Below are 57428 nucleotides of genomic sequence, written 5' to 3' on the forward strand. Positions count from 1 at the left end.
GCATCAGCCGAGGCGTGGATCATGATCGCCCACATTCGTCTCATCACCAGACGCCTCGCAAGGTATCGATATCCATGAGGGCTTTTCGAGTCCGACTCTGAGAGGCCCTAGCAGTCACTGGCTCCACGTCATTTTCATTCGGGCGATAAGACTGTGCTACTTTCGGGCTGGTCATGTCCGGAGACGTAGAATGATTACATGTAAGAAGAACCCGACGTAGGCCGTCGTCTAGGACGACCGGCTTTACCTTGATTCACCAGATGGTTGAGGTTGCTTCAAGAGGGTTGAAGGTTCGAACCATGTCAAGGCGAAGAAGGCCTTACAAGGCTCCACTTTTTCTCCCAGCATGACTTGAAAATGCTATCATTCTCGTTACAGTGATATCGTGGCAAGTATGTTGGTAGGGTTGGATCAATGGCGGCGGTGACCATTAGAAACATCTCCGATGAAACGCATCGCGCGTTACGCGCAAGAGCAGCTCACCACGGCCGTAGTACCGAGGCCGAAATTCGTGACATTCTTGAAGCCGCTGTTCGTCCATCTGGACGCGTGAAACTCGGGTCATTGCTCGCGGCCATTGGCCGCGACGCCGAACTGTCGAACAGTGACGTCGAAGCGCTGCAACAGCAGCGCGACAGGACCCCAGCAGAACCGATGACCTTCGAATGATCTTGCTGGACACTAATGTAATATCTGAGCCTTGGAAGCCGGCTCCTGATACTGCCGTGCTGACTTGGCTGGATGCGCAGGCCATCGAGACGCTATTCATCTCCTCGATTTCAATTGCTGAACTTCGTTTCGGAATTGCCTCAATGCCCTCCGGGAAGCGTCAAACAGTTCTCAACGATCGCCTTGAAGGTGAAGTTCTACCGATCTTTGATGGGCGCATTCTGCCCTTTAACGTAGGTACCTCGCGATTCTACGCGGCGCTGATGGCTGGCGGCCGGTCATCCGGTAAGGCGATCGGGAAGGCTGATGGATACATTGCTGCTACGGCGGCAGAAAACAATCTCGCGGTCGCAACGCGAGATACAAGCCCATTTGAGGCAGCCGGATTGAGATTTATCAATCCGTGGACTGCCTAAGCTTCTAGAACTGCGGGTCGCCGGTTCGAGTCTCATCAAGACCTGAAAACAATCGTAAATCTTTACCGATTTCTGAACATTTGCTTTGCGCACATGGTTTCCGGACGCGCGGTTCCCTGAAAAACTTAGGTGAGGATCGACTGTTTCCGCCGTCCGGAAAACGGTCGTTTACCGGACATACCTTGATGATGAATGTGTACAGCTGCCGCGCTCCGCAAACGATGCCCTGCGAGGCTCCGTCAGGCCTGTTGGGGCAACAATCGAGTCGCTTCCGTCTGTCGCAACAGACTTCTGAAAGTCGACCAGCTCGAGCTTGTCATAGCTGGCAGCTGCTTGCATTGCGCGCATGATCATAGATCCTTCAGTATTGCGACCAGTGCATTGCAGTAATCATCGTCCAAGGCTTGAGCGCCTCAGCTGAAATGTCATGCACACGTCGGTTTAGGGTGTAGAATGGCGGTCGCTGTGACCGAGCCAAATAGGAATACACGCCCGCGACGGCCGCGGACGTGGGGCATGTCTGATCGGTGCTGGCTGTCACGTCGAAATCGCGATCAATCCCCAAAGCGACCTCATGGCCTTGCTTAGTCCTGATCGACGTCGAGTCGGTATGGCGCGAGTGGGTTAGAGCCTGACAACGACCTTGCCGATTTGTTCGTTGGATTCCAAAAAACGATGAGCGTCTTGGATGTCGTCGAAGGCGAAGGTACGTGCGATCAGGGGCCTGAGCGCGCACGACACCAAACCGTCTGTGATGAAAGTCTTGGCGCGTTCGAGGACCGCATCGTCCGACACGACTTCGGTGTAGAGGTAGCCCTTCAGGGTCAGGCTCTTGCTCAGGACTGTAAGGAGCGGGAATGGCGTTGGCTCAGCGCTGAGCACACCATATTCAAGCAAGATGCCACCCCGCGCCATGGCGGCCGTCAAAGGCACGAACGAAGGTCCGCCTACCGGATCGAACACGACCCGAGCGCCGGTGCCATTCGTGATTTCAAGAACCCTACCAACAAGGTCTTCTTCTTCCGTCGCAACGACGTAGTCGGCGCCAGCATCAAGAAGGGCCTGGCGCTTAGCGCTGGTTCGAGTCGTCGCAATGACGGTCGCGCCTACAGTTTTAGCGATCTGGAACGCCGCGACGCCGACACTGCTTGACGCTGCGGAGACGATAACAGCCTCTCCTTGTGAGAGCTTTGCCTGCTCGATCAGGCCGCCCCACGCTGTAACATATGCCATCCAAACCGCTGCGCCTTGCTCGAAAGACAAGTTCTCCGGATGCCTGACGACCAAGCGCGATTGCACATTGACCAGTTCGCCGTAGGTCCCTCCGTTAGAAATGTCCGGTGAGGGTACAACGCTGACCACGTCACCGATGGCGAAACCTTTGACAGATGCACCGACCATCTCGACGACGCCGGAGGCTTCGTAGCCAAGACGGCTTGGAAAGTGTGCATCCTGCAGGTAGGCGTGATTGCGGAACATGATCTCCGCACGGTTGATCCCGATTGCCTTGACCTTGATCTGAACCTCGTCGGCCGCTGGCGCCGGGACGTCCACGTCATCGATCCGGAGTACGCTGGCGTCGCCATATTCGTGAATTCTAACTACTCTGGTCATCAAATATCTCCATGCGTACGGATTTAAGGAGCGATTGCTCCACATATTCGTAAGAGACGTTCCGACTGGTGTCAACACAATATGGAGCAATTGCTCCATATTGTGTTGACGGTGCCGCCGTAGGCGCTTTCCGCGACCGACACCTCACAGAGCTGTGACCGATTGCTACACCTGCCCTATGGATTTCCGGCACAAGGACTCCTGCCGGATTTTTCTGGAGGCTTGGCTCCAATAAATCGTTGACGCGCAGGCAAATCGCGGCCAAAGCAATTTGGAGCAATAACTCCAGTTATGCGTTGCGCCCTGTAAACGCTACGAATGAGGATCATGTCATGCCGTTTTTCAACGTTCACGTCCCCAAGGATCTGTTTTCTCTTGATCAGCGTAAGGCAATTGCAGAATCGCTCGCACACTCTCTTCAGGAGAGCTTTGGACTGCCCCCGGAAGATAAGTTCGTCGTGATCAACGAGCATGCCGAAGGCTACATGTTTCTGCATCCTTCCTACGGAAATGTGGAACGCTCAGCGGGTGCGATCGTCATCTCCGTCCACATTCCGGCGTCGCGTCCAATGTCTCAAAAGCGAGTGCTATTGAAGGAGATCGTTCAGCGACTGCGCGACAATGTCGGCATCAGGCCGGACGATGTGTTCGTGACCCTCATTCCATTGCCTTCGGAGAACTTTTCGTTTGGGCGAGGTTTCAGCGCGGTCGACAAGGGCGACGACTAGGCGCGCACGCCCGGCCAAGCGTCGAGCGCCATGACACCGATCTTTTCAAGCGTCTCGCGATCGGCGCCGTCACGCGCACGGACAGCCAGGCCTCTAAATACTGTTTCGAAAAATTCGGCGATCTGGGCGACGTCAGCCCCTTCAGGCAGGTCGCCGTTTCGGACACCCTCGTCGAGCCGCTCTATCATCAATGTGCGCGACCTCCCTCTGACTTCACGCATAAAGTCTCGAAAGTCTGCGCGGTCCGGGGCGTCGTGCAGCCCGGCCAGCGAGATCATGCAGCCAGCAGGCCCCACTTCTTCAGTGTAGGCTGCCGCCGTAGCCATCATTAGCCGCGCGAACGCATCCTTCGCCGGTCCCCCCCCGGCCAAAGCCTTAGGGAAAAAGCCGCCCGGTCCGGTGAGATATGCACCGACCGCTTCCCGGTAGAGGGCCTCCTTGCTGCCAAAAGCGTTGTAGAAACTCGAGGGGCTGAGGCCCATCACGGCGATCAGTTCGTCGAAGGTCGCTCCCTCGTAGCCCCTGTCCCAAAACACGCGCATCGCCCGGTCGAGCGCCGCTGTCCGGTCGAACAGCCGCGGCCGTCCACGTGCTTTCGACGCCTGGCCCTCGCCCTTGATCATCATTGTTACTCCCTTCCTCGCTGTCAGCATAACTGCTTGGTCTCTCCGTCTGCACCGCACCTAACATAATTGTAGCGATGGCTCCACTTTTATGTTGACTGAAGCCCGATAGCGGTTCATTGAATATTTATGGAGTAGCTACTCCATAAATATTCTTCGATAACGACTGACCGTATGACCAAGGAGACCCTGATGAAAGCTATCCAGATTTCCGCCTTCGGCGAGCCCCGTGACGTGTTGCGCTTCGCCGACTTCCCTGAGCCAGCAGCTCCTGGCCCGAACGAGGTGCTCATTCAGCTCGAGGCGTCCCCGCTTAATCCCCACGACGTTTATGTTATCAGGGGCGGCTTCCCCGTTCTGCCGCCGACGCCCGGACCCGTGGGCAACGAGGGCGTCGGCCGCGTTATCGGTGTAGGAACGGACGTAGACCATCTTGCCATCGGTGACCGTGTGCTTCTTCCTATCTTCACCTGGCTTTGGCGCGAACGGATGACCATTTCTGCCAAGGGCCTATTCGCTCTGCCCGATGCCGACCTACATCAGCTTTCGATGCTGGGGATCAATCCGCCGACGGCGGCATTATTGCTCAGCGAATATGCCAGTCTCGAACCTGGAGAATGGGTGGTCCAGAATGCCGCTAATTCGGGGGTCGGCCGCGCAGTGATCGGTGTGGCCAAAGCTCGCGGCCTGAAGACGCTCAATATCGTCCGTCGCCCCGAGCTTGTCGATGAATTGAAGGAAGCGGGTGCCGATGTGGTTCTGGTCGCCGGCGACAACACCGCGGCTGAAGCCGAACAAGCGGTCAACGGCGGCCGCATCGGCCTGGGAATTGATGCGATCGGCGGGGAGGCGATTGGACTGCTAGCTACCATCGTCTCGCCTCGCGCGGCAGTGGTAGCTTATTCCATTCTCGGTAGCGCGACGATGTCGATCCCGGCCTGGTCGCCAATCTTCAAACAGGTTACCGTCCACGGCTTCTTCCTTGGCAACCCGGACTCGGCCGCAGCAGCACCCGCCGCCGTCAGAGAAGTCCTGCCGCTTGTCGTCAGTGGCGACCTGCATACCCCGATCAGCGGCGTCTATCCGCCGTCGGCTATTGTCGAGGCGGCTATTCATGCCGAACGCGGCGGCAAGGTAATCCTCGACTTCACCGCTGCCTAATCGCGTCGATATCGCCGCCCGGCTAATGACCCTGTAAATGGAGCGGCCTCGCCGCAATCCTCAATCTAAGGCACGAAACCATGACCGCCCTAGTCCTGATCGATCTCACTGTCCATGATCTACCCGCGATGACCAATTACGAGGGAGCAGTGATCGCCTTGGCGGGGCGGTTTGGTGGCAAACCACTCGTTAAGGAGCTTCATCCTGAAATCGTTGAGGGACAATGGTCCCCGACGTGGCTTGTCGTGCTGGAGTTTCCGAACCGTCAAGCCGTTCGTGACTTTTACGACGCGCCGGATTATCAGCCGCTGAAAGCGATGCGACAGACGGCAGCAACCTCCAACGGCCTCATTGTCGTTGGTGAGTAGCAGCTAGCACGATGGCGTAGGGGATCTCGAATAGCACCAGCTTTGGGACTGCTCTCGACATCTTAAGTGGCAGCGGCTCTAAGCTGGATGACGAAGTGGCAGGTGTCGGGATCGTGCTCAATGGCTGAGATGAGGGCGCGAAGCTGCGCGTCCTCGTCCGGCCGACATTGAGCGCTTTGGGCTAAACCCGGGAGCCAACGCATTACTCTCAATCTCCATGATGCGATTATGCGGCTTTAGATCAGAACAGTTTGATGTTCGGATTCCGGTCGTTTTCCGGGCAAAACTTCACAACCACACGGACGTCAAAATTATGTTGGTGCGTAACGACGATGTCGTCGATAATCACCGGACGACTACCGATGGGAAAATTCTCGCGCAGCCTGAATGAACGCACTGAAGGCGGCCGGTGGATTTTTTCTTCCAGGGTAGTACAGTGCGAGCGGTGCCAGGGAAGGGGTCCAGTCCTCGAGAATGCGCACCAATCGACCAGCCGCAATGTCATCGCGCACATCCGCTTCCATGACATATCCAATTCCAACGCCGTTCTGAGCCGCTATCCTCACAAGACTTGGCTCGTCCAGCGTGATCGAGCCTTGTACATCGATCTGCATGGCATTCCCGTCCTTCTCGAACCGCCATCGAAACAAGGCATTATTGGGAAGCCGGGCACGAATGCAGCGGAACCGATAAAGGTCGGCCGGTTCGGTTGGCGTGCCGTGAGTGCGCAAGAAATCCGGCGACGCGACGACGGCATTGCTGCGATCGAGACCGAGTGGCAGAGCGATCATGTCGTTGGGAACGAGATCAACGGTCCTCAGGCCGAGGTCGAACCCTGCCGCGACGATGTCGACGAGTTTACCCTCCGTGACCAAATCAACATGGACTTGTGGGTAACGCCGCATGAACGTCAGGATGAGCGGTTCCATCACCTCTCGGGCTGCCGACGCAAATGCGTTGATGCGCAATGTGCCTGTCGGAGTATCCTGAAGCGATTGAGCCGCAAGCATGGCATCGTGGATGTCGGTCATTGCCGGTCCAATGCGCTCGACAAAGGTCTTTCCCCCATCAGTCAGCGAAACGCTACGTGTTGTCCGGTTGAACAGGCGAATGCCCAAGCGCTCCTCAAGCTTCGCGATGGCGTTGCTCAGTGCGGTCGTAGACATGCCGAGTTCAAGCGCAGCGGCCCGGAAAGAGCCCAGCCGAGCTATGCTCAGAACGGCATCGAGGTCAGTAAGAACAAATCGCGACATTGTCCCTCTTTTTGCAATTCCCCATCCTGCTTTGTCCCAGTTATCATGTCAATCAACTGGGCTTAGATTGACCTTGTCGGCCGCAAGAGGGTCGAAGTTCCAGCCGTTCAAGGCTGGAAACATGATTGGAGGACACAGATGACGATAAAGCTACCCGAGGGCATCAAAGCCTATTTCGATGCTGACCGCGATGGAGGGCCGGAAACTGTCGCGGCCGCGTTTACCGAAAACGGTATCGTGAAGGATAAGGGCAAAACCCACAAGGGTCGCGATGCCATTCGCACGTGGATGGCCGACGAAGGCCAACAATACAACTACACGGTCGAGCCCTTTCTGATCACCAGTGAAAACGGCAAAACCCTGGTGACGGCCCACGCTGTCGGCGACTTCCCCGGAAGCCCCATCGACCTGCGGTTCTTCTTCGTTCTCGCGGGCGACAAGGTCGCCGAACTGGAGATCACGCTATGACGCAATTCCTCACATTGCAGGGCCGTCGCGCCCTGATTACCGGCGGCACTTCGGGCGCCGGCGCTGCAACCGTAGCACTCTTCAAGGAACTTGGCGCCCGTGTGCTGACCACCGCTCGCACCAAGCCGGCAGATTTCTCCGGTGCGGCATTCGTTGAAGCCGACCTGACCACCCCGATGGGGGTTCAAACCGTCGTTGACGCGGTGCAGCGAGAACTTGGCGGCCTCGATATTCTTGTGAACGTGCTCGGCGGTTCTTCGGCACCTTCAGGCGGCTATGCTGTGCTCACGGACGAGGAGTGGGACAAGGAGTTTAACCTTAACTTCTTCCCGGCGGTCCGGCTCGATCGTGCTCTGATCCCTGGCATGGTCGCTCAGGGAAGCGGTGTCGTCATCCACGTCACCTCGATCCAGAGAAACCTGCCGCTCCCGGAAGCGACGACCGGTTACGCCTCGGCCAAAGCGGCGCTCAACACCTACAGCAAAAGCATCTCCAAGGAAGTTTCTTCTAAGGGCGTAAGAGTGGTTCGCGTCTCTCCAGGCTGGATCGCAAGCCCAGGATCCAATGGCCTGGCCCAGCGCATAGCCGATCAAGCCGGTATCAGCTACGACGACGCGGTGCAGGTGATCATGAACTCGCTCGGCGGCATACCGCTGGGACGGCCAGCCGCGCCGGAAGAGGTCGCGGACCTGATCGCATTCCTTGCATCAGATCGAGCATCGTCTATCACCGGCACAGAGCACGTCATCGACGGCGGGACTGTTCCCACTGCTTGAGCATTGAGGCCATTTATCGCCAATGCAGATCAGGCGGGTGCGTCCCACCCGCCGATTTGGGAGTAGATCTCGTCCCGCAGACGCGGTTCACCACGGGCAACACAATGGCGCCCTGTGTAGTCATCGGTGATTGGTTGACCGATCTGATCGGAATCTCACATCGACTTAGCGCTTTTATTCTGTATGGCGCTGCGTTACCGAACTCGACGATCATGGAATACCGTGTCGTTAAGTGCGTCCGGCGCTCGGTTTGTATATCCATGGTAAAGGACATTCATGAATAATCAGCGAGATGGAAGATTAGCAGTCTGCGGGTCGCGGGTTCGTATCTGTTCAAGGCGAGGAGTAACAGAACGATCGTCTCTCCAGGCCGCCATCCACGACTGCTGCATGTCCCGTTCAACCGACGCGTTTTTGGTTCCCACTGAACATGCCGCCATGAAATACCTCGGCTTTAGGGTCGAACGCGAACAGGACGACATCTGAACCCGCTCTGGCAGTGAGCTGATGATCCAACGAGCGCGTAAACGCGCTTTCGCCAGTTGTGATCGTGACATCGCCGAAATCTATCGCCCCGTCGAAGACATAGAGCAAAAAAGCCGTCCGGGGATCGGCCGCGGCGGGCAGGCTCAGCTGGGTGCCCTTCGAAACGCGCGCATCAAACACCTGGATGTCAGACCGCACGGTCAGCGGCGCCTGCTTTGGCCCGGCAATCAATCGCCACTCGTTTTCACTGCTCGCATCAATGAAATCATGAAACTGCACCATCGGCTCAAGATCGCGAGCGTTCGGCCGCAGGAAGATCTGCAGCGCTCGAACCGGACTGTTGCCAAGCATCAGCTCTTCGTGCTGGAAGGTGTGGCCGGCATTCATCATCATGAAGTGCGTCTTGTCGAGTGTCTTCCCGTTTCCGACCGTATCGCGGTGAAGCATCTCGCCGCCGCGTATATAGGTCAGGATCTCGTCGTCCTTGTGGGGGTGCATGCCGATGAGGTGACCGGGTTGCACTTGGGCGCGATCGATCCTGCCGATGGGACCGATCCCGCTATCATCGGCCGTTAGGGAGAGGCCCGGATACAGGATTTCGACGCCGAAACCTTGGACGAAGTTACCGCGCATGCGGCCGGCGGGGATTTTGGTGATCGTCATTGGAGTTTTTCCTTCCGTTTCGGGCGCGGACGATTGTCGCCCGCGCCGATGAACACAATATCGTTCCGACATCAGTGATAGTTCAGGATGCCGACAAGCTTCTGACCAAGCGGGCTCGTCCAGTCGACGGCAAGTTCGGAGATGATCTGATCGACGGTGGTGATGATGGCTCCGGCCTTTTCCATGCGACGGAGAGCAAGGTCGTCGCCGTACTTGGTGTAGGAGGCGGAAGCATCAGCCGAGACCTGAACCTCGTAGCCTTCGTCGAGCATCTGCAGGACCGGGAAGGTGACGCAGATTTCCGTTGTCACGCCGGCGACGAACAGCTTCTTGCGGCCGGTCGCCTTGACCGCCTGGTTGAAGCCGTCGTGGTGCATTGCGTTGACGATGCCGGGGCGCTTGATACGGGCGTCAAAGGCTTCGGGCAGGATTTCCTTGAGTTCCGGAAGCAGCGGTCCCTGGATCTGGTCTTCCATGCTGGATGTTAGGATGGTCGGGATGTTGGCGGCCTTAGCGATGCGGGCGAGCTTCAGCGCGTTCTGCTTGACCAGGTTGATATCGTGCGAGTGGGTCCAGGCCATCGTGCCGATCTGATGGTCGATCAGCAGCATGGCGGAATTTTCGGGGGTGAATACTTGGCTGTGCATTGTCGTGTTCCTTTTCCTTGTCGGCGGCGGGTTGATGAAGTTCGTTTCGATCCGCTCGATGACTGGAATTTAGCGTTGCGATTGTTGGCACGGTAGCTCTATGCTTTGCCACTCTGTAGAACGTAAAATGGAACGCAAGAATGATCAGCTTCGAGGACATGCAAACCTTCGTTGAGGTTGCAGACGGCGGTGGGATCACGGTCGCTGCGCGGCGTCTCGGACTGCCAAAGTCGATCGTTAGCCGGCGGCTCGTCCGACTCGAAAGCGAGCTCAACGTTCAGCTTCTAGCACGCACGACTAGAGGTGCATCCCTCACCGAAGCTGGTGTCTCCTTCCGCGAACACGCCGCCCGTATGTGCCTGGAGATGGACGTCGCCCGTGAAGAGATACTGCCGACCGGAGAGCTGCGTGGCCGATTGCGCGTAGCGGTTCCTTCATCCTTCGGTCCCGGACACTTCGCGCCGGCGCTGGCCAAGCTTGCCCGCCTCCACCCGCTTCTGCAGCTTCACGCGCACTACAGCGACCGGTACGTTGATCTGGTGGCGGAAGGGTTCGATTGCGGGATACGGGTCGGCTACCTGCAGGACTCGAACCTGACGGCGCGTAAGATCGGCGCATTTGCGGCGGGGTTGTTCGCTAATCCCGACTACCTGCGTGCCCACGGCGTGCCGAAGAAGCCCTCGGACCTGCTTGAACACCAGGCCATCCTTCAAGGGACCGAAAGCTGGAAGGTATCGGATGGTAGCCGGACGGTCGTCGTGAACGGGCAGGGAAGGTTCAAGGCGGATAGCGCCGTGGGTATCGCCGAAGGGACAGCAGCCGGGCTCGGGGTTGCTGCGTTGCCAGTGGTAATCGCGCAAAGCTACGTGACTGCGGGCACGTTGGTGCCGATCATGGCGGAATACAGCCTGCCGGAGATCGGCGTATACATCGTGCGACCGCCGGGATCACACGTCTCGCGTAAGGTCAGAGTGCTGATCGATTTCTTTGTAGAGCGCTTCTCGGCGAGCGCCAGACGAGACGCGACCTAGCGCTGCGCCTCGCTCCTCCGCTCCTCAAACGCGACACCCCAGTCTCGCATGGCGATCAACACAGGCGCGAGTGTCTGGCCGAACGGTGTGAGCGAATACTCCACGCGCGGCGGGACTTCAGCGAAAACTTCGCGGTCGACAATTCCGTCAGCTTCAAGCTCCCGGAGCTGCATCGTCAACGATCGCTGGCTTGGATCGCCGACTAGGCGGCGCAGCTCGCCAAACCGGCGTGGCCCGTCCAGCAGCCGGTAAATGATCATGGGCTTCCACTTGCCGCCGGTGACATCGACGGTGGTCTCGACGGGACACTTCTGGCCAAGGCTCATCCTGGTCTCCAATGGTGTACTTTGTATCCCTATAGGCAGAACTGTTGCCTACTTGCAAGATCGCCTGTGCCCAGCCTAGTTGGAGCGAGTTGACTTGAGGTGTGTCATGCGCGCTGCGTTTTACAAGAAACAAGGAGCTGCGAGAGAGGTACTTGTTGTCGCCGACTTGCCCGATCTACAGCCCCGCGCCGGCGAGGTCAGGGTGAGGGTAGCTGCCTCGGGTATCAATCCTTCCGACATCAAGACGAGAATCGGCTTCGGCGGCAAGGCCATGCCATTCGGACGGATCGTGCCACATCAGGACGGCGCGGGCGTGATCGACGCCGTCGGCCCCGGAGTTGCTTATACGCGGATCGGCGAGAGGGTCTGGATCTACATGGCGCAATGGGGCCGTGCGTTTGGGACTGCGGCAGAATACGTCGTCGTGCCGTCGGCGCAGGCCGTCAGGCTGGCCGACAACGTGTCCCTTGAGATCGGAGCATCGCTCGGCGTTCCCGCGATGACGGCGCATCGCGGCCTGTTTGCCGACGGTGACCTCCGCGGCAAACGCGTTCTGGTGCAGGGTGGCGCCGGCGCGGTCGGCAACGCGGCGATCCTGCTTGCGAAATGGGCGGGGGCGTGGGTGGCGGCGACGGTGAGCCGCGAGGTGCAGGCAGAGGTGGCGCGAGCGGCTGGGGCCGATCTTGTGCTCAACCGGCACGAGGAGGACGTCCCGCATGCCATACGATCGGCGACGGGCGGCCACGGCGTCGATCGTATCGTGGATGTCGATATCTCCGCCAATATCGAAGTGGCAATCTTGTGTCTCGCCCGCGACGGCATCGTCTCGGCCTATTCGACGGAAACACCGGAGGCTAAGCTTACAATACCGTTTTTCCCGGCACTGCTGGGAGGCTTCTCTTTCCGTTTCGTCTACGTGTACACCATGCCGGAGGCTGCGATGCGTCGGGCAACCGAGGAGATTTCGGCCTGCGCCGCGTCGGGGGCATACGTTCCGCAGATCGCGAAAACATATGCCCTTGATGCAGTGGCCGATGCACACGAGTTCCAGGAGAGCGGCAAGGCTGTCGGCAAGATTCTGGTCCGCTTGTGAAGCGCGTGACGCGCGAAATTCACGCTCCCCGCGTCACGCCTATGATCACGCGATGATAGCCTTTGGTTCCATAAACGCGTCGAGGCCGAACACGCCGTATTCACGACCGATTCCTGACTGCTTGAAGCCGCCAAAGGGCGCGAGGGGCTCGTGGGGCGCCCCGTTTATGACAACGCGACCGCTGTCCAGTCGATCCGCAAGCCGCTGCATGCGCGCGGCGTCGGTGCCATGCAGATAGGCCTGGAGGCCGTATGGGGTGTCGTTTGCGATGGACAAGGCTTCGTCCTCGTCGCCATAGGCGATGACCGACAGGACCGGACCGAAGATCTCCTCGCGCGCGATCCTCATCTGGTTGTCCACGCCGAAAAAGATCGTCGGCTTCGTAAACCAGCCGCGATCCAGACCAGCGGGGCGGCCTGGTCCACCCGTCAGAAGACGAGCGCCTTCCTGCGTTCCCAGCTCGATGTAGGACTGGACTCGGTCGTACTGCTTGCGGCTCACCATTGGTCCGATCATCGCGTCCGGATCGCTAGGCGCTCCCACCTTGAATGTTTCGATCTCCTTCTTCAGCCTGACCAGGACGTCGTCGAGCCGATGGTTCGGAACCAGAATGCGGGTACCGGCAATGCAGGCCTGGCCACTATTGATGAAGCCCATCCGCAAGACGCCGGCAATGACAACATCTAGATCGGCGTCATCGAGAATGATGTTCGGACCCTTGCCGCCAAGCTCCAGCGTAACACGTTTGAAGGTATCCGCCGCGTTGCGCAGGATTTCCCGGCCGACTGCGGTTGAGCCCGTGAAGGTCACTTTTGCGATATCGGGATGCCGGCTGAGTTCCGCGCCGACGACATTGCCATAGCCATTGATGATGTTGAACACGCCCTTTGGCAGGCCGGCGTCATGTAGGCACTCGGTCAGGATCTGCGTCTGGATCGCGCTCATCTCGCTTGGCTTTATGACGATGGTCGAACCAGCGGCGATGGCGGTTGCGAGCTTCGAGGTGATGAAGCCGATATTGCTGTTCCAGGGGGTGATTGCCGCGGCGACACCAGACGGCTGCATGACGACGCGGGCCTGGCCCATTTGGCGCTCAAATTCGTAGTCCTCCAGAACGGACGCCATGGTAAGAAAGCTCGAAGCAGCGTGGGGGATGGCGAACCGTGTGAAGGTCTGCGGAGCGCCGTATTCGAGCGCCATCGCTTCGGTAAGATCTGAGACGCGCGCGGCGACTGCGGCGTTCAATCGCTGAAGCATGTCGATGCGCTCGGCCTTCGACGTGCGTGAGAATGCTGGGAAGGCGCGTTTTGCCGCGGCGATGGCTTCTTGTGCGTCTTCTACGCCGGCAAGCCGGACCGTGCCGATCTTCTCTTCCGTGGACGGATTATGGAGATCGGCCATCTCGGCGCCCTTCGGCGTAACGAACTGACCCTCGATATAGATCTTGTCGATGTTGCGCATTTGAAACTCCTTTTCGACTGTCAGGCTTATCTGGCATTTCTTTATTGTCCTGATAAGGTCGCGAAAAGCGCTCAACCTGATAAAGGATTACGGACAATGATGCGTGGCTCGATCGCCGAACTCGAGGCAGTCCTTGCGGTGTCTTCCAGAGGCGGGTTTCGGGCCGCGGCCCGCGAGCTTGGGGTCTCGTCGTCGTCGCTCAGCCAGCAGATCGCCGCGCTGGAGGCACGCATGGGAGTCAGATTGTTCAATCGCTCCACGCGAAGTGTCGTCCTTTCTGCCGCGGGCGAACAGTTCGTGGCGAGCGTCGGTCCGGCGCTGGAGGCCATTCGCAACGCCGTCGAGCATGTCGACGAGCATCGCGCCGAGGCCACCGGTACCCTGCGCATCAACACGTCGGTGGGTGCGACCCGGATGATCCTGACGCCGCTGATCCTTGAATACATGCGTAGAAACCCGCAGATGGCGGTGGAGATTGTCACGGAAGGCGCGCTGGTCGATGTCAATGCCAAGGGTTTTGACGGGGGGATCAGGATTCGGGAAGCGGTTCCCCCCGACATGGTCATCGTTCCGATCGGCGACAGCGTCCGTCCGGCCATCGTCGGTTCGGTCGAATATTTCCGCCAGCATGGAAAGCCGCAGGTCCCGGCAGATCTTCAGAACCACGAGTGCATCCGTGCTCGTATGGCGAGCGGAACACTCTATCGCTGGGAGTTCGAAAAGCGAGGAGAGAGCTTCACGCTCGACGTTCCTGGCAAGCTCACGCTCGACGACAGCGACCTGATGCTCCGGGCGGCCCGGGACGGAGCCGGACTTTCCTATCTGAATGAATGGCAGGTATCAGAGGACGTCGCGGCTGGAAGGCTGGAGCAGGTTCTTGCCGACTGGACCCCGCCCTATCCGGGGCTCTGCCTTTATTATCCCGGACGACGAAATATCCCCGCCAAATTGCGGCGGTTCGTCGACCTCATCAGGGAGGTTCGACACGGCAGCCCCGTTGAGAGCCCGTCTCAGGACTGAGGAATCTCTCGCCAACTCTGCGGTAACCAGTAGGTTTTAGCAGCCCATCCATCGATCCCACCACGCGGATCGGTTCCAAGCACTGTTGCACACAGCGTAACGGTGCACTGTCAAAGATGAGTATTCAGCACGCTGATCGCCCGTTGCATCCTTTGCGCATCGGATCGGGAACGGACCCGACCTTCAATCAGGAGCGATCACATGAAACTTTATCACCATCCGCTGTCAGGCCACGCACACCGTGCCCGGCTCTTCCTTTCGCTGATCGGGCTTCCGCACGAGCTGGTCGAGGTCGATCTGAAGGCTGGCGCTCATAAGCAGCCAGATTTCCTCAAAATGAACCCGTTCGGGCAAGTCCCGGTGCTGGCGGATGGCGATGTCTTCATTTCCGATTCCAACGCGATCCTGGTTTACCTCGCCAAGAAGGCTGGTCAGACGGAATGGCTGCCGGAAGACGCAAAAGGCGCGGCTGAGGTCCAGCGCTGGCTTTCGGTTGCGGCAGGCGAGATCGCTTACGGACCGGCCGCTGCCCGTCTGGTGACGGTCTTCGGCGCCAAGTTCAATCCGGAAGAGGTCATTGGACGCGCGCATACCATTCTCGGCCGGATCGAGAGCCAGCTGCAAGGGCGGGAATGGCTGGTGGGCAACCGCCCGACGATCGCCGATGTCGCGATCTACAGCTACGTCGCGCGCGCGCCGGAAGGCAATGTCGATCTGAGCGCCTATCCATCCGTGAATGCTCTGCTACGCCGGGTCGAACAACTTCCAGGCTTCGTCGACTTCGTCAAGACGCCGGTCGGCCTTGCCGCCTGAGCTCAGATAGGGCGTGCGATACGTCGCGCGCCCTTGGCCTCTTTCCCCTGGAGAACGCAGATGTCCGTGACCCTCACAAAACTGCCGACGTGGCATGAAGGCGAGACCCTTATCCAGGAGAAGCTTGGCGTAAAGGAGCGCATGGCCTCAGTCGGCCAGCGTGTAATTCGCGATTACATGCCGGACCAGCATCGCGACTTTTATGCGCAACTGCCGTTCATCGTCCTTGGAAGCGTCGACCAAGCCGGTGATACCTGGGCGACGTTTATCGAAGGCCATCCGGGCTTCATGTCGTCGCCTTCGCCTGTTGTGCTGGACATCGCCGCAGCCCGCGATCCGAGCGATCCGGCAACTGAAGGGTTGGCGGACGGCTTGCCGATTGGTCTTCTCGGTATCGAGATGCATACCCGTCGCCGCAACCGTATGAACGGTTTTGTCTCGACGATAGAGGGCGGTTTTCGCGTCGATGTCGACCAGAGTTTTGGAAACTGCCCGCGTTACATTCAGCTGCGAGACTTCGCGTTCGAGCGTCAGCCGGGAAGACCGTTCCAGGGTAAGGTGGAAGAACTGTCTGTGCTCGATGATCAGGCACGCACGATCATTCAGGAAGCCGATGCGTTTTTTGTTGCGTCTTACGTCGATCGCGAGGACCGGCGCCAGGTCGACGTATCCCATCGCGGTGGAAACGCCGGATTCGTCCGCATCGGCGACGACGGCGTCCTGACGATCCCTGACTTCGATGGGAACCTCTTCTTCGCAACGCTCGGCAACATCCTCTTAAACGGAAAAGCTGGGCTTATGTTCGTGGACTTCAACACAGGTGACATACTGCAGATGACGGGCAAAGCCGAACTCATTTTCGACTCTCCTGAGATCGCCGCTTTCCAGGGCGCGGAGCGCTTCTGGACATTCAGGCCGACACGTATCGCACGTCGCCGTAATGCACTGGCATTGAGATGGGCTTTCCAGAAAGACGGCTGGTCGCCAAGCTCCCTGATGACAGGGAGCTGGAGCCAAGCCGCCGACCGTCTCCGCGCGACAAAGCTTGCCACAAGCTGGAGGCCAATGACCGTCACCGCGATCGTTGATGAGAGCGCGACGATTAAGTCTTTCCATCTGCAGCCCGGCGATGGCGCAGGGCTGCTCCCCCATAGGGCCGGTCAACATTTGCCCATACGCATAAAGCTGCCCGTCGAAGAAAAGTCGATCATTCGCACCTACACGCTTTCTGTCGCGCCCTCCGATGGGATCTACCGCATCAGCGTCAAGCGCGATGGTCAGGTTTCTCAGTTTCTCCATGATCGTATTGCCGTCGGCGATGTCATCGAGGCGCGCGCGCCAGCCGGCGACTTCAGCATTGACGCCCGCGCGACACGTCCAGCGGTTCTTCTTGCAGCAGGTGTCGGCATCACGCCGCTGCTCGCGATGCTCCGTCATGTCGTTTACGAAGGGCTCCGCAAGCAGCGTCTCCGTCCGGTCACCTTGTTCTACGCGGCTCGCTCCAAGGGCGATCGACCGTTCGACAAGGAGATCGCCGACCTTATCGGTGCGACAAAGGGCGCCGTGCGCATGGTCAAGGTTCTCAGCGACACCACGGATGCTGAAGAGGGCAGCGACTACGACGCGGCCGGGCGGATCGATATGGCGATGCTAACGCGGTTTCTCCCTTTCAACGACTATGATTTCTATCTCTGCGGACCTGCCCAGTTCACGCAAGGCCTCTATGACGGGCTGCGGTCCTTCAACATCGCTGACGATCGCATCCAAGCTGAAGCCTTCGGTCCGTCCTCGCTGATCCGCACCGGGCAACCCACACCAGCAGCCGTGTCTTTCACCACGCAGCCGTCCGAAAAACCCGTGCCGGTCGTGTTCACGAGTTCCCTGAAAGAAGCACGGTGGACACCTGGCTCCGGCACTCTCCTGGAACTCGCCGAAGCACGTGGCCTCGAGCCCGAATTCAGTTGCCGCGAGGGCAATTGCGGGACGTGCCGGACGAAGCTCGTCAAGGGTGCCGTTGCTTATGTCAAGCAGCCCACCGTGAAGATCGACGCCGACGAAGTGCTGCTCTGCTGCGCCGTTCCAGCCGAACAGGAAGGCGGCCTGCAGCTTGCTGTGTAAGGGGCGATTGCTGCGTCCAGCGGAACAGTCCCTTGTTTGCTTTCGATCTTCAGCAAGTTGCCCCACCGGATCATATTCAATCTCAAGAGAGCAACGTCTCTCTCAACCGAAAAAGGAGATTACAATGTCACGCATTCCGACGCCTGCAACTATCAACGATGCGCCTGAAGCTTCACGCCCCATCCTCGAGACCATCCAGAAGCAGATCGGATCCGTTCCGAACATCTTCCGCTTGGTGTCCAACAGCCCCGCCGCATTGACGGGCCTGACCTCGCTCCAGGGCGCACTCGGCAAAGGCAAGCTGCCGCCGGCCACTCGCGAGCGCATCGCGCTCGCCATGGCTGAAGCCAACGGCTGTGATTACTGCCTCTCGGCCCACATCTTTACTGGCACCAAGTTCGCCAAGCTCGACGAGAGCGAAATCGCCGCCAACCGCAACGGCACGTCGAACGACCCCAAGGCGGCTGCTGCCGTCGAATTTACCCGGGCACTGACGGTGGCCCGTGGTTCCGTCGCGCCAGCGGAAATCGCCAAGGTCCGTGATGCCGGCTACAGCGATGCCGAGATCGTCGAGATCATCGCCCATGTCGCCCTCAATACCTTCACGAACTACGTGAATGAGGCCCTCGACACCGAGATTGACTTCCCCCGCATTGATCGTGCGGCTGCCTGATGCCTCGCCTGGAGGCGGTGCAAGACGTACCGCCTCCTGCCCCCACCAGTAACCTCCGAGGAACTTTCCCATGTCTCGTCCCCCGCTTCCCCCGTTCACCAGAGAGAGTGCCATCGAAAAGGTCCGCCTTGCCGAAGATGGCTGGAATAGTCGCGATCCCGCCAAGGTGGCCCTTGCCTACACGCTCGATACGCGCTGGCGCAACCGCGCCGAGTTCGCAAAGAACCGCGCTGAGGCGGAAGCCTTCCTGACCCGCAAGTGGAACAAGGAACTCGACTATCGCCTCATCAAGGAACTCTGGGCCTTCACCGGCAATCGTATCGCCGTCCGGTACGCCTATGAATATCGTGACGACAGCGGCCGGTGGTTCCGCGCCTACGGCAACGAGAACTGGGAATTCGCCGAGGACGGTCTGATGCGGGAACGCCAGGCCAGCATCAACGAACTCCCGATTGCCGAAGCGGACCGGAAGTTTCGTTGGCCGCTGGGCCGTCGGCCCGACGACCATCCCGGCCTCAGCGACTTCGGCTTTTAAGGCCTTAACCCGAGGAGATGAACAATGGCCGGCTCGTCAATTGATCCACGGGCAAGATTTTCAATAGAACTGGCCCTCACAGGAACGAACGCGAGCAAGCCTCTACTCGCAAAACAGGAAGAAGCCGGTCGTGCCCTCGGGATGACCGGCGCCGAGATGGATGTGGCAAGGCGGGGTTCAAGCTTCGAATTCAATACATCGATAGCTGTGTCCCTTGCTCTGGATGCCTGTCGCGAAACGCGCCAGCGCGCACGAGACGCCGGCTTTTCCGAGAAAACCTGCGAGGAAATAGAACGCCTCGCACTTTCTCTTCGTGCGCAGGCCGCCTGAACATGAGTTGCTTCTTGAGGCTTCGGTTTCGAGCACTTAAGATGCTGGAAACAAAGGTGATTGGGGACGCGGATGGACCGGTGGCAAGCAATGAGGATCTTTGTAAAGGTCGCTGAAACCGAGAGCTTCGCAGACACCGCTCGCCAGATGTTCATGAGCGCCCCGGCCGTCACGAGAGCGGTTGCTTCGCTCGAAGACCTGATTGGCGCGCGACTCCTTGTGCGAACAACCCGCTCGGTTAAGATGACCGAAGCGGGCGTTCGCTATTTCGAAGACTGCCGCCGGATTTTGGCCGATATCGCTGAAGCGGAGGCGGCCGCCGGCGGCTCCTATGCTACGCCGACGGGAACTCTGTCGATAACCGCGTCAGCGCTGTTCGGCCAAATGTACGTCCTCCCGATCGTGACGAGCTATCTCGACACATACGCGACCATGAAAGCCAAGACCCTCTTCATCGATCGACCGGTAAACATCGTGGAGGAAGGGATCGATGTCGCTGTGCGTATTGGCCATCTCCCGGATTCAAATCTCTCTGCTGTGAAAGTCGGTACGGTCCGTCGCGTGATGTGCGGTTCGGCAAAGTATTTCGAGCGCTACGGCGTTCCGAAATCACCAGACGATCTCAAAGACCACCGCATCGCTGCATCGACAGCGGCATGGGCCTCACCTGAGTGGAAATTCGGCAACGATCTGCGCGTATCCGTGGATGCGGCCCTGCAATGCAACACCAACGAAGCAGCGATACAGTCCGCTCGTGAGGGATGGGGCCTGACCAGGGTTCTCAATTACCAGATCGGCCCAGCCCTCATCGCTGGCGACTTGCAGATCGTTCTCAGCGAGTTCGAGGAACCCGCTTTACCAATTCATATACTCCATCCTGAAGGACGGCATGCCCCAGCAAAGGTCCGTGCCTTCGTCGATATGGCTGCATCCAGACTGCGCGAGAACCGGCTTTTGAATTGATGTTTGGCTTTCCAGGGTGAAATAGTCGGCGATCAGTTTGTTTTTGGCATGCTCATTCTGTCGCATTCATATCATCTGATGAAATAATCCCTTGTCGAGTACGAGCATTCTCCCTCCAGGCGGAAAGAGCGATAGTGGTTCCAGGCAACAAGCTGCCCGCAATCACTACTGAGGAGAACCACAATGTCTCGGACTCTCGCCGCACTGCTTCTCGCATCCGCCAGCATCTTTGCTTCCGCTTCAGCCACGATAGCCTTCGCCGAAACAGCTGCGATCACGCAGCAAACGCCTGCAACGACCCATTATCGCTCCATGAAGATAGACGGCGTCAACGTTTTCTATCGCGAAGCCGGCCCGGTCGATGGCCCCGTCGTCGTGCTGCTCCACGGCTTTCCAACATCGTCGCACATGTTTCGCAACTTGATCCCGCTACTCGCAGACCGCTACCGCGTCATCGCTCCCGACTATCCGGGCTTCGGCCAGAGCGATGCGCCCGAGCACACAAAATTCGAATATTCCTTCGGCCACTATGCCGATGTCGTCGATATACTGCTGAGCAAGCTCGGCGCTGCCAAATATTCGATGTATGTCATGGATTATGGCGCACCTGTCGGCTACCGGCTGGCGCTCAAGCACCCGGACCGCGTCACCGGCCTGATCGTCCAGAATGGCAACGCCTATGACGAAGGCATCCGCGATTTCTGGAATCCGATCCGCGCCTACTGGACGTCGGGCGCGAAGGAGGACAGGGAAGCGCTCTCCGTTCTCGTCGCGCCGGAGACCACTAAGTTCCAGTATACCGATGGCGTCAATGACCTGTCCCGCATCAGCCCCGATAACTGGGTTCATGATCAGGCTTTGCTCGATCGGCCTGGCAACAAGGATATCCAGCTCGACCTGTTCTACGACTACCGTACCAACCTGTCTCTTTACCCGCAGATCCAGGCCTTCTTCCGCGACCGCAAGCCGCCGACGCTGGTCGTCTGGGGCAAAAACGACCAGATCTTCCCGGAAGAAGGCGCACATCCCTATCTGCGCGATCTTCCCGAGGCAGAATTCCATCTCATCGACACGGGACATTTTGCACTCGAAGACAAGCTGGATGAGATGGCGCCGCTCATTCGAAGCTTCCTTGATCGCAAGATCACGAAGTGAAACACCACTGGCTTCCGGCAACTACCGAAATGGTTGCGGGGAGCCTCACCCGGCAGCAGCCTTCGATGAGCCAAGCGTTCAGATGTTTTAGTATGCCTGCCGCGTCTGGTGGGGAAACCGTTGCAGACTGGATGCCATCACTAGATGCTTATGTCGGATAGTTTGACTTAAACCAGGGGCTTAGCTGGATTAGTTCAAGGTCCAGCGGTTCGATTCTTATCAAGGCGAACCTTCTCAAGACTTTGGCAGTACCCTCTGTCGGCCAGCGGGCTAGACCGAATTGAGTGAGCTTTCCTGAACAGGCACCGGTTTGCTCCATTCCCGCGACGCTTCTTCTACGGGAACGGGTTCTTGGCGTCCTTCCTTACAAAGGGTCAAGCCCTACTTAAACCTGGCGCTGAACGTCGGCTTCTCAGCACATCCGGCACAGACAACCGATACCGATCAGGCCAAGTTCGAAAAGGGAATGGTATGACATCGAACCATCAGAAGCTTGGCAACCATGTCGCCATCGTCACCGGCGCCAGCTCTGGGATCGGGATTGCAGTCGCCGAGGCGATGGCGGACGCCGGTGCAGCTGTCATCGTCAACTACCGCTCTCATCGGCAGCCGGCCGAAGAACTGGTTTCCAGGATCAGGAGCATTGGTGGTCGGGGCCTCGCGGTGAGGGCCGATGTATCGAAGGAAGACGATGTCGTCAGGCTCTTCGACGAGACGGTCGACGCCTTCGGGCGCGTGGATGTGCTTGTTGCAAACTCTGGTGTCCAGAAGGATGCGGCTATCGCAGATCTTTCACTTGAGGATTGGAACACTGTCATCGACATCAACCTCACGGGCCAGTTTCTTTGCGCTCGTGAGGCGGTGCGTCGCTTCAGGTCACAGACCAAGGATGGCCGTCCGGCCCGCAGCGCCGGCAGTATCATCGCCATGAGCTCCGTGCATGAGATCATCCCCTGGGCCGGCCACGTCAACTACGCGGCGGCCAAGGGCGGCGTTCGCATGCTGACGCGATCTCTGGCGCAGGAAGTGGCTGCCGATGGCATTCGTGTCAACGCGATCGCGCCTGGCGCCATCCGCACGCCCATCAACAAGGACGCCTGGGAGACCGATGAAGCACTGACGAAGCTTCTCCGGCTGATACCCTACGGCCGCATCGGCGAGCCCGACGACGTTTCCCGTGCGGCTGTGTGGCTTGCATCCGATGAAGCCGATTACGTCACGGGCACTACGCTCTTCGTCGACGGCGGCATGTCCCTCTATCCGGAGTTCCGCGATAATGGTTAAGCCGAACCGGGCCATCAGCCAGCATGGCATCGTCGGCGACATGGAGACAGCCGCTCTGGTCGCGCAGGACGGAACGCTTGATTATCTCTGCTGGCCCGTCCTCGACAGCCCGACCATCTTTGCCGAGCTTCTCGACGAGGAGAAGGGGGGTGCTTTCACGATCGCGCCGCAGCTTGATGCCCCACGCAGTCTTCAGCTCTATGTGCCGGAGACGAACGTTCTAATCACCCGGTGGATGGCGGATGACGGGAGCGCTGAGGTCATGGACCTCATGCCCCATCCGGATGCTCGTGTTCATCATGGCAACACCGCCCGCTGTATCCTTCGCCAGATCTCCGTGACACGGGGCACAATCGCCTTCAAGGTCCGGTGCGCACCCCGCTTCGATTACGCGCGCGTAATACCTGACGCAGCCGCGATTGATGGTGGAGTCGAGTTTACGGGGAAGGACCTGACGATGCGGCTTTTCGCGTCGGTACCTCTCACCTGCGCGGCAGGCGCTTCCGATGCCGCGTTTGTGCTTTCGGCCGGTGAATCGGTCTGGTTTATGCTCGGCGGCGACGATCTTGTCATCTCCGAAGACGCAATGGTGTCCGCCGAAGTCGCGGAAACCACGGCGGCTTGGCGACGGTGGTCGGGCAAGGCCACCTATCGGGGCCGATGGCGAGAACAGGTTCTGCGCTCGGCACTTGCGCTGAAGCTCCTGACCTCGCGCCAACATGGTTCGATCGCTGCGGCCGCGACATTCTCGCTTCCCGAAGCCATCGGAGCCGGCCGGAACTGGGACTATCGCGCGACGTGGATCCGCGATGCCTCGTTCACCGTCTACGCCTTCATGCGGCTTGGCTTTCTGGAGGAGGCGAAGCACTTCGGCCGGTGGGCGGGCCAGCGCGTCATGGCATCGGATGCCAATCATCCGCTCCGCATCATGTATGCGATCGACGGGTCGGACGCGAGCGACGAGGAGGAGCTGACGCATCTGTCCGGCTATGCCGACAGCCGACCTGTGCGGATCGGCAACGGCGCGAACGTACAGACCCAGCTCGACATCTTCGGCGAACTGATGGACAGCGTCTATCTCTCCAACAAGTACGGCGAAGCGATCAGCCACAACGGCTGGCAGCATGTTCGAAACCTCGTCGAATATGTCATCGAACATTGGCAGAAGCCGGATGCAGGTATCTGGGAGATGCGCTCGGAGCCGCGCCACTTCTTGCATTCGCGCGTCATGTGCTGGGTGGCGCTCGATCGAGCGATCCGGCTTGCGAAGAAACGTTCGCTACCGGCCCCCATCGTGCGCTGGGCAGAGTGTCGCGACGCTATCAATGCAGATGTCTGGGAGAACTTTCGCCATCCTGAACACGGCTATTTTGTTCAGGAGCGTGGCGGCACGGAGCTTGATGCGGCTCTTCTCATGATGGCGCTCATGCGCTTCGTCTCGTCAACGGATCCGGTCTGGCTCAAGACGCTCGATGCCATCCGTGATCAGCTTTGCGACGATGGCCTGGTCTATCGCTACCGCACGAAAGACGGTCTGGAGGGTGAGGAGGGCGCATTTACCACATGCACCTTCTGGTACGCCGAGTGTCTGGCCCGCGCCGGACGGGTCGATGAGGCGCAATTGACGCTTGCCAAGGGCATGCGCTACGCCAACGCGCTCGGCCTTTTCGCCGAAGAGCAGGATGTGCGTGGACGGCAGCTCGGCAACTTTCCGCAGGCGCTGACGCATCTCGCCTTCATCAGTGCCGCCTTTTTCACGGATCGCCGCCTTGACCCCTCACATCGCCCAAACTGGCAACCTTGATCATGTTCGTACTATCCCGGAAGCGCCCAGCCTCGGAAACGCGATCCGATGAGGAGGTGAGGGGTGTCAATCGGCGCTGAATGTTGGCTCTGACTCATATGTGGAACGGCCCGGTTGCCAAGCGTTTTCAGCGCAAATGACCTCGGGACGGTGCGGTCATATCACTGCACCGTCCAATGGGGACTTATGCAACAAATGCCTTGCTACCCGGGCCGTTCCATATATGCGTCAGAGCCGAATGTTGACCCCCTTACTGGCGTCCAACATTCCACGCCGAAACACAGTTGCTGATACATTACCGGATCAATCTGCAAACGGCCTTGGGATCTTGCGGTCTATCCCCCGCGTTCCACTAGCCAAGGCTCACTTTGCACACGCAAAAGAACCTCCATTCGGTTTCCGGCATTGAACTTGCCGAGAACAGATGAAACCTGATGTTCGATGGTGCGCTGGGAGCGGGAGAGTGCGCGAGCGATCTCCTTGTTTCCAAGCCCCTGCACGAGAAGAGCGAGCACCTTCTGCTCCGATGAGGTGAGGCCGAGGGGATGCAGGCGCGCCGCCGCATAAGAACCTCGACGGCGTCTTGGCAGGCGGCTGCCCACCCCCATGCGCTCGGCAAGGGTGCGCGCGAAGCCTGCGGCAAGCCGCGCTTCGATGCCGTCAAGGATCGTGACAGCGCGGGACAGCGCGGCGGCGGCCGCTTCACCTGTAACCTGCATGAGCGAAAGCGCACCTTCGTAGGGCTGCTCGAGCGCAAACCACAGCTCGGCCGCCCGGTCGAAATCGCCGGCGAGTTCGGCCGCGCGCGGTGCAGGCAGATCTGCTTCCATCCCGCCTTTAGAGATGGGCAGGGACAGACGGGTACGCCAGACGTGCAATTCTCCGAGATCCCAGGATGAGAACTGCTTCACGCTCATCGCCAGAAGCGCATTGACATGGTCTTTCGCCTCGTCGGGTGCGCCGCGCAACCACGCCGCCTCCGTCAGTGCAAGGCGGACGGGAATGATGCGTTGCGGTTCGCCTGTGGTCTGGCCCGCCTCCAGCGCATTGGCGAGCAGATCGAAACCGTCCGGCAGGCCGAGCCGCATCTTCACGCGCGCCAGAACGGAGAGCGCGGGCAGCAGCATCACGCGGGGATAGCCCTCCTTCGACATGACACCCTCGGCGATCATCAGCGCTTCCTGCAGACGACCCTGCTCCATGCGCAACTGGGCATGATGGCCAAGCAGGTAATGCGCCGCGGCATCGAGATCATGCTGCACGCAGAAGGCTATCCCCTCCGTCATCAACCGGTCGGCTCGGGAAAAATCCCGAAACAGCATGCAGCATTCGGAAAGATTGGTGTAGGCGCGGGAAGCGTGGTCGTGAAAACCGTATTCGAGCGCCAGCGCGAGACTCTCCTCCAGCAGCGCGTCACCTCCGACTTGTCCGGCGAATGCGAGCGAGGTGCCGACATTGTTGAGGGCGTGAATGCGGGTCTCCACCTGGCCGAGCTTGTCGGAAAGTTCCATCGCGCGCCGGCCCCAGACGATGGCCTCATCGAACCTGTCCTGTAGCATCAGCAGCTGCGAACGCGTGGAATAGGCGAGCGCCAGATCGTTGCTCGGGGGTCGCCCCTCCAGCTCGCGAACGGCCTGTTCCGTATAGGACACAGCCAGATCGGTCTCTCCTCGCCGCCAGTGCAACCGGGCAAGGCGGCACAGATTGAGCCCCACCTTTTCGATCTGCCCCTGCGAGCGCCAGAGCGAGATGGCGAAGGTATAGGCGCGCATGGTCTCCTCGGATGATACGCTGCCGGCAAGGAAAGTCTCGTGCGCCCAGTCCTCATAGATCTGGGCGGCGATGGGGGGCGGGGCGAGCGCGACATGGGCGAGCGCCGTCGTCAGATGCGTGGCCGCCTGGAGATGTGCGCCGAGCAACGCGGCCTGGGCTGCGGCCTTCGGGGCGAGATCCAGCACGCCTGCAATATTGCCCGAAAGGGTTATATGGTGCAGGCGCTGCGCAAGAATGCTTGGATCGCTGTCGGAAGCGGGCATGGCCGCGAAGATATCCTCCATTCGGGCATGGAGCGCCCGCTGGCTCGCCGGGGAAAGCCGCTCCAGCGTCGCTTGCCTTGCCAGTTCGTGACGGAACACCAGCGTCCCCATCTCGTCCCAGCGCAAGAGACCGCGTTCGACGCACTGCAGCGCAAGCTCCTCGGCATCCTCGCCCGTCAGGGCGGGGACCATTGCGGCGGATGCGCCGCCGGGCAGGATGCTGACGATATCGAGGAATTCGCGCATGGCTGGCGGCAGACGTGACCACCGCGCCCAGACCGCATCGCGGACCGAAACGGGAAGGTGACCTTCCCCCCGGTTGCCGTCGGCCAGAAGCTCCATGACGAAAAAGGGATTGCCGCCGGTCGTCATGAAGACGGAATGACCGTCCTGGCCTTCGCCGGCCAGCGCCTCGACGGCCTCGCGCGACAGCGGCTCCATGGCAATGCGGGTGACGGAGGGAAGATCGCCGAGCAGATGGATGGCGGGATGATTCCGATCGACATCGGTACGGCGTATCGTCAGCACGATCATCGCCTTCAGCAGCGAAATCCGCCGGCCGAGAAAACGGATGAGGTCGAGCGTGGCGGTATCCGCCCAATGCAGATCCTCGAAGATGAGGACGATCGACTGCGGCGCACGCACAAGCGCATTCAGCACGGAAGAGAAGATTGCTTCGGGGGAGGCGCCGCGGCGAAGCATCTCGCCCACGTCCGTATCGGTAATGGCCGTCATATCCTGCAGCGCGCCGAGCGGGCGCGGCGTGGCGAGCGGGTCGTTCCATCCCCAGTGGACGCTGTGCGTGTCGCCGACCAGCGCATCAAAGGATTGCAAAAGCGCCGTCTTGCCGATGCCGGGCTCTCCCTCGATCACCACGACCCTGCCGCGTCCGGCCGACGCGTCCCTCAGCGTCGTCAACAGGGTTTGGGTTGCGTCCTCCCGTTCGAGCAGCATCAGGCGTGTGCCCCGTGCGGATGGTCGGGAGGGATGGTTCGTCGATCGGCGTGCAGCAGCATTTCGCTCTTCATGACATGGGCTTTGATGTAAGACCGGTGAGGCGTGACACTGTGTGGATACAATTCTCATCTGGAAGCATAGCGCGGATTTTCCAGAACGTCGCGGCCCGGAGAGCCGAAACGCAGCCAGTTTGCCGCCAATGGCGGATCGTCGAACCTAGCGCGAAAGCGCCATGTGCAGCCCCATGACGATCAGCCCCGGACCGGCCAGAAGATTGAGCCTCGATAGCAGGCCATGCGGCAGGCGGTTCCGAAAAACCCAGACCGAGCCGCTCAACGTTGCATAGCAGGCCGCACTTCCGAGAAGCACGCCGGCAACGGTCGCGGCCAGCGTCAACAGGCCCGACCGGTCGATAAACGCGCCGGAGCCGGCAAGCGCCATATAGGGCAGCACGGTTGCCGGATTGGTCAGCGCCAGAACCAGGCCGGACAGAAAATCGGCTAAACGGCTGGCATTTGCCACCAGCAGGTAGGGCGTTCTGGCCGTCCTGACGATCATTTTCAGTCCGATCAGGATCAGAAGCATGCTCGAGGCCAGATGGACGAGCGGTTGCCAGCCGGAAAGAGAGGCCGCGACGGCGTTGGCCCCCACAACGGCCAGGATTGCGAACAGTCCATGCGCCGTGGATGCCCCCGCGCCGCACGCCAGTCCGCGAGCCGCCCCGCTCGCGAGACTGCGCTGGACGCACATCAGGGAAACCGGCCCGAAGGGAAGGGCAATCGAAAAGGCGAGAAAGGCACTGGCTGCGATGGTCGACATAACGGCGCGTCCCCTCGTCGTGAGCGCTCACTTCGCGCACCGACTCGAATTTCGAAATTCCGGCGTCCGGGTGTCGGGCGCGGGTGGGTTGGAAAATGTCCGCGCCGCCGGGTTTGCGGCGGGTGCAATGGCGGACATCGGCCCGCTACAGGATGAATTCCGACGCCATCATGTCGGACAAGGCCTTGAGGTGGACCAGCAGCTGGAAATCCGCCTTGCCGTCGCCATCGACGTCGCCGCTTACCTTGTACAGGAAGGACTTGAACTCGGTTTGCGCGCGCAGTTCTCCCGGCGTCTTCGAAAAGGCTTCCGATCCGATATAGGTGAAGGCGTCGTTCCTGGTGGTTTTCACGTTCGCGTCGATCGCCGAGAAATCGATGACATCGCCCTGGCTGCGGATGAAATCGGTGATGTAATCGGTGGCGTCGTCCGAGATGCCCATATCGGAGACCTTCTTGAAGACGAAGCGATCCTTGCCAAGTCCGCCCGTGAGTTCATCGAACCCGCCATTGCCGATCAGAATATCGTCGCTGTCGTAGCCGAATAACCATTCTCCCTTGCTATTGCCGACAATGGTGTCGCCGATCTGAGGATTATCGTTCTCGTCGAGGATGCGGATATTGAAGGTGGCGTTCGTCTTGTTGACGCCGTCCGATACTTCGATGATGACGGTATCCTTCTGCACCTTATCGTGGTCCAGTGCCTTGGCGGTGACGAGCCGGACACCGAAGAGCCTGAACAGGCCGCCGGCATCGTCGATCAGCTTGAGTTTGACGTTTTCGCCTTCGGGATCGAAGCGGTAGATCGTGCCGACAGTGGCGCCGACGCTGGAGCCTTCGCGGATCTTGTTGTTGTCAATGTGTATTCGCGCCGCTTCGTTGACATCGTCGACGGTGATGGTGAAAGTTTCCGTCACCGTGTTAACGCCATCGGACACCGCGACTTTGACGGTATCCGATTTCACTTTTTCATAGTCGATGGCCTTTGCCGTCACCAGTTTTGCGCCGGACAGCTTGAACAGGTCGCCTGCATCGTCGAGAAGCTTGTAGTTCAGTGTCTTGCCTTCCGGATCCCGTGCCGAAAAGGCGCCGACGGCGGTGCCGACTGGCTTGTTTTCCTTGATCGTCGTGTTCGAAATCTTCAGGTTCGGCGGCTTCTCGTTGACGTCCTGCAGGTTGATAACGAAGATTCTCGTCGCCGTGTTGATGCCGTCCGATACCTCGACCTTGATAGCGTCCTTCTTCAGCGTCTCATAGTCGAGGCGCGTGTTGCCAACCATCAGCCGGTTTTCGGAAACAAGGAAGCGACCGCCTGCATCGTCCAGCAACTTATAGGTGAGATTCCGGCCTTCGGGATCGGTCGCCGAAAAAAGGCCCATGATGGAACCGGGGCCTTTGTCCTCGCGGACACCGGTGTTGGAGAGCGTGATGGTATTCGGCGCTTCGTTGACGTTCTGAACGCCGATGTTGAAGGTTTTGATGGCTGCGTTGGTACCGTCGGAGACCTCGACGGTGACCGTATCGAACCTGAGTTTTTCGTAATCGACGGACTTCGCCGTGACGAGCTTCGTGCCGGAGAGCCTGAACAGGCCGTCGGCATTGTCGGTCAGCGTGTAGGTCAGCGCCTTGCCCTCGGGGTCCGTGGCCGAGAAGGTGCCGACCATCGTGCCGATCCGCACGTTTTCCATCACCGGTCTTGCCGACAGCGCGAGGGTCGTCGGTGCCTCGTCCATGTTCTCCACGGTTATGGTGAAAGTCTTCGAAACGATGTTCGTGCCATCGGATACCGCAACAGTGACGTTGTCGGACCTGACTTTTTCATAATCGATGGCTGTTGCCGTGACGAGCGTCGCGCCAGAGAGCTTGAACAGGCCATCCGCATTGTCGGTCAACGTGTAGGTCAGCGCCTTGCCCTCGGGATCCCTGGCGGAGAAAGTGCCGACCGTGGTGCCGAGCGGCACCTTTTCCTTCACCTTCGTGCCCGATAACGCGATGGCTTCCGGCGCTTCGTTGCCCGAAGGGGCGGTGATCGTCGTGTCCGAAAACTTGATTTTCTCGACGCCGATCAGCGTATCGGTGCCGTCGCTCAGGCCGCCGCTGCGATTGTCCGTGATGCGCAGGGAGCCGTTGTCCAGTGTTGCGACCGTGTAATCGCTACGCTTGCTACTGAAGACCGCCGTATCGTTACCCTTGCCGCCGTTGATGACGTTGGCTGCCTTGTCGCCTGAGAGCGTGTCATTGAAGTTCGAGCCGGTCAGGTTCTCGATCGAGATGTATTTGTCGCCCTTTGCATCGCCGAGATTGATCGTCGCGTCGCCGAGGCTCGCCGTGACGGCTGCGGTGGCATCCGCGTAGGACGCCGTATCGGTACTGCCGGTCGGCGCGCCGAAATCCTGTTCCTGCACCGAGAGATGCAGCGTGTAGTCGTAGGCCCGGTTATAATAGTTGTCGACCATGATGTAGTAGTCGCCGGTATCGGGCACCGTGTAGGTGAGATAACTATCCTTCGCGTTCGTGGATCCCGGATCGAGCGGCCCCGTCATGTTGTCGTTGTAAGGCCCGGAACCCAGGCTGCCGGTGGAATCGAAGATCCGGAGGCTGATATCCGTCGTCTGCGCCGGGGTCGTGCCGTCGATGTCGATCGTGATCACGCTGCCGGCCTGCAGCCGGATGTGATAGAAATCGTAACCGTTCTCGCCGGTCGAGGCCTTGACCGTCGTGTGGGGCACGACCGTCGAACTGGCAATGTCCGTGTTCGGCGCAAGGCTGAAAGTGTTCGTCAGGTCGAGCGCATATTTTATGCTCTCCCTGAGATCGTTGTTGGGCGCATGCAGGATCTGGTCCGCCGTCTTGGTGACAAGACCGCTGCCCATGCCGATCTGCGACCCCGGACCTTCGGCGGACACATGCAGCCGATAATCCTGCGCATTGTTGCCGACCAACTGGATATAGTAGGTGCCGGTCGTGGGCGCCGTGTAGACGACATAGGGATCGTTGTAGTTGACCGAGCCGGGATCGAGGGAAGTGGACTGCGACCTGTCGAGGATGTTGCGCCCCTGATCGAGGACGAAAATGGCGCTGTAGGTCCCGGAAGGATGGCCGTCGATGTCGAGCGTCAGGGTCGTACCGGCTTTCAGATCGATCCTGAAGTATCGGGAGAAGTGGTCGCTGAGCTGCAGCGTCTGATGCGGCACGAAATCGGAGTCGGCGACATTGGGATCATCGAAGATGAAGAAATTGTCGGTGATGTCCGTGGCATGGTCGTAGAAGTTCCGATCATAATCGATGTGATACGTATAAGGCTCGTTCAGTTTCGGAATGACGATCATGCCCGCACCGAACCCGATGCCCGACGAGATGTCGTCGCCGATCAGTACGTCCGCCCCGCTTCCGCCCTGAAGGACGTCGTTGCCAAGACGGCCGAGCAAGGCGTCGTTGCCGGCGCGGCCCGACAGATGGTTGGCCGCGATATTGCCCTTGATCCAGTCGATACCGGAACCGCCGACGGCGTTCTCGATCAGCGAGCGGGTGTCGCCGTTGTAGAGCAGCGCATTGGCAACGTTGCCCTCCGCGTAGTCGTAGGCGACGATGTCCCCCGGCGCGTAGATGGCCAGGCCGAGCTGCGTTTCCGGGAGCTGCGTGTACATCTCCACTCTGTAGAAGTTGGAGAAGGCGCCGGGTTCGAGGTCGATCTCGAGATTGGTCGTATAGTTCGAGAGATCGTAGGTATCCTTGCCGCCGCCGTCCCAGATGGTGCGGTAGATGTAGTTCGCGGAGGGGATCCCCTGGCCCACACCATCGACCGACTGTTCGCCGGTCGTCGGATGCCAGCGATAGGTGGTCGCACCGCTGTTAACGGAGAAATCGGCGCCGTACAGATATTGCAGGGCGGCGATATCCTGTTGCATCAGGCTTTGCGGCATCCGGCTTCCGGGCATGAAATAGGCGTTGTAATCGAAGCCCTCGCCCAGCGTCTGGCCGAAGAAGATGCTCGTATCCGGAGAGTTGCCTCCAGCTTCCAGGCCGAGCGTGGCCGCAACCCCGCGCATGATGTTGAAGAAGCCGACCGTGCCCACGGTCGGGTCGACGCCGTTGAAGGACGTCGTCGAAAACCACGCGTCGCCTGCCTCGGCCCTTTCGCTTCCCTGCGGCACCTTGCCCGGTTCGCCGAACATGGTGGGATCGAAGCCGCTGATCGGCGGACGGCTACTCTCGTAAACCGTGTTCAACTGGCTGAAGCGTAGGTCCGCATGGCTGGAAACCATCTCCGTCGTCTCGGTGAAGGTCAGCCCGGTGAAGGACGAGATCATCGACATTGTGTCGCGCACCGCCGTCTTCTGCGCCTCGGTGAAGGCGGCATGCTGTCCGTACCAGTACCAGGGCGGCGTCCCCCCGCCATACACGAACCCGCCGGAGGGGTAGTAGTCGTAGAGAGAACCCGTCGACGGGAAGCTGTAGGTGAGGCTGGACCCGGTCCACCGCGCGCCCGACAGAATATTGTCGATGCGGAAGTCTCCGGAGTCAGGAACGGTCTCGCTCGCACCCGCGCCGACCGCGGCAGTGTTGGGATCCGGCATGACATATTCCTTCACGCTGTGGCTACTTTGTTATCGACATTAGGCACTGCCATGTCTCGTCCGGGCTGTGTAAACGCGTGCCCCTCAAGGTGGTGGAGGTGTCGCTGTCAAACAGATCGTTTGAAGTGGCAGCCTGCGGCATGCAATCAGCGCCGCAGGCCATCGAAGATGCTGGATATTGCATTTGGCGTCGCCAACGACGCTTGAACCATAGGATGCAAGCGATGAGCGCGCATCGGCGTACCTACGCAAATTTCAGAAACGGTATACCTAAATTTTGCGCGAAGTGGCGATAGTGGCTGCTGTGCTTGCCGCGGGTATTAACGGTCCCGCAAGCTGCGTCGTGAGAAAAGCCTATTGTTGGTTTCTAAGCGGAACTGAGCCGGCGGGGGTGCCGACGAAAACTTGGAACACCAGCAGGAGGTAGTTTATGTATTCCTACGCAGACAGACTTCGAGCCGTTGAGCTCTACATCCGGCTTGGCAAGCGGCTCAAGGCACTGAACCTGAAAATGGCCGTCAAGCGGAAATAGTTTCCGCTAGCGACAGGTGCCGAAGGTTCACATCCATTCAAGGCGTGAAAAGCTTCTTATTAGCTTTCGGAATTCGTTCGTCCACAGGCGCTGAAATCGCCGCAAGGTGCAATAGGTGGCGTCGCCTATCGATATTTGCGGGTGGCTGATGCGTTCCGGGGAGTATTCATGAAGCCGAGTGATCCTTGACGAGCTTGGCGCTGACCAGAACCTCGCGCGGCGCCTGTTTTCGCCAGACTTTTTGGAAGCTCTCGACAACATTGTCGCTGGAGACGGCAAGGCCCGGAAGGGCGACCCAGTCCGGGGTCTGCTTTCCCAGAAGCGCCAGCACGCAGGTCTGCGCAACGGCGATGCCCTGCAGATAGGGCTGCTGGGCGCTGATGCCGCAGATCATCCCATCCGAAGCGAGGTTGATGGCGGCCTCGCGCCCAAGATCTACAGTCGTTACCGGCAGGTGGTGACCTGCCCGATCCAGCGCCTTGACCACTTCCATGGCAGGCGTATCCCAGACAACGAAATAGCCCGCGATGTCGTTATGGCGTTTTAACAGCGCCAGAGCGTCGGTGCCGGCGGTTTGAATGCTGTCGAATTTGCGTACATGCAGCCGGACGTCCGGGCGGTTGGTCAGCATCCATTTGTTGAAGGCGATTTCCCGCTCATTGGTGGCGAAGAATTCGGCATGATAGGAAAGCACGCCCACGGCAGCTCCGTCCGCCAGCTGTTTCGCCAGAAAGGCGGCTGCGATCGTGCCGAGGCCGAAATTGTCGGCCGAAACCAGCGCAACGTAATCGGAGCCGGGAAGAAGGCCTGTCGGGACGTTATCGAGGAGAAGCAGCCGGATCCCCGCCTGCGAAACGCGCCGGTGTGCATCGGCGACGGTGGAATTGGCGACCGGGATGGAAATGATTGCGTCCGGCTTTTCGCCGCGCAAGCGATCGAGCGCGGCAACCTGCGCTTCCGGGGCGAAGCCGCAATCGACAACCTCGATCACGGCGGTTTCGCAATCGCCAAAGGTCGCCATGATGCCGGCAATCTGCTGTTTTGCCCAATCGCTGGCCATGGTGTGGAGGACGATAGCGACGCGGAAGCGCCCCATGCGGGCGGCGGCAATGTCGTCGGGAAGTAACGCGATGCGCTCGGGCGGCGCTGCGCGTTCACCATGTGGCCCCAATCCGGATATGGTCATTGCATGGATCTCGTTGTTGCTGGAAAGCCGGTATTACGCATCAGGGGGCAATTGCCTGCTGGTCTTGCTCTGCGGCAATACCGGCCCGCTTTGTAGCACAGGACGTGCGCAGCGCCAGGAAAACGGGGTGGGCGAGGGGCGTGCCGTGCACGATCCAGTCCTTCAGGCATCCTGGCTCAAACAGGCTTTCCACAACCACCATGGCCGCGCCAACGAGCCCTGCGGAACTGCCCATCTGCGACTTCGCGATGATCAGGTCGCGCGTGACCAAGGGGTGGCTTTCTCCATAGACCGTTTCGCGAACGGCGGCGAGCAGGAGATCATTGGTCTGCGCCATCGTGCCGGACAGAATGATCAGCTCCGGATTGAGCATGTTGGCGAGCATCGCGACCGAATGGCCGATCATGCGTCCGCTGATCCCGAGGATCTCCATCGAGGTCGGATCGCCGGATTGCGCGGCCTGGCTGACTTCGATCGCGCCGACATCGCCACCCCGGCGAAGCGTATCGGCGAGCAACGCGCTCTTGCCCGATTGCGCCGCCGCCCGACCCTCGCGTGCGATCATGTCGCTTCCGGCAAGGGCGTCGAGCGTCGAGGCCCGGTCACCGGCCTGCACCGGCATCTGTCCGATCAGGCCGGAAGCGCCCTGGGCGCCACGATACAGCCGCCCGTCGACGATCAGCCCGGCGCCGATGCGTTTTCCTACCTTGATGAATAGCATGTTGCGCGCGGTTTGTCCGGCACCCGCAAAGCGCTCGCCCATGGTCATGGTCTCGATGCTGGAGCGCAACCAGACCGGCGCGCCAAATCGATCGACAAGCGTTTCCACGAAGGGGAAACCTTCCCAGGCCGGCAGAAAGGATGGCGTCTTTTCCATGAACGGCGTCTCGTCGCCCTCGCTGACGGGGCCGGGAACCGAAACCGCCATGCCCCAGACCGGCATATCCGGCGCGTGTTTGGCGATCAGCCAGTCAAAAAGCGCGAGAATGCGTTGCGAGGTCGACGCCGCATCCGCGCCGAGATCGATGGCCTCGTGGTGCTCCGTGAAGAGCCTGCCCGAAAGATCGGCGATACCGACGCCCAGCGCCGACTGATCCAGCGTCGCGACCAGAATGCAGCCAAGATCGGTCCTGAACTGGACGAGGCGCGGCGCCCGTCCGCCGCTGGCAATGCCGAGTTCGCTTTCGACGATCAGCCCGATCTCCGAAAGGGTTGCCAGGCGGTCGGCTACCACAGCGCGGCCCAACTCGCTTTCGCGCTCCAGTTCCTGTCGCGTCGTCGCCTTGCCCGACCGGATCAGGTTGAGGAGCGCACCAAGGCTTGCTGCGGCCGAGTCACGCGTCGTTGGCCGGCCTTTTCGACGTATTCGGGATGTCGAGGCAATGGGCATGCTGCCGTATTCCCTTCGGCGTTCGCTTCTGAGGCTTCGTATTTCGGTGCCGATAGCCTCTTTTCATTGGATAAATCGAATAGATGTGCAGGGCAAGCGCAAACTTATGCTGAAAATATGCAAAAGTATGATGACTTATGCGCAAATAATGTTGACTTACAAATTAAACGCTCATAACGTCACAGTCGGAGAGCGGTGGTGTCGGGACATGCGAGCGGGCAGGGAGCCTTTGGTTCGCAGCGGAGGAGTACAGAATGTCGGATTGGAAGCTGGCGTATCACGCCAATTGCTGGGGCATGCTCGGTGGCAACGCCCAAGGTGTGACCTCGATCACGGAGCTCAGCTATCGCACGTTTGGCGACATGGATCGCGCCTTCGACGATATCGCCGCGGCGGGATATGAAGGCGTCGAGCTGTTCGACGGAAATCTGCTCGACCACAGCGCCGCCGAGCTTCGCAAGGCCCTTGCCAACAGCGGCCTGACGCTGGTGGCGGCCTATGCCGGTGGCAATTTCATCTTCGACGATATCCTGCCGGAAGAGCTTGCCCGCGTTACCCGTGCCGCTGAGCGCGCCGCCGAACTGGACGCTCCGCACCTGGTCGTCGGGGGCGGGGCCAAGCGTTTCGACGGTATCCGCGACGAGGACTATGTAAAGCTCGGCGCGGCTCTGGACATGGTCAAGGCGATCGCCGAGGCCCGAGGCTTGCGCGCGCACTATCATCCGCACCTGTCGACGATCGTCGAAGGGCCTGACACGGTGGATCGGATCTTCGGTCTGACATCGATCGGTTTCTGCCCGGACACCGCGCATCTGGCTGCGGCCGGCGGCGATCCGGTCCAGCTCATCCGCGATCACGCATCGCGCATTTCCTACGTCCACCTGAAGGGTTTCCAAAAGGAACCCTTCGCGTTCACGCCGCTCGATCGCGGCGATGTGCCGACCGGTCCCATCATCACCGCCCTGCGCGAGACCGGGTTCAAGGGCTGGGTCTGCACCGAACTCGATGTCTGGTCCGATCCCGCCGAAGGCGCCCGTATCAGCATGGACTATCTGAAACAGGCCTGAGGGCCGGGTGACCTGAAACGGGCCTGACGGCCCGGCAAATCCTGGAGGCAATGATGCCTCGACTTCTTGGGAGGAGAAGAACCATGATAACCAGACGAACCCTGCTTGCAACCAGCGCGGCCTTTGCCTTGACCCTGTCGATCGCCGCACCGGCCTTCGCCGATCCGGATGCGGCTCTTGCCAAGCTGCAGGAAACCGTTCTGTCAAAGGGACCGAATGGCGAAGCGCCGGCAGCCGCGTCCACAGTCACGTTGACTGACGAGGAACTGGCAAAGATCAAGGGCATGAACGCCACCGCGGCGATCGTCATGCACTACGGCGGCAATGACTGGAGCCAGGCGCAGATCAACGGGCTGCAGACGCAGTTCACAGCCATGGGCATCAAGGTCATCGCTGTCACCGACGCGGGCTTCAAGCCTGAAAAACAGGTCGCGGACCTCGAAACTATCATGGCGCAGAAGCCCAGCATCATCGTCTCGATCCCAACCGATCCTGTTGCAACGGCCGTGGCCTACAAGGCGGCTGCGGATGCCGGTGTGAAGCTGGTGTTCATGGACAACGTGCCGGCCGGCTTCACTGCCGGCAAGGAATACGTATCCTCCGTTTCGGCGGACAATTACGGCAATGGCGTCGCTTCTGCCCATCTGATGGCCAAAGCGCTCGGCGGCAAGGGCGAGATCGGTCTCGTGTTTCACGCCGCTGACTTCTTCGTCACTAAGCAGCGCTATGAGGCGTTCAAGGCAACGATCGCGTCGGACTATCCGGACATCAAGATCGTGGCCGAACAGGGCATCGGCGGTCCCGACTTTTCCGGTGATGCCGACAAGGCGGCCAGCGCGATGCTGACCTCCAACCCCAACCTGAACGGCATCTGGGCCGTCTGGGACGTGCCAGCGGAAGGCGTGATTTCGGCGGCCCGCGTTGCCGGCCGCGACGACCTTGTCATCACCACCATCGATCTCGGCGAAAACGTTGCCATCTCCATGGCGCAGGGCGGTTTCATCAAGGGTCTTGGCGCACAGCGTCCCTATTCGCAGGGTGTCACCGAGGCGATGCTGGCGGGGTATGGCCTGCTCGGCAAGCAGGCCCCGGCTTTCGTGGCGCTCCCGGCCCTTCCTGTCACCAAGGAAACCCTGGTCGAGGGATGGAAGGCTGTCTACAACACCGAGCCGACCGCCAACGTAAAAACTAGCCTCGGACAGTAAGTCTGTCCCGGCACCACTGACGTGTCCGCGGGTGGCGCTAGCGCCGCCCGCTCCTGAAGCCCGTAGGGCCGTTCAGAACAGACCGGGCCGAGGCCCGCCCCTTCATTGACGGAGAAAGACGATGACCAAAGTGATGAACGTCGCCATGATTGGTGGCGGCTTCATGGGCAAGGCGCATGCCATGGCCTATGCTTCCATGCCGATGTTCTTCTGGCCGACACCGGCCATCCCGCACCGCAAGGTCGTTGTCGACGTGACGGATGCGATGGCGCAAACCGCCCGCGACCGCTACGGCTTCGAGGAGGCATCGAGCGACTGGCGCGCGGTTGTCGCGCGGCCGGACATCGACGTAATCGATATCTGCACGCCCAACAATGTCCACGCCGAAATCGCGATTGCCGCCGCCGAGGCCGGCAAGCACATCATCTGCGAAAAGCCGCTCGCTCGCACGGTCGAGGAGGCCCGCGCCATGGCTGCTGCCGTCAAAAAGGCCGGCGTCATCCACATGGTTGCCTTTAACTATCGCCGCACGCCGGCGGTGGCGCTTGCCAAGAAATACATCGAGGAGGGCCGCATCGGCCGGATTCTCAACTTCCGCGGCACCTATCTGCAGGATTGGTCTGCCGACCCGGATGGCCCGCTGTCCTGGCGTTTCCAGAAGAAGATCGCCGGGTCCGGCACGGTCGGCGACATCGCCACCCATGTGGTCGATCTCGCGCACTATCTTGTCGGGCCAATCGAGACGGTCAACGCGATCACCACCACCTACAACAAGACCCGACCCTTGCAGCAGGGTGGCGTCGACAAGCTGGGTGCTTCCGAGAAGGCATCCGGCGATGTCGAGCGCGGCGAGGTGGATGTGGACGATGAAGTCATCAGCATGTTGCGCTTCGAAAACGGCGCGATCGGCAGCCTCGAGGCGACGCGCAACGCCTATGGCCGCAACAACTTCATCACGCTGGAAATCCACGGCACCAAGGGCTCCATCCACTTCAACTACGAGCGCCGCGACGAACTGCAGGTGATGTTTGCTGATGATCCAGCCGACAGTCGTGGTTTCAGAACCGTCTACACCGGTCCGGCCCATCCCTATGGAGACGGTCTCTGGCCGATCCCGGGCCTTGGCATCGGCTATTCCGAGACCAAGATCGTCGAGTGCTTCGATTTCTTCACGGCGATCAAGACTGGACGGCTGCCCTCGCCGAATTTCGACGATGGGCTGTTGACGGAACTGGTCGCTGATGCCCTCCTTCGTTCGGGAGAAACCGGAGCGTGGGAGCGCGTAGGCAGATGAACACCGAGGCCGCAGCCGTCAGCATGCCCCTGGCGTCAAGCATGCCATTGGCCGTCAGCATGAACGGGATTTCCAAGTCCTTTGGCGGTGTGCGCGCCTTGAACGACGTCAGTCTCGATATCCGGCAGGGCGAAGTGCACGCCCTGCTGGGCGGCAACGGAGCGGGAAAGTCGACCATCCTCAAGGTTCTCAACGGCGTCCACCGGCCGGATTCCGGCACGATCACGGTCTGTGGCAAACTGCTGGAGGATGTGACACCGGAGGCGGCGCGGGCGGCCGGCATTGCCATGAACTTTCAGGAGTTGAGCCTGATCCCGACGCTGACCGTGGCGCAGAACGTGTTTCTCACGCGCGAAAGCAAAGGCGGTCTGGGACTGATCGATGACCGCACCGCGGAGCGGCGCGCAGCCGAACTGTTTGCGATGCTGGAGGTCGAGGTCGATCCGAAAGCGCTGGTGGGGGATCTCGGTGCGGGACAGAAGCAGTTGACCGAAATCGTCAAGGCGATCTCGCAGGATGCCCGCGTGCTGGTGCTCGACGAGCCCTCCACGGCGCTGGCGGTCAGCGATGTCGATCGCCTGTTCAGCTTCCTGCGCAAGCTGAAGGCGAAAGGCGTCGCGATCATCTACGTTTCGCATCGGATGGACGAGATCGCCCGCATCAGCGACCGGGCAACCATCCTGCGCGACGGCGCCCATGTCATTACGGCGCCTTTGTGCGACCTGCCGATCGATACGATGATCGAGCATATCGTCGGCAGGCGCTCCAAGGGCCTCTCCGATGTGGCGCGCGGCAATGCCACGAAGGGCGAGGTGCTGTTGGAGCTGCGTGATGTCTCAGGCAAGTACAAACCCGAAAACATTCACCTGACACTCCATCGCGGCGAGGTCGTCGGCCTTGCCGGTCTGCTCGGCTCCGGCCGATCTGCACTGGCGCGGGTGATCGCGGGTATCGAGCCGGCAAAGTCGGGTGAAATCCTCATCAACGGCCGGCCTGTGACGATCCACACGCCAAGCGATGCGATCGCCGCCGGCGTGGCGCTGGTGCCGGAGGCGCGGGCAACGCAAGGCATCATTCCGGCCCATTCGGTAGCATCCAACATGGTGCTGGCGGTGCTCGACCGGATTTCTTCCGCCGGACTGGTGGATGGCGCGAAGGCCAGAGCGGTCACCGACGAACAGATCAGGCGTCTTTCCGTCAAGACCGCAAGCCGCGATCATCCGGTGTCGACGCTCTCGGGTGGCAACCAGCAGAAGGTGGTCATCGGCAAATGGCTTGCCACCGACCCGGATATTCTCGTTCTCGACGAGCCGACCGCTGGCATCGACATCGGCTCGAAATCCGAAATCATCAAGCTGGTGCGCGATCTGGCGGCTGCCGGAAAGGCGATTGTCTTCATATCCTCGGAGTTGAGCGAACTGTTGACGGCCTGTGACCGCATCGTCGTGATGTCGGAAGGCCGCATGTTTGCCGATATTCCGCGCGACCGGCTCGTTGATCCGGCGATCGATGCACAGGACACGGCCCACCGCCTCCAGGCGGCCGAGCAACGCTTGCAGATCGAAATTCAGGAGGCCCTGAAGCAAGGGCAGAAGGTTTGACATGACGACGGCAAATCCAACGCCCGCCGAGAGCTTCAAGGCCAACTGGCGGCAATACATCATCTATATTGGCTTTGCGGTGATCTTCGTGATCTTCGCGCTGACGCTCAACGACAAGGGATTTCTCAACCCCAACAACCTGCTCAACATCGTGCGCCAGACGGCCATGATCGCCGTCATGGCGATTGCGATGACCTTCGTGCTGTCGGCCGGCGAAATCGATCTTTCGGTCGGCGCGGTCGCGGGGCTTGCAACCGTCACCGTCGCCATGGCGATTGCGGTGGCGGGACCGGTCGCCGGGGTCTTTGCGGGCCTTGCAACGGGCATCGCCGTCGGCATGTTCAACGGCTGGCTGACGACCCGCATCGGCATACCGTCATTCCTGACGACACTGGCGATGATGGGCATCGCCAAGGGTGTTGCGATGTGGATTTCCAACACGGCTGCCGTGCCGATCCTCAGCCCCGGCTATTCCTGGCTGTTTGGTGGCGGATCGCTGTTCAAGATTCCGGTCCTTCTGTTCTGGATGGTCGTTTTCGGAGCGATCGGTCACGTCGTCCTGCGGCGGACAAGCTTCGGCCGGCGCGTTCTGGCGACCGGCGGCGGCGAAACGGCATCGCGTTATTCCGGCATTGACACCAAGGCGATCAAGTTCCGCGTGCTCGTCATGTCCTCGACGGCCGCGGCCTTTGCCGGCATGCTTTATGCGGGACGGCTGCAGTCAGGCCGGTTCCAGCTGGGCGAGGGTGACGAGCTTTCGGTTATTGCGGCGGCGGTTCTCGGCGGCACCAGTCTGTTCGGTGGCAAGGGAACGATCATCGGCACCATCGTCGGCGCCCTGATGATCGGCATGATCAACAACGGGCTAATCCTGATGGGGCTGGAATTCTCCCAGCAGCTCATCGCGCGGGGCGGCATCATCATCCTCGCCGTCGCCCTGTCGCAGAAGCGGAGCTGAGCCATGCCCCATGTCACGATTATCGGCACTGTCACCGCAAAGCCCGAAACGCGCGAGGAGTTGCAAAAGCTCCTTTCGGCCCAGGTGGCACCGACGCGCTTGGAACCCGGTTGCATCAACTACGACTTCCATGTCGATGCGGACGATCCCTACATGTTCGTGTTCTACGAGAACTGGCGCAGCCAGGCCGACCTAGATGCCCACATGAAGATGCCGCATCTGCTGCCGCTTGTGAGCGAGATCGACAGACTGCTCTCCCGCCCCGTCGAAATCCGCCATCTGAGAATGCTCAGCGGGACCGAGTAGTCGCGTTGACGCAAGGGACGGGTCGTGTCGTCGCCGTGGCATAAAGAATTTCCGCAGGATCGAAACCTTGCAGAAAAAGCGAAAGCAGCTTCGATCCGTTTCGTTTCGCAATCCTATCTCCAAAGCGAAAGGCATAGCCCAATATACCTAGAAAATGGATTGTAAAGTAGTGACTTCGAAAAACTGGAAGGCACATTGGAGGTTCGATTCTGTAGTCTGTTGGCCATTTCTTGCTCCGCTTAGATAAACTCCAAGGGGCGCAACCAGAGAAAACGGGGCGTGGGTTCAGATCCTTTCAAGGCGATCGATCAGGAAAAGTTCTCTAACACGGCCAGGAACGTATGCCGATCGCCCTGTCCTTCGGTCAGTCGAACTCGGCCCTCGATGTCGGCCAGATGATGATCCATCAACTGTTGCGCCTTTGCCAAGTCCTTGGCTTTCAGGGCGCTGACGATCTGGCGGTGGTGATCAGCCCCGCAATCGTCCTTCCGCTCCTCCTCATAGAGGGACATGACGAGCGAGAGGCGCGCGACGATCTTCGACAACACCTCCGTCAGGACGGCATTGCCGCCAAGCTCTGCCAGAACGACATGGAACTTGCCTGACAGCACTGTCTTAGACTTCTCGTCACCATGGTGATGGATGTGCTCCTCCTCGTCTATCAGTTTTTCAAGTGCGTCCAACTGGTCGGCGGTCGCGTGTTCCAGGACAAGCTCCAGGATGACGTGCTCAAGCTTACGACGGGCCTCAAACAAGGCCTTGGCCTCTTCGATGCCGGGTTCTGCGACGAAGGTGCCGCGGTTTTTCTTGCGTTCCAGGAGATGGTCGCTTTCCAACACGCCAAGTGCGCCACGCACGACCGTGCGGCTCACGCCGAAGTGGTCAGCGATCGCGTCCTCTAGGATCTTGACGCCGGGCTTGAGCGCACCTTCGCCGATCGCTGTGGCAAGCGTGATCCGGATACGTTCAGTCACGTCGTCATGGGCGTTTTCTGCCGCATCGACCGAGCCGTTGGCCTTCGGTGCGGTCTTTGCGCCTTGACGTCGTGTCGTCTTTTTCATGTCTGTTTCCACCTCAGATCAAGCGACCTAATTATTTTCATGAGAATATTCCTGCGTATATGCGCTTGGCGCCAAAAGTCGAGATCTTCCCAATGTTTTAAGGAGCACCGGCGACATATGTCGCCGGTGCTGAACCTCTGGCATGTCAGGCGGCTCGCTGCTTCGTGGAAGGCGTCGAGAGCGGAATTCCATTCTCTCTGCAGACCTCTTCGACGTGGCGGGCCGAGGTTTTGATAAACTCTAACGCTTCACTGTAGCCGTAGGACTGCTGCGCATAGGTCGGGTATCCATACTGACTGGCCTCATAGGCCTCCCAGTCCGGGATCTCGCCGGCGGCAACGCGTTTCTCGAAACCGTCCACTAAGGCGAGATAAGCCTCGAGTTCTTCCGTCGTCAGATCAGGGTGTCCGGCGCGCCAAATCGGATCGTTGATCTCGATGCACTGACGAGGATTGGCCTTGCGCGGCTTGTCCTCGACAGAGGCGGCGACCTCCAGGGAAAGGTTCAGGTTTGGATTGGCCTTGGCGAGGATAGGAATGATTGCCGCGAAATCGACAATGCCGCGACCGACCGGACGGGTCTGGAAATCGAGGCCCCCTGCGGCATGGCCGACATAGGCGTCCTTGATATGGGTCTGGCGGACATAGGGGGCCACGCGTTTTGCGGCAAACACCGGATGTTCTGCGCGCTGCAAGCCGTTGGCGGTGTCGAAAACGACACCCATGCAATCCTCGCCCACCTTTTCGATCAGTCGAAGAATTTCGAAGGAGGTGATTTCGTCATGGGTCTCCATGTTGAGATGGACGCCATTGGCGCGCGCCACGGGGGCGAGCTTCAAGAGCACCTTTTCGATGGCCAGCAACTGCTCGTCCCAGGTGACGTCGGTACGGAAGCGGTCATTGGCCAGTCGCCCCCGATATTCCGATTTGAAGTTTCCGGGTGACACCCAGAGCTCGCGGCAGCCGATGGCCGCACTCGCTTCGATCATGCGGGTGAAGCCAAGGATTACGTCACCATCGCCGATGGCCCGGAACTCCGGCGCCTCGGCACTGCAATAGGGATTGATCTTGCCAACACCGGCTTCGAGATAAAGCCCGAGTTCGTCGGCCTTGGCGCGGATCTCGGCCAATGCGCCCTTGTCCAGCGTCTCGCTCATGTCGAGGATCGTGCTGAAGAAGATGCCGCCGAGGCCGAGCTGTTTGACGTGGTCCAGGCTTTTTATCGGCCCGCGCTTCCTGGCTTCGGGCAGCTTCTGTCCGTCAATGCCTAGTCTCATGTTCTGCTCCTTGATGTTTCCTGATCGGATGCGCTGCAATGGCGATCCTGGTTGGTTGATGGATTGAACGGGAGATATGTCAGGCGCGTTTGGGCGCGCCTTTCTGCGTACCGGAGGTCCTGCCTTTCGGGGCGAGATGTTTTTCCAGAAAATGTTGGCCGACCGAAGCGATGGTTGTGATGAGGAGGTACCAGAGCGAGGCGACGCACAGCAGCTCGATGACAAGGAAGTTGCGCGCGTAGATGGCCTGGGCTTGGGTCAGCAGGTCCTGCATGCCGATGACGGAGACGATGGCGCTCGCCTTTAGCATGCCGATCGCCTGGTTGCCGGTCGGCGGCACGATAAGCCGGATAGCTTGGGGCAGGACGACGGTTCGAAGGGTCTGTAGTGGGCGCAAGCCTAGTGACGAGGCCGCCTCGCGCTGGCCACGATCGACGGCGGTCAATCCGCCGCGAATGATCTCGCTCATGTTCGCGGCTTCATGCAGGCCGAGCGCCAGGAAGCCGGCAAGCGCTGGGGTGACGAGTTCGTTGATCGAGATGGAATAGTGGCCCACGCCCACTATCGGAATGAACAGCGCGATGTTGAACCAGAAGAAGATCTGGACGATGAGCGGCACGCCGCGAAACCACCAGACGAAGGCGACGGCAAAAGCTTTCAGAACGATGTTCTGGCTGGTGGCCATCACGGCAACGATGCAGCCGAAGGCGATCCCGAACACCATTGCGCCGGCCGTCAGTTGCAAGGTGAGAACGACGCCGTCGAGGATGACCGGATCGACCATGTAGCGGGGTATTTCGCCCCACTGAACAGTCTGGTTTCGTGCGACGGTAAGGATGAAGAGCGCCAGCGCGAGGATCGCGCTGGTACCGGTTGTGATCTGCCCCCACCGGATCGGCTTGCCGACCGGAGGTGCGATGGCCATGCTGACGGGTTGAGCAAACAACGACATGGCTCAGTTCACCGGCATGCTGGCGGCGTCGTTGAACTTGACGGTGGTCACGGCCAGCGGCCCGAGACCCCATTTCTCCATGATCGCCTTATAGGCACCGCTATCGACCATATGCTGCAGCGAGGCGATGAACGTATCCCGCAGGTCCGGATTGTCCTTCGATGTCAGCATGCCGAGATAACCGACGGCGAGGCGGACGTCCGGAAGCGCTTGCAGGCCGACACCCTTGCCGGTCTGGTTTGCCGTTGTGTAGACGCTCGTCGCATAACCGTTGACGGTTGCGTCGGCGCGGCCGGTGCGAACGGCCTGCAGGACATCAGGCATTTTCGGGATCGACATGATGTTGACAGGTGTCGAGCATTTCGCCGATGCGGCCTCCACCAAGCGCGCCTGGAACGTGCCAACGGGCACGGCAACCTTCTTACCGCAGAGGTCTTCCATGCTCTTGATGCCGAGCGGGTTGCCCTTGATGGTCATGATCGTCGTGGCGTCGAACATGTAGTCGATGACGTCGACCTGCTTTTCCAGCTCAACATCGTCATTGATGCCGGAAATGGTCATGTCGAAACGCTTGGAGAGCACGGCCGGCACGATCGCGGCGCCGGCGCCGACATTGGTCATCTGAACATCGATGCCGAGAATGACACCCAGTGCTGCGGCGATATCGGCATCGATGCCAATGAGCTTGCCGCCTTCGTCCTGAAAGCTGATCGGCGGCGTCAGGTCGGTTGCGACCTTGATCGCTTTTTTGTCCTTGATCGCCGCTGGCAGGCGATCCGACAGTGTCTGGTTAAACGCGATGCCCGGCAGTTTGGCGACGTCTGCATCCGGCACCATCTTTATGGCAGTACCTTCTGCGGCGTGTGCCGAAGTCGAGAGCAGTGCGAATGCGATGCCGGCCAGGCCGCCTTTGAGACTTTTCTTGAAGCTGCGCATGTGATCCCCTTGTCGCTTTTTTGTCGACGTGAATTTCCGCAATCTTCGATGCAATCGGCGTGCCATTTTGATCTGAATTTTCTTAGAGGACTGTTTTTAAACGATTATTCTTCCGCTTCGGCAAATTTTCACCTCTCCGCACAAACATTCGCATGAAGTTTCGAAAACTAACTGATTAAAGAATCAGCTCCGGCATCAGTCACGGTTTGTGAATTGACGATCAATCGCCTAAGTTTTTGCTTTGGCTTGATATTTCTCTGATTTTCCATTGTTGGGGATCGTGATATGCGGCGATTTAAACCGAAACAATCACCAATAGATCCCAATCCAAGCCGGGAATGCTGCTCAATATATGATCTTCGCCCACGAATATTGCACATTTTTTAGATTCGTCAGAAATGAATTTTTAAGATTATACAGGATTTGCGAAACTATAGAAATCCAATATAAGTTATTAATTTCTGTGGCTTAGATATTTATTTCGGTTCGAAATCTCAAGCTGGCACACCGCTTGCAACTCCCTTGCCATGACCCACACTAAACTCAACATCGTCGAACGACCGCATCTCTGCTTGGTGCCGCCAGGCGCTAAGCGCTTTGACGTTACGGCGCAACCGAAGGGGATGTTCATGGCAGAGGCGTCGAAGGCAGGAGAGGGCAAGCAGCTCAGCGTCCGGGGTCTGACCCACAGCTATGGTGGGCAGAACGCGATCAGCGACATCACGTTCGAGGTCGAGGCTGGCGAGATCGTCGCGCTTCTGGGGCCAAGCGGCTGCGGCAAGTCCACCGTCCTGCGGGCCATCGCCGGGCTGATCCAACCAAAGAGCGGTGCCATTCAACTCGGTGGCCAGGATCTTGCCAATGTGTCCGCAAGGTCCCGTGGCATTGGCATGGTGTTCCAGAACTACGCCCTGTTCCCGCATCTGACCGTGGCCGAGAACATCGCCTATCCGCTTGCCTGCCAGCACGTGCCGCGGGCTGAGCGCAGGGACCGGGTGGAGGAAATGCTCTCGCTCGTGCAGTTGAAGAGCTATGGCAACCGACTGCCACGCGAACTCTCCGGCGGCCAGCAGCAACGTGTGGCGGTTGCCCGCGCCATTGCCGGCCGGCCCTCGCTGCTTTTGCTCGACGAGCCGTTCGGGGCGCTCGATCGGGCGCTTCGCTTCGATCTGCAGGTGGAGCTCCTGCATTTGCAGAAGACGCTCGGCATCACGACGCTGATCGTCACCCATGACCAGGAAGAGGCCCAGAGCCTCGCCGGGCGCCTCGTGCTGATGAACAAGGGCAATGTCGAGCAGATCGACACGCCAATGGCCGTCTATGACCGGCCGAAGACGCTGTTCGTCAACACCTTCATCGGCCAGGCCAATATGCTCCATGGCACGGTGGAGGGGTTGGACGCGGAGGCGACGACCATAACGCTCACCAATGGCAAGACGGTTGTTCTGCCGCGTCGCCTGAATTTTACCGTTGGTTCCAAGGTCACCATCACGTTCCGTCCGGAGGACGTCAGTCTCTCAACGTCCCCGAGTGGCTTTTCATTGCCAGCACGGTTGACCGTGTCCGTCCCCCTTGGGCCGACACTCGTCCATGATCTTCTTCTTGAGGACGGCACGGGCCTGCGCGCGTCGCAGGTCCGCGGACCCTCCACCTTTATTCCCGAGCCGGGAGCTCAGCTCTTTGCCGAGATTGACACCACAAGGTGTCACGCCTTTCCGAGCGAACCGGAAGCATCCAGTGAATGAACAACAACAGAGGTGAACAGATGCAGGATTTCAACATTACACGTCGTCGTTTCGGACTGCTCGCTGCCGGTGCGGCCGCAGCCGCGACACTGCCTTTCGCAGCCCGTGCCGCCGGTGGCACGGCCGTCGCTGCGACCTTTCCCGGCAACTGGGAAGATGCCTATCGCACCACGTTGACGCCGCTCGTCAAGGAAGCCGGTTTCGACCTCACGGTCGCCCCCGCCATGGCGCAGGACCAGCTCGCCAAGGTGATGGCGAGCCCCGGCAACCCACCCTATGACACGCTGCTGATGTCGCCCGGCCAGATGGCCGTCGCCATCGAGAATGACCTGATCGAGAAGATCGATCCGTCGAAGCTGAAGAACTGGAGCCTGCTCGATCCGGCCTTCCAGGGCGAGTACGGCCCGACCGTGACCGTCGAAGTCAACGGGATCGCCTATAACCCGGATCTGGTGCCGGCACCGAAGGGCTATCGCGACCTGTTCGAAAATCCGGCCTACGAGGGCCTCGTCTCCTGGACGGGCTTTGCCTCCAATACCGGCGTCATGGCCTATTCCGAGATCGCAAAAATCTTCGGGACCGGTCCGACCGACATGGATGCCGTGTTCAAGCTGTTCAAGGATCATCCGGAACATCTCAAGGGTGTCGTCGCCAGCACCAACCACCAGATGACACTGTTCCAGCAGGGCGAGATCGCCGTCTTCATGTGCTCGACCGGCAATGTCGCGAAGCTGAAGGCACTGGGCCTCAAGGCCGAGTTCGTCCAGCCCGAGACGGGTTCCCCGGCAGCTCCGGTCAACATCCACCTGACCAAGGGCGCGAAGAACCCGGATGCGGCCTACGCCTATATGGATGCCGCCATCTCCAAAGCCGCGCAGGACAAGCTGAAGATGCCGCCGACCGAGATGTTCCCAACCAACAGGGAGGTCGAGCTGACGCCCGGCATCGAGGCCTATGTGAAGCGCGAACAGCTTGCGTCTCTGGTCTATCCGGACTGGGCGGCGATCAACAAGAACCGTGCGGAATGGATCCGCCAGTTCGACGCTCTCGTCGCCGGTTGAGGGTCGTAAAATGAAAGCGAGCGGCTTCCCATACGTTCTCCCGATGCTTCTGCTGTCGGTGGCGTTCTTTGCGACGCCGCTCGCCGTTCTCGTCGGGTTCAGCTTCATCGGCCCCGACGGCCCGTCCCTTCACAACTACGCGCGCTTTCTGGGCGATGCGTTCAACTACCGCGTTCTGGTCAACACCGCCACGCTCGGTCTGCAGACCATCGCCAGCACCACTCTGCTCGGTATTCCGATTGCACTTCTCTATTGGCACAGTGGCAAGACCGCGCGACAGGTCATCATCTTCCTGACGCTCATCCCGATGCTGACCAGCAATGTGGTGCGCACCTTTGCCTGGATCGTCATCCTCGGGCGACAGGGACCGATCAGCGAGACCTTCGTGGCGCTTGGGCTTGCCGAGCGCCCGTTCACGCTGATGTCTACCGAACTCGGCCTCGTCTTGGCCATGTGCCAGATCGATCTGCCGCTGATCATCCTGCCGCTAATCGCCATCCTGTCCCGCACACCAGTCCAATTCACCGAAGCGGCACAGGTTTCGGGTGCCGGACCGTGGCGGATTTTGGTGACTGTTCTCTTGCCGATGATGCTGCCGGGTCTGCTGGCCGGCTGGATCCTCGTCTTTGCCAGCACCAGCGCTTCCTTCGTCACCCAGGCTGTCATCGGCGGCGCCCGCAATGTCTATGTGCCGCAGCTCATCTATCGCGAGGTCGGCACGCTGTTCGACTGGCCGATGGCTTCCGCCATCGCCGTTGTCCTGCTTCTGTCGACCGGCATCCTTCTCGTCGCCATGACCATGATTTCCCGCCACAGGAGGCTTGTTGGCCATGCATAGTCCCCGCGAAAATCCGTTTCCCGTCTTCCTGTACAAGGCATTCGTCTTCGGCTTCGGGGGTCTCAGCCTGATCTATCTGGTGGCGCCGATCGTCATCGCGATCACCATGTCGTTTACCGCAGGCCAGACGCTCAAATACCCGCCCGAGGGATTTTCGCTCCGCTGGTACGAGGCGCTCCTCGATCCCGTCCGCTCCGGAACCGAACATATCGCAGCCGGCAATTCGCTGAAGATCGCAGCCCTTGCAGTCGTCGGTTCGCTGCTGTTTGCTGTGCCTGCCACGATCGGGATGGCGCGGATGCGCCGCAGTACGGTCAATGCGCTGGAGCCGTTTCTTCTGGCGCCACTTGTCCTGCCGAGCCTTGTTTATGGTCTGGCGGCGCTGATTGTGGCGAACTTCGTTGGTTTCCAACCGTCGCTCTGGCTCACCGTCATCGGCCATGTCGTCGTCTTCGGGCCGCTGATGTACCGGGCCGCTTCGGTCGTAGCGCAAGGCATCAACCCGTCGCTGGCGGAAGCCTCCACCGTTATGGGCGCGACCTGGTACACAACGCTCCGGCGCGTGATCCTGCCGCTGCTGGCTCCCGGCATCCTTGCCGGTGCCTTTCTCGTCTTCATTCAGTCGCTCGACAACGTTTCCGTCTCGCTCTTCCTCGCCGACGCGCAAACCACCGTGCTGCCACTTCGCATGTTTGCACTGATCGAGGAGTCGCTCGATGTCCGGGTGGCGGCGATGTCCGGCATTCTGATCGGGCTGACCCTGGTGGTGATGCTGGTTGCACGTCGGGTACTGGCGCCATCTAGGCAAGCCTGACCCTTAGAAAAATACTTCTGGAAGGAATACCCAATGACCATACATCCCACCAAGGCAGGCGCCTACCGCATCGGATCGCTGCTCGCCGATTTCCAGCCGGATTTCGATTTCTCCGCACCGCTGCCTCTTCCGGTCGAGGAGTTCGAGGATCGTCTGCGGCGCATTCGCCGCCAGGCCGTCGAGGCCGGGCATGATGCACTGATCGTCCATACCGGTGGCGTCGGCTGGTTCCATACCTCGAACGCCTATCTGCGCTACATCTGCGACTGGATGCGCGAGGGTTTGCTGATCATCCCGACGGATGCCGACAAGCCGCTGACGCTTCTGTCCTTCTTCACCCAGTCGGTGCTTCTGCCGCCCGGCGGCGAGCCCGTGCTGGTCGAGGATATCTGGCAGATCGGCCCGATTGGCCGCGAATATGCCGACCGTCCGGGAGACAGCGTCATCAAGACGGCGGAGAAGTGCGCCGAACTTCTGGTCGGCATGGGCCTCGCGAAGGCGCAGATTGGCCGGATCGGTGACCGCACGTCTCTCACATTCTGGGCTGCCCTCGACGAGCTGATGCCGAAGAGCAAGTTCGTCGCCGACAATGCCATTCTCGACCGGATGCAGAAGGTGCGCTCGCCCCGCGAGATCGACATGTTCCGGGCCGCAGCCCAGCTCGTCAGCATCGCCACCCAGGCTGCATATCATGTCGCTAAACCCGGCGTGACGGACCACGAGATCTACGCCGCCTTCACGCAAGCACAGCTCTCCTTCGGCGGTGAGACAGGCGACGGCTATCAGATCGGCATCAACGAGTTCGGCACCCATTGTGGCAAGCCTTATGGCCATGTCGTGCGTCCGGGCGATCTCATCAACCTGTACGTTTCCAACATCACCTATCGCGGCTACACGGCCCAGACCGCCCGCATGATTGCGATCGGCGAGATCACCAAACGGCAGGAAGAGGTGCTCGCCGCCTGCACCGAGGGCGTCAAGCGCGCCGAAAAGCTGATCCGGCCCGGTGCCCTGATGCGTGACGTCAACAATGCTGCCTTCGAGCCGATGATCGAGCGCGGCATGCTCTCTTCGCCCGAAGCCCGCACCATGCCCTACAACTGGGCGCCGATGGATGATGGCAGCGCGCGGCTGATCCCGCGCCAGTACGTCAGGAACATCGACTGGGAAGCGCAGGGCCGCACTCTGATGCACGTCTACCCGGCGACCCACGGGCCGCACAATCCCAATCTCGGCCATTCGGTCGGCATGGCCGGCGGCCAGAACAGCTTCAACATATCCTCCCACAACTACGACCGAATGGAGGAGGGCATGGTGTTAGTGCTGCATACGCAGTGGCTCGAGCCATTGTCGGCCGGCTGCAATGTCGGCGACATGTATGTCGTCACAAAGGACGGGTTCGAGAATCTCTCCCGCCATACGCCGCTTGAAACTCACCGCATCGCAGTCGAGGCCTGATATGACCGAGCACACCCATTTCGACTTCGCCAAGCTCAATGAGCGGGAGCGCTACAAGATCCTCATCGGCACCGTGATCCCGCGCCCGATCGCGCTGGTGACGACAGTGAGCAAGGATGGCCTGCCCAATGCCGGACCCTTCAGCTTCTTCAACGTCCTGACCCACGATCCGGCGATCGTCGCGATCGGCGTCGAGAACTATTCCGACATGCGTTTCAAGGATACGGCCCGCAATATCCGGGAGACCGGGGAATTCACGGTCCACATCTGCGACAATGCGTTGGTCGACCAGATGGAGGTCTGCGCCATCAAGTTCGGTCCCGAGGTGGACGAGATGGAAGAGGCAGGTCTTGCGACGGTTTCTGGCCGGATGGTGAAAAGCCCGCGCATCCTGGCCGCACCCGCCGCCCTGGAATGCCGCCGCCATACGACGCTTCAGGTCGGTCCGGCCCGCGAGATCATTCTTGGGGAAGTCGTCGGCGTGTTTGTGCGCAGTGACGCGGTCAACACCGCGAACCTGCATATCGACCAGCAGCTCATGGACGCCGTCGGACGCATGGGCGGGCACACCTATACGAGGACGCGTGATCAGTTCGACATCAAGACGCTGACCCCGCAGGAATGGGAGAGCCGCAAGGCAGTTGAGTTGATGGCAGAATGAGCAACAGTCAGTATTTTTCGCAGGTTGGCGGCCTTCCGCCGCAGACCCAGACCCTCTCCAGCAAGGCCGTCTTCAAGACAGCCTATGCGGTGATCCCGAAGACGGTGATGAGCGACATCGTCACCAGTGTCTTGCCGCATCGGGAGGAAACCAGGGCCTGGATCATCGCGCGGCCGCTGAGCGGCTTTGCCGAAACCTTCGCCCAGTACATCATGGAAGTGAAGCCCGGTGGCGGCAGCGTCAGGCCCGAGCCGGATGCACGGGCCTCGGCGGCGATCTTCGTGGTCGAAGGCGAGGGCACGATCACCTATGTCGGCCGCGACTATCTGCTGCGCACCGGGTCGTTCGCCTATCTGCCCGCAGGCGCAAAATGGGCCTTTCGCAACGAAAGTGCTGCACCGATCCGGTTTCATTGGGTCCGCAAGGCGTTCAAAGTCGTGGACGGCCTGGAGCCGCCGCCGGCCATCTTCACCCATGAAGACGATTGCGTGATGCACGCCATGCCCGATACCGAGGGCCGCTGGGCGACCACCCGCTTCATCGATCCGTCCGACGTACGCTACGATATGCACCTCAACATCGTCACCTTCGAGCCGGGCGCCATCATCCCCTTCATGGAAACGCATGTCATGGAGCACGGACTCTACGTGCTGGAGGGCAAGGCCGTCTATCGCTTGAACGAGGATTGGGTGGAGGTCGAGGCCGGCGACTACATGTGGCTGCGCGCCTTCTGCCCCCAGGCCTGCTACGCCGGAGGTCCGGGGCGCTTCCGCTACCTGCTCTACAAGGACGTCAACCGCCATCCGGATTTGTAGAGGTCGGATTGCACTAGCCTGCCTGAAATCGCAAATACAATGAGTTAGACAAAATCGCTATGAGACGGGTTGAAGGTTTAAATCCGTTCAAGACCTTGGAGTTCCAGCCAAGATCGCTCAGGGCGGAGGGCATCTCGCCACACCTCTCGGATATATGGCTAAGTCAGTGGGCTAAAATAGACCACCAACGATCTTGACCAAATTAGCGACCGACGTCGCCTTCATCTTCCGCATCATGTGACCCCTATGAAGTTTCACGGTGGGCTCCGCGAGTTGCAGCTCAGCGGCGATCTGCTTGTTTAGCTTGCCGGCGACGACCAGGGTCAGGATCTGGCGTTCACGTTCGGTGAGCGATGTATGTCTCAATTGGGCGGCGGTCTTCGAGGTTCTTTCCTCTCGGCGCGCTGCATCATTGGCTATTGCGTGGTTTACGGCTTCCAGCAGATCCTGTTCACGGACTGGTTTCGTCAGTACGTCGATGGCACCAGCCTTCATTGCCCGTACTGCCATCGCCACATCGACGTGAGCGCTTATCAGGATGACAGATCGAGGAAGATCGCTCTGCGCCAGCGCTTCTTGGAACTCAAGTCCGCTTTGGCCGGGAAGGCGGATGTCGAGAACGATGCAGCCGGCTTTTTCGGGATCGTCTGCGGCCATGAACTCTCTGACAGAGCCATGTGTTTCAGCAATTAGTCCTACGGATTCGAACAGCCCCTTGAGCGCTTCGCGGACGCTTTGATCGTCATCGATGACGATCACCGTTGGGCGCCTGTTCTTCCTGTCATCGATCAACGGCGGTGTCCTCGTAGGTGGAAAGCGTGAAGTTGAATGACGCTCCGGTAGGATAATTGCTCTTGGCCCAGATACGGCCTCCATGCGCCTCGACGATAGAGCGGCATATGGAAAGGCCCATTCCTATTCCGTCAGACTTGGTACTGTAGAATGCCTCGAATACCCGATCGATCTGGTCGGGTGCTATGCCTTGCCCCGTATCAGAAACATTGATCTCGACTTCGCCTTCTTGGCGTTGCTTACAATGAATCCTGATGGTGGCTTCTGCGCCATTATGTGTCGCTTCAGCGCTATTAATGATCAGGTTGAGAAGAACCTGCTGCAACTGCGTGCGATCCCCCAGGACATAAAGAGGGTGCGGCGAAAGATTCGTGACGACCTCCAAACCTCGCGATTGCAGTTCTGCGCGCAGAAGAAAAAGCACGTCACGAAGCGCGCTATTGAAATCGGTCCTCTCCATCCGCACCGGAGCTCTCTGAGCCATTGAGCGTATGCTGGAGACAATCTCCCCGGCGCGATGGCCGTCATGCACAACGCGATCCGCGGCGAGGCGTGCCTGTTCGAGATCCATCTGCCCCTCTTGCAGCCACCGAAGGCAGGTCCCGGCGTTGGTTACTATCGCCATGAGCGGCTGATTTATCTCGTGGGCTATGGAGACGGCTAGTTCGCCGATCGTGGTCAGGCGGGTAACGTGCGCCAGATCGCTTTGGCTCTGGCGAAGCGACTCTTCGGCTCGCTTGCGGTCCTCTATATCGACGACGACGCCATACCACCGAACGACGTTCCCTTCCGCATCCAGCAACGGGTTTTGCCGTAGGTTAAACCACCTGTACTCGCCATCGAACCTTCTGATGCGAGCGTCAACCGGATTAGGCCGTTTGGTGGCAACGACTTCCTCCCAACTCGCTCGCATGCGCTCAACGTCATCAGGGTGAAACATCCGATAAAAGCCGAAATCGACAATTTCTTCGAATGGGAGGCCGACGAAATCGATGAGGTTTTTATTCCAATACTCAAGCCGCCCGTCGGGGGTGCATGACCAAGCCATGGCAGGGATCGTGTTGATGATCAGGGATAGCTTGTGCTCGCTCCCTCTGAGTGCCGTCTCGCTCGCGCGCAAGGCGTCCTCTGCGCATTGCAGATCTTCAATGTCTATGTTCACACCGAACCAGCGTACGATGCCGTTGGCATCCTCCAGCTTTCGACCAGAGAAGTAGAACCATCGATACCGGCCATCCGCGCCGAGAATGCGACCCTTCAGCTGCGTGTGGTCTGAACTCTCAAGGTCTCTCTTCCAGATCTCGACCATCTCAGGGATGTCTTCGGGGTGGTATAGGTCCAAAAAGCCCCAATCTAGAATTCGCTCAGCCGGTAGCCCGGCATAATCAAGCCAGCTTTTGTTGACGAAGTCCGCGCTGCCATCTGGCAGCGCCGACCAGACGAGAACTGGAAGCGAGTCGATAATCAGCCGAAGATTTTGCTCGCTCGCTGCAAGCGCGGCCTTCGTTTCCTTAAGCGCATCCTCTGCTTGCCTACGGTCCTCGATATCGAGGACCACGCCGTACCATCTGACGACGGTACCTTCCGGATCGTACCGCGGCTTTTGCCGAAGACTACACCACCGGAACACACCGTCTGCACGCTTGATCCGCCCCTCGACTTCCTTGGCAGTCTTGGAAGTCATGATGTTCCTCCAATCCGCACCTAGTCGATCAAGGTCATCTGGATGGAAGATTCGGTAGAAATTTTCGCCGGCAATGTCAGCCATTGGCATGCCGACATATTCCAGGAAGTGCTGATTGGCGAAATCCAGCATTCCATCCGATGTTGTCGACCAAGCCATTGCCGGGATCATGTCTATGATCGCGTCAGTGTGTATTAGGTGTTCCAAGTCTGCTCCCCGGCTGCTTGTAACGCTGGTGCGCGGCTAAAAATACGCTGTTTTGCGATTTTAGGTTAGCTGAGATTTATAGACCAAGGTCTATTTCTGCAGTCCCTTCGTCTAGTCCGAAGAGATCATGGTCTCAATTGAGAGTTGGCCCAGTCAGCCCTAAGATATCAGTCAAGCGAGAAGGGAGCCCCTCCTTAGCAAAACCACCACACTCATCGACGGCAATGCATATCCGCCCAAAACTCGACGATGTTGGGCTTTCGCGGTCAGAACAGTGAAAATGATGTCACCCGGAGATCGCGTAATGACCCTAGATCGTTCGAACCAATCATACAAACCCGTTTCGGTTGTGCTCGTGCACGGTGCATTTGTCGATGCTTCCGGTTGGCGGAAGGTCTACGAGAACTTGTCGCAAGACGGTTATGAAGTCCTTGTCGTGCAAAATTCCGCAGTCACCTTTGCCCAAGATGTTGAGCGCACGAAGGGTGTGATCGCAGAGGCTTCACACCCGGTTGTGCTCGTCGGGCATTCTTATGGTGGTGCCGTCATTACGGAGGCAGGGAGCGAAGAAAAGGTCGTGAGTCTCGTTTATCTGGCAGCCTTCGTTCCGAAAGCCGGGGAATCCGTCTTCGACCTTGCTTCGCAAGAGGTCCCTGGTGCGGAGAAAGCCCCACTCCTTCCGCCGAAGGATGGCTTCATCAAAATCGATCCGCAGAAGTTTGC

At 59.7% G+C, this 57428-nt stretch carries 51 protein-coding genes (1 of these 51 running past the window's edge); 33 read left to right on the forward strand and 18 right to left on the reverse strand.

Annotated elements, in window-relative coordinates; translation table 11 throughout:
* The first annotated feature begins 414 nt into the window (after positions 1-414).
* Together ASG39_RS06615 and ASG39_RS06620 are read left to right on the forward strand one after the other, a co-directional pair.
* Positions 415-669, forward strand: a complete 255-nt coding sequence (locus ASG39_RS06615; protein WP_062594191.1) for a hypothetical protein — start codon at positions 415-417, stop codon at positions 667-669.
* Positions 666-1085, forward strand: coding sequence for a type II toxin-antitoxin system VapC family toxin (locus ASG39_RS06620; protein WP_062594193.1), 420 nt, complete (start codon positions 666-668; stop codon positions 1083-1085). Before ASG39_RS06615 ends, ASG39_RS06620 begins: the two co-directional genes overlap by 4 nt.
* 624 nt (positions 1086-1709) lie before the next feature.
* Here the strand turns inward: ASG39_RS06620 and ASG39_RS06625 are convergent.
* On the reverse strand, positions 1710-2699 hold the full coding sequence (locus tag ASG39_RS06625) for a zinc-dependent alcohol dehydrogenase family protein (RefSeq protein WP_062594196.1): 990 nt from the start codon (positions 2697-2699) through the stop codon (positions 1710-1712).
* A gap of 332 nt (positions 2700-3031) precedes the next feature.
* Between ASG39_RS06625 and ASG39_RS06630 the strand changes: the two genes are divergently transcribed.
* Positions 3032-3427 (forward strand): tautomerase family protein, encoded by a 396-nt coding sequence (locus tag ASG39_RS06630; RefSeq protein WP_062583229.1) that lies wholly within the window; start codon positions 3032-3034, stop codon positions 3425-3427.
* On the opposite strand, the gene ASG39_RS06635 is transcribed toward ASG39_RS06630, so the two are convergent.
* Positions 3424-4053, reverse strand: coding sequence for a TetR/AcrR family transcriptional regulator (locus ASG39_RS06635; protein WP_082477008.1), 630 nt, complete (start codon positions 4051-4053; stop codon positions 3424-3426). The two genes, ASG39_RS06630 and ASG39_RS06635, sit on opposite strands and share 4 nt — an antisense overlap.
* 171 nt (positions 4054-4224) lie before the next feature.
* Here ASG39_RS06635 and ASG39_RS06640 point away from each other — a divergent pair, with 171 nt between their 5' ends.
* Together ASG39_RS06640 and ASG39_RS06645 are read left to right on the forward strand one after the other, a co-directional pair.
* Positions 4225-5211, forward strand: a complete 987-nt coding sequence (locus tag ASG39_RS06640) for a zinc-dependent alcohol dehydrogenase family protein (RefSeq protein ID WP_062594197.1) — start codon at positions 4225-4227, stop codon at positions 5209-5211.
* A gap of 80 nt (positions 5212-5291) precedes the next feature.
* On the forward strand, positions 5292-5579 hold the full coding sequence (locus ASG39_RS06645) for a DUF1330 domain-containing protein (protein WP_062594198.1): 288 nt from the start codon (positions 5292-5294) through the stop codon (positions 5577-5579).
* A gap of 356 nt (positions 5580-5935) precedes the next feature.
* Here ASG39_RS06645 and ASG39_RS06650 read toward each other — a convergent pair whose 3' ends face one another.
* Positions 5936-6832 (reverse strand): LysR family transcriptional regulator, encoded by an 897-nt coding sequence (locus ASG39_RS06650; protein WP_062594203.1) that lies wholly within the window; start codon positions 6830-6832, stop codon positions 5936-5938.
* Between the two features lie 138 nt (positions 6833-6970).
* Here ASG39_RS06650 and ASG39_RS06655 point away from each other — a divergent pair, with 138 nt between their 5' ends.
* Positions 6971-7300 carry a nuclear transport factor 2 family protein gene (locus ASG39_RS06655; RefSeq protein ID WP_062594206.1) on the forward strand — a complete coding sequence of 110 codons (330 nt, stop codon included), beginning with the start codon at positions 6971-6973 and terminating at the stop codon, positions 7298-7300.
* Positions 7297-8076 carry an SDR family oxidoreductase gene (locus ASG39_RS06660; RefSeq protein WP_062594208.1) on the forward strand — a complete coding sequence of 260 codons (780 nt, stop codon included), beginning with the start codon at positions 7297-7299 and terminating at the stop codon, positions 8074-8076. The genes ASG39_RS06655 and ASG39_RS06660 overlap by 4 nt, the downstream gene beginning before the upstream one ends.
* 399 nt (positions 8077-8475) lie before the next feature.
* On the opposite strand, the gene ASG39_RS06665 is transcribed toward ASG39_RS06660, so the two are convergent.
* The gene (locus ASG39_RS06665; protein ID WP_062594210.1) at positions 8476-9225 is read right to left on the reverse strand and encodes a pirin family protein; all 750 of its coding nucleotides are present in this window, start codon (positions 9223-9225) and stop codon (positions 8476-8478) included.
* A 71-nt stretch (positions 9226-9296) separates the two neighbouring features.
* Positions 9297-9872: an isochorismatase family protein gene (locus ASG39_RS06670; protein ID WP_062594212.1), complete on the reverse strand. Its 576-nt coding sequence runs from the start codon at positions 9870-9872 to the stop codon at positions 9297-9299.
* Positions 9873-10012: 140 nt separating this feature from the next.
* Here ASG39_RS06670 and ASG39_RS06675 point away from each other — a divergent pair, with 140 nt between their 5' ends.
* Complete coding sequence (locus tag ASG39_RS06675; RefSeq protein ID WP_062594214.1) at positions 10013-10903, forward strand: LysR family transcriptional regulator; 891 nt, start codon at positions 10013-10015, stop codon at positions 10901-10903.
* On the opposite strand, the gene ASG39_RS06680 is transcribed toward ASG39_RS06675, so the two are convergent.
* The gene (locus ASG39_RS06680) at positions 10900-11229 is read right to left on the reverse strand and encodes a helix-turn-helix domain-containing protein (RefSeq protein WP_062594216.1); all 330 of its coding nucleotides are present in this window, start codon (positions 11227-11229) and stop codon (positions 10900-10902) included. The two genes, ASG39_RS06675 and ASG39_RS06680, sit on opposite strands and share 4 nt — an antisense overlap.
* 106 nt (positions 11230-11335) lie before the next feature.
* Here ASG39_RS06680 and ASG39_RS06685 point away from each other — a divergent pair, with 106 nt between their 5' ends.
* A complete protein-coding gene (locus ASG39_RS06685) occupies positions 11336-12322 on the forward strand; it encodes an NADPH:quinone reductase (protein WP_062594218.1) in 987 nt (328 codons plus the stop codon).
* A gap of 45 nt (positions 12323-12367) precedes the next feature.
* Here the strand turns inward: ASG39_RS06685 and ASG39_RS06690 are convergent, their stop codons facing one another.
* Positions 12368-13783: an aldehyde dehydrogenase family protein gene (locus ASG39_RS06690; protein ID WP_062594220.1), complete on the reverse strand. Its 1416-nt coding sequence runs from the start codon at positions 13781-13783 to the stop codon at positions 12368-12370.
* Positions 13784-13882: 99 nt separating this feature from the next.
* Here ASG39_RS06690 and ASG39_RS06695 point away from each other — a divergent pair, with 99 nt between their 5' ends.
* From ASG39_RS06695 to ASG39_RS06735, 10 genes are all read left to right on the forward strand, one after another.
* Positions 13883-14803 carry a LysR family transcriptional regulator gene (locus tag ASG39_RS06695; RefSeq protein WP_200943862.1) on the forward strand — a complete coding sequence of 307 codons (921 nt, stop codon included), beginning with the start codon at positions 13883-13885 and terminating at the stop codon, positions 14801-14803.
* 201 nt (positions 14804-15004) lie between these two features.
* A complete protein-coding gene (locus tag ASG39_RS06700) occupies positions 15005-15616 on the forward strand; it encodes a glutathione S-transferase (protein WP_062594224.1) in 612 nt (203 codons plus the stop codon).
* 60 nt (positions 15617-15676) lie between these two features.
* Entirely contained in the window at positions 15677-17734 is a 2058-nt protein-coding gene (locus ASG39_RS06705) for a pyridoxamine 5'-phosphate oxidase family protein (protein ID WP_062594227.1), read from the forward strand.
* 124 nt (positions 17735-17858) lie between these two features.
* Positions 17859-18407 carry a peroxidase-related enzyme gene (locus ASG39_RS06710; RefSeq protein ID WP_062594229.1) on the forward strand — a complete coding sequence of 183 codons (549 nt, stop codon included), beginning with the start codon at positions 17859-17861 and terminating at the stop codon, positions 18405-18407.
* Positions 18408-18477: 70 nt separating this feature from the next.
* Entirely contained in the window at positions 18478-18942 is a 465-nt protein-coding gene (locus tag ASG39_RS06715; RefSeq protein WP_062594231.1) for a DUF1348 family protein, read from the forward strand.
* A 24-nt stretch (positions 18943-18966) separates the two neighbouring features.
* Positions 18967-19272, forward strand: a complete 306-nt coding sequence (locus ASG39_RS23065) for a hypothetical protein (RefSeq protein WP_082477009.1) — start codon at positions 18967-18969, stop codon at positions 19270-19272.
* Between the two features lie 72 nt (positions 19273-19344).
* Positions 19345-20235, forward strand: coding sequence for a LysR family transcriptional regulator (locus ASG39_RS06720; protein WP_062594233.1), 891 nt, complete (start codon positions 19345-19347; stop codon positions 20233-20235).
* Positions 20236-20418: 183 nt separating this feature from the next.
* Complete coding sequence (locus ASG39_RS06725) at positions 20419-21390, forward strand: alpha/beta hydrolase (protein ID WP_062594236.1); 972 nt, start codon at positions 20419-20421, stop codon at positions 21388-21390.
* A 471-nt stretch (positions 21391-21861) separates the two neighbouring features.
* Entirely contained in the window at positions 21862-22674 is an 813-nt protein-coding gene (locus ASG39_RS06730) for an SDR family oxidoreductase (RefSeq protein ID WP_062594238.1), read from the forward strand.
* Positions 22592-24478: a glycoside hydrolase family 15 protein gene (locus tag ASG39_RS06735; protein WP_200943860.1), complete on the forward strand. Its 1887-nt coding sequence runs from the start codon at positions 22592-22594 to the stop codon at positions 24476-24478. Before ASG39_RS06730 ends, ASG39_RS06735 begins: the two co-directional genes overlap by 83 nt.
* 335 nt (positions 24479-24813) lie before the next feature.
* On the opposite strand, the gene ASG39_RS06740 is transcribed toward ASG39_RS06735, so the two are convergent.
* From ASG39_RS06740 to ASG39_RS06760, 5 genes are all read right to left on the reverse strand, one after another.
* On the reverse strand, positions 24814-27468 hold the full coding sequence (locus ASG39_RS06740; RefSeq protein WP_062594241.1) for a LuxR family transcriptional regulator: 2655 nt from the start codon (positions 27466-27468) through the stop codon (positions 24814-24816).
* 219 nt (positions 27469-27687) lie between these two features.
* The gene (locus ASG39_RS06745) at positions 27688-28290 is read right to left on the reverse strand and encodes a LysE family transporter (protein WP_062594244.1); all 603 of its coding nucleotides are present in this window, start codon (positions 28288-28290) and stop codon (positions 27688-27690) included.
* A gap of 145 nt (positions 28291-28435) precedes the next feature.
* A complete protein-coding gene (locus tag ASG39_RS06750; protein WP_062594246.1) occupies positions 28436-32866 on the reverse strand; it encodes a pre-peptidase C-terminal domain-containing protein in 4431 nt (1476 codons plus the stop codon).
* A gap of 698 nt (positions 32867-33564) precedes the next feature.
* Positions 33565-34584, reverse strand: a complete 1020-nt coding sequence (locus tag ASG39_RS06755) for a substrate-binding domain-containing protein (protein WP_062594248.1) — start codon at positions 34582-34584, stop codon at positions 33565-33567.
* A 40-nt stretch (positions 34585-34624) separates the two neighbouring features.
* Entirely contained in the window at positions 34625-35974 is a 1350-nt protein-coding gene (locus ASG39_RS06760) for an ROK family protein (RefSeq protein WP_062594250.1), read from the reverse strand.
* Between the two features lie 254 nt (positions 35975-36228).
* Between ASG39_RS06760 and ASG39_RS06765 the strand changes: the two genes are divergently transcribed.
* The 6 genes from ASG39_RS06765 (at position 36229) to ASG39_RS06790 (ending at position 42405) form a co-directional block, all read left to right on the forward strand.
* Positions 36229-37041: a sugar phosphate isomerase/epimerase family protein gene (locus ASG39_RS06765; RefSeq protein ID WP_062594252.1), complete on the forward strand. Its 813-nt coding sequence runs from the start codon at positions 36229-36231 to the stop codon at positions 37039-37041.
* A gap of 83 nt (positions 37042-37124) precedes the next feature.
* Positions 37125-38246, forward strand: coding sequence for a substrate-binding domain-containing protein (locus ASG39_RS06770; RefSeq protein WP_062594254.1), 1122 nt, complete (start codon positions 37125-37127; stop codon positions 38244-38246).
* A 121-nt stretch (positions 38247-38367) separates the two neighbouring features.
* Positions 38368-39540, forward strand: a complete 1173-nt coding sequence (locus ASG39_RS06775; RefSeq protein ID WP_062594256.1) for a Gfo/Idh/MocA family oxidoreductase — start codon at positions 38368-38370, stop codon at positions 39538-39540.
* 41 nt (positions 39541-39581) lie between these two features.
* Positions 39582-41141 carry a sugar ABC transporter ATP-binding protein gene (locus tag ASG39_RS06780; RefSeq protein ID WP_062594338.1) on the forward strand — a complete coding sequence of 520 codons (1560 nt, stop codon included), beginning with the start codon at positions 39582-39584 and terminating at the stop codon, positions 41139-41141.
* A gap of 1 nt (position 41142) precedes the next feature.
* On the forward strand, positions 41143-42099 hold the full coding sequence (locus ASG39_RS06785; RefSeq protein ID WP_062594258.1) for an ABC transporter permease: 957 nt from the start codon (positions 41143-41145) through the stop codon (positions 42097-42099).
* A 3-nt stretch (positions 42100-42102) separates the two neighbouring features.
* Complete coding sequence (locus tag ASG39_RS06790) at positions 42103-42405, forward strand: putative quinol monooxygenase (RefSeq protein WP_062594260.1); 303 nt, start codon at positions 42103-42105, stop codon at positions 42403-42405.
* Positions 42406-42713: 308 nt separating this feature from the next.
* On the opposite strand, the gene ASG39_RS06795 is transcribed toward ASG39_RS06790, so the two are convergent.
* The 4 genes from ASG39_RS06795 to ASG39_RS06810 all read right to left on the reverse strand — a co-directional run bounded on the left by ASG39_RS06795 (position 42714) and on the right by ASG39_RS06810 (position 46630).
* Complete coding sequence (locus ASG39_RS06795) at positions 42714-43466, reverse strand: GntR family transcriptional regulator (protein WP_062594262.1); 753 nt, start codon at positions 43464-43466, stop codon at positions 42714-42716.
* Between the two features lie 145 nt (positions 43467-43611).
* Positions 43612-44742 (reverse strand): sugar phosphate isomerase/epimerase family protein, encoded by a 1131-nt coding sequence (locus tag ASG39_RS06800; RefSeq protein WP_062594264.1) that lies wholly within the window; start codon positions 44740-44742, stop codon positions 43612-43614.
* A 79-nt stretch (positions 44743-44821) separates the two neighbouring features.
* Positions 44822-45694 carry an amino acid ABC transporter permease gene (locus ASG39_RS06805; RefSeq protein ID WP_062594266.1) on the reverse strand — a complete coding sequence of 291 codons (873 nt, stop codon included), beginning with the start codon at positions 45692-45694 and terminating at the stop codon, positions 44822-44824.
* Between the two features lie 3 nt (positions 45695-45697).
* Positions 45698-46630, reverse strand: coding sequence for an ABC transporter substrate-binding protein (locus tag ASG39_RS06810; RefSeq protein WP_062594268.1), 933 nt, complete (start codon positions 46628-46630; stop codon positions 45698-45700).
* Between the two features lie 629 nt (positions 46631-47259).
* On the opposite strand from ASG39_RS06810, the gene ASG39_RS06815 reads away from it, so the two are divergent.
* The 7 genes from ASG39_RS06815 to ASG39_RS06845 are packed head-to-tail and all read left to right on the forward strand — an operon-like array spanning position 47260 to position 54022.
* Positions 47260-48375, forward strand: coding sequence for an ABC transporter ATP-binding protein (locus tag ASG39_RS06815; protein WP_156468046.1), 1116 nt, complete (start codon positions 47260-47262; stop codon positions 48373-48375).
* Positions 48376-48395: 20 nt separating this feature from the next.
* Positions 48396-49436 carry an extracellular solute-binding protein gene (locus ASG39_RS06820; RefSeq protein WP_062594339.1) on the forward strand — a complete coding sequence of 347 codons (1041 nt, stop codon included), beginning with the start codon at positions 48396-48398 and terminating at the stop codon, positions 49434-49436.
* Between the two features lie 10 nt (positions 49437-49446).
* Positions 49447-50274, forward strand: a complete 828-nt coding sequence (locus ASG39_RS06825; RefSeq protein ID WP_062594272.1) for an ABC transporter permease — start codon at positions 49447-49449, stop codon at positions 50272-50274.
* The gene (locus ASG39_RS06830; RefSeq protein ID WP_062594274.1) at positions 50267-51088 is read left to right on the forward strand and encodes an ABC transporter permease; all 822 of its coding nucleotides are present in this window, start codon (positions 50267-50269) and stop codon (positions 51086-51088) included. Before ASG39_RS06825 ends, ASG39_RS06830 begins: the two co-directional genes overlap by 8 nt.
* A gap of 33 nt (positions 51089-51121) precedes the next feature.
* Positions 51122-52546 (forward strand): Xaa-Pro peptidase family protein, encoded by a 1425-nt coding sequence (locus ASG39_RS06835; RefSeq protein WP_062594276.1) that lies wholly within the window; start codon positions 51122-51124, stop codon positions 52544-52546.
* A 1-nt stretch (position 52547) separates the two neighbouring features.
* The gene (locus tag ASG39_RS06840; RefSeq protein WP_062594278.1) at positions 52548-53207 is read left to right on the forward strand and encodes a flavin reductase family protein; all 660 of its coding nucleotides are present in this window, start codon (positions 52548-52550) and stop codon (positions 53205-53207) included.
* Positions 53204-54022 (forward strand): bifunctional allantoicase/(S)-ureidoglycine aminohydrolase, encoded by an 819-nt coding sequence (locus ASG39_RS06845; protein ID WP_062594280.1) that lies wholly within the window; start codon positions 53204-53206, stop codon positions 54020-54022. The genes ASG39_RS06840 and ASG39_RS06845 overlap by 4 nt, the downstream gene beginning before the upstream one ends.
* A 171-nt stretch (positions 54023-54193) precedes the next feature.
* Here ASG39_RS06845 and ASG39_RS06850 read toward each other — a convergent pair whose 3' ends face one another.
* Positions 54194-54814: a response regulator gene (locus tag ASG39_RS06850; RefSeq protein ID WP_062594282.1), complete on the reverse strand. Its 621-nt coding sequence runs from the start codon at positions 54812-54814 to the stop codon at positions 54194-54196.
* Positions 54804-56705, reverse strand: coding sequence for a PAS domain S-box protein (locus ASG39_RS06855; RefSeq protein ID WP_082477011.1), 1902 nt, complete (start codon positions 56703-56705; stop codon positions 54804-54806). The genes ASG39_RS06850 and ASG39_RS06855 overlap by 11 nt, the downstream gene beginning before the upstream one ends.
* 304 nt (positions 56706-57009) lie before the next feature.
* Between ASG39_RS06855 and ASG39_RS06860 the strand changes: the two genes are divergently transcribed.
* Positions 57010-57428 carry the 5' portion of an alpha/beta hydrolase gene (locus tag ASG39_RS06860; protein WP_062594284.1) on the forward strand. It continues 301 nt past the right edge of the window, so 419 of the gene's 720 nt are visible here — the first part of the coding sequence; it begins with the start codon at positions 57010-57012; its stop codon lies off the right edge, out of view.

This window comes from Rhizobium sp. Leaf371 (assembly GCF_001424045.1).
Taxonomy (GTDB): Bacteria; Pseudomonadota; Alphaproteobacteria; order Rhizobiales; family Rhizobiaceae; genus Ferranicluibacter.

Bases quoted from the DNA above. Each gene is read 5' to 3' on its own strand.
- ASG39_RS06735 (WP_200943860.1), top strand. From the start codon at position 22,592: ATGAAGCCGATTACGTCACGGGCACTACGCTCTTCGTCGACGGCGGCA.
- ASG39_RS06835 (WP_062594276.1), top strand. From the start codon at position 51,122: ATGACCATACATCCCACCAAGGCAGGCGCCTACCGCATCGGATCGCTG.
- ASG39_RS23065 (WP_082477009.1), top strand. From the start codon at position 18,967: ATGGCCGGCTCGTCAATTGATCCACGGGCAAGATTTTCAATAGAACTG.
- ASG39_RS06845 (WP_062594280.1), top strand. From the start codon at position 53,204: ATGAGCAACAGTCAGTATTTTTCGCAGGTTGGCGGCCTTCCGCCGCAG.
- ASG39_RS06800 (WP_062594264.1), bottom strand. From the start codon at position 44,742: ATGAGACTAGGCATTGACGGACAGAAGCTGCCCGAAGCCAGGAAGCGC.
- ASG39_RS06840 (WP_062594278.1), top strand. From the start codon at position 52,548: ATGACCGAGCACACCCATTTCGACTTCGCCAAGCTCAATGAGCGGGAG.
- ASG39_RS06720 (WP_062594233.1), top strand. From the start codon at position 19,345: ATGGACCGGTGGCAAGCAATGAGGATCTTTGTAAAGGTCGCTGAAACC.
- ASG39_RS06630 (WP_062583229.1), top strand. From the start codon at position 3,032: ATGCCGTTTTTCAACGTTCACGTCCCCAAGGATCTGTTTTCTCTTGAT.
- ASG39_RS06820 (WP_062594339.1), top strand. From the start codon at position 48,396: ATGCAGGATTTCAACATTACACGTCGTCGTTTCGGACTGCTCGCTGCC.
- ASG39_RS06785 (WP_062594258.1), top strand. From the start codon at position 41,143: ATGACGACGGCAAATCCAACGCCCGCCGAGAGCTTCAAGGCCAACTGG.
- ASG39_RS06765 (WP_062594252.1), top strand. From the start codon at position 36,229: ATGTCGGATTGGAAGCTGGCGTATCACGCCAATTGCTGGGGCATGCTC.
- ASG39_RS06725 (WP_062594236.1), top strand. From the start codon at position 20,419: ATGTCTCGGACTCTCGCCGCACTGCTTCTCGCATCCGCCAGCATCTTT.
- ASG39_RS06730 (WP_062594238.1), top strand. From the start codon at position 21,862: ATGACATCGAACCATCAGAAGCTTGGCAACCATGTCGCCATCGTCACC.
- ASG39_RS06830 (WP_062594274.1), top strand. From the start codon at position 50,267: ATGCATAGTCCCCGCGAAAATCCGTTTCCCGTCTTCCTGTACAAGGCA.
- ASG39_RS06780 (WP_062594338.1), top strand. From the start codon at position 39,582: ATGCCATTGGCCGTCAGCATGAACGGGATTTCCAAGTCCTTTGGCGGT.
- ASG39_RS06675 (WP_062594214.1), top strand. From the start codon at position 10,013: ATGATCAGCTTCGAGGACATGCAAACCTTCGTTGAGGTTGCAGACGGC.
- ASG39_RS06760 (WP_062594250.1), bottom strand. From the start codon at position 35,974: ATGCCCATTGCCTCGACATCCCGAATACGTCGAAAAGGCCGGCCAACG.
- ASG39_RS06615 (WP_062594191.1), top strand. From the start codon at position 415: ATGGCGGCGGTGACCATTAGAAACATCTCCGATGAAACGCATCGCGCG.
- ASG39_RS06755 (WP_062594248.1), bottom strand. From the start codon at position 34,584: ATGACCATATCCGGATTGGGGCCACATGGTGAACGCGCAGCGCCGCCC.
- ASG39_RS06825 (WP_062594272.1), top strand. From the start codon at position 49,447: ATGAAAGCGAGCGGCTTCCCATACGTTCTCCCGATGCTTCTGCTGTCG.
- ASG39_RS06750 (WP_062594246.1), bottom strand. From the start codon at position 32,866: ATGCCGGATCCCAACACTGCCGCGGTCGGCGCGGGTGCGAGCGAGACC.
- ASG39_RS06775 (WP_062594256.1), top strand. From the start codon at position 38,368: ATGACCAAAGTGATGAACGTCGCCATGATTGGTGGCGGCTTCATGGGC.
- ASG39_RS06790 (WP_062594260.1), top strand. From the start codon at position 42,103: ATGCCCCATGTCACGATTATCGGCACTGTCACCGCAAAGCCCGAAACG.
- ASG39_RS06655 (WP_062594206.1), top strand. From the start codon at position 6,971: ATGACGATAAAGCTACCCGAGGGCATCAAAGCCTATTTCGATGCTGAC.
- ASG39_RS06705 (WP_062594227.1), top strand. From the start codon at position 15,677: ATGTCCGTGACCCTCACAAAACTGCCGACGTGGCATGAAGGCGAGACC.
- ASG39_RS06660 (WP_062594208.1), top strand. From the start codon at position 7,297: ATGACGCAATTCCTCACATTGCAGGGCCGTCGCGCCCTGATTACCGGC.
- ASG39_RS06620 (WP_062594193.1), top strand. From the start codon at position 666: ATGATCTTGCTGGACACTAATGTAATATCTGAGCCTTGGAAGCCGGCT.
- ASG39_RS06710 (WP_062594229.1), top strand. From the start codon at position 17,859: ATGTCACGCATTCCGACGCCTGCAACTATCAACGATGCGCCTGAAGCT.
- ASG39_RS06690 (WP_062594220.1), bottom strand. From the start codon at position 13,783: ATGCGCAACATCGACAAGATCTATATCGAGGGTCAGTTCGTTACGCCG.
- ASG39_RS06770 (WP_062594254.1), top strand. From the start codon at position 37,125: ATGATAACCAGACGAACCCTGCTTGCAACCAGCGCGGCCTTTGCCTTG.
- ASG39_RS06640 (WP_062594197.1), top strand. From the start codon at position 4,225: ATGACCAAGGAGACCCTGATGAAAGCTATCCAGATTTCCGCCTTCGGC.
- ASG39_RS06805 (WP_062594266.1), bottom strand. From the start codon at position 45,694: ATGTCGTTGTTTGCTCAACCCGTCAGCATGGCCATCGCACCTCCGGTC.
- ASG39_RS06715 (WP_062594231.1), top strand. From the start codon at position 18,478: ATGTCTCGTCCCCCGCTTCCCCCGTTCACCAGAGAGAGTGCCATCGAA.
- ASG39_RS06635 (WP_082477008.1), bottom strand. From the start codon at position 4,053: ATGATGATCAAGGGCGAGGGCCAGGCGTCGAAAGCACGTGGACGGCCG.
- ASG39_RS06670 (WP_062594212.1), bottom strand. From the start codon at position 9,872: ATGCACAGCCAAGTATTCACCCCCGAAAATTCCGCCATGCTGCTGATC.
- ASG39_RS06685 (WP_062594218.1), top strand. From the start codon at position 11,336: ATGCGCGCTGCGTTTTACAAGAAACAAGGAGCTGCGAGAGAGGTACTT.
- ASG39_RS06815 (WP_156468046.1), top strand. From the start codon at position 47,260: ATGGCAGAGGCGTCGAAGGCAGGAGAGGGCAAGCAGCTCAGCGTCCGG.
- ASG39_RS06680 (WP_062594216.1), bottom strand. From the start codon at position 11,229: ATGAGCCTTGGCCAGAAGTGTCCCGTCGAGACCACCGTCGATGTCACC.
- ASG39_RS06700 (WP_062594224.1), top strand. From the start codon at position 15,005: ATGAAACTTTATCACCATCCGCTGTCAGGCCACGCACACCGTGCCCGG.
- ASG39_RS06625 (WP_062594196.1), bottom strand. From the start codon at position 2,699: ATGACCAGAGTAGTTAGAATTCACGAATATGGCGACGCCAGCGTACTC.
- ASG39_RS06695 (WP_200943862.1), top strand. From the start codon at position 13,883: ATGCGTGGCTCGATCGCCGAACTCGAGGCAGTCCTTGCGGTGTCTTCC.
- ASG39_RS06795 (WP_062594262.1), bottom strand. From the start codon at position 43,466: ATGAAAAAGACGACACGACGTCAAGGCGCAAAGACCGCACCGAAGGCC.
- ASG39_RS06650 (WP_062594203.1), bottom strand. From the start codon at position 6,832: ATGTCGCGATTTGTTCTTACTGACCTCGATGCCGTTCTGAGCATAGCT.
- ASG39_RS06740 (WP_062594241.1), bottom strand. From the start codon at position 27,468: ATGCTGCTCGAACGGGAGGACGCAACCCAAACCCTGTTGACGACGCTG.
- ASG39_RS06665 (WP_062594210.1), bottom strand. From the start codon at position 9,225: ATGACGATCACCAAAATCCCCGCCGGCCGCATGCGCGGTAACTTCGTC.
- ASG39_RS06645 (WP_062594198.1), top strand. From the start codon at position 5,292: ATGACCGCCCTAGTCCTGATCGATCTCACTGTCCATGATCTACCCGCG.
- ASG39_RS06810 (WP_062594268.1), bottom strand. From the start codon at position 46,630: ATGCGCAGCTTCAAGAAAAGTCTCAAAGGCGGCCTGGCCGGCATCGCA.
- ASG39_RS06745 (WP_062594244.1), bottom strand. From the start codon at position 28,290: ATGTCGACCATCGCAGCCAGTGCCTTTCTCGCCTTTTCGATTGCCCTT.